Origin of the sequence: Stenotrophomonas sp. CFBP8994 (assembly GCF_034044835.1) — a bacterium.
GTDB lineage: Bacteria > Pseudomonadota > Gammaproteobacteria > Xanthomonadales > Xanthomonadaceae > Stenotrophomonas > Stenotrophomonas rhizophila_A.
Map to the genome: position 1 here is coordinate 693,653 of NZ_JAXCWT010000003.1, position 56,385 is coordinate 750,037.

Annotated in this window: 54 protein-coding genes and 1 tRNA gene (2 of these 55 only partly in view); 26 read left to right on the forward strand and 29 right to left on the reverse strand. The window is 66.7% G+C overall.

What is annotated here, in order from left to right:
• A protein-coding gene (locus SOM39_RS11560; protein WP_307107631.1) for a sensor histidine kinase crosses the window boundary here: on the forward strand, positions 1-173 show its final stretch. The gene continues 1,252 nt to the left of window position 1, outside the view; only the last 173 of its 1,425 coding nucleotides appear in the window; its start codon lies beyond the left edge, outside the window; its stop codon occupies positions 171-173.
• 64 nt (positions 174-237) lie between these two features.
• On the opposite strand, the gene SOM39_RS11565 is transcribed toward SOM39_RS11560, so the two are convergent.
• Positions 238-1,035 (reverse strand): M90 family metallopeptidase, encoded by a 798-nt coding sequence (locus SOM39_RS11565; protein ID WP_320458425.1) that lies wholly within the window; start codon positions 1,033-1,035, stop codon positions 238-240.
• On the reverse strand, positions 1,002-1,274 hold the full coding sequence (locus SOM39_RS11570; protein WP_210133056.1) for a hypothetical protein: 273 nt from the start codon (positions 1,272-1,274) through the stop codon (positions 1,002-1,004). Before SOM39_RS11570 ends, SOM39_RS11565 begins: the two co-directional genes overlap by 34 nt.
• Before the next feature lie 134 nt (positions 1,275-1,408).
• Between SOM39_RS11570 and birA the strand changes: the two genes are divergently transcribed.
• The 5 genes from birA to SOM39_RS11595 all read left to right on the forward strand — a co-directional run bounded on the left by birA (position 1,409) and on the right by SOM39_RS11595 (position 4,950).
• Positions 1,409-2,374 (forward strand): bifunctional biotin--[acetyl-CoA-carboxylase] ligase/biotin operon repressor BirA, encoded by a 966-nt coding sequence (gene birA / locus SOM39_RS11575; RefSeq protein WP_095362650.1) that lies wholly within the window; start codon positions 1,409-1,411, stop codon positions 2,372-2,374.
• Positions 2,371-3,108, forward strand: coding sequence for a type III pantothenate kinase (locus SOM39_RS11580; protein ID WP_093535042.1), 738 nt, complete (start codon positions 2,371-2,373; stop codon positions 3,106-3,108). The genes birA and SOM39_RS11580 overlap by 4 nt, the downstream gene beginning before the upstream one ends.
• A 9-nt stretch (positions 3,109-3,117) precedes the next feature.
• Complete coding sequence (locus SOM39_RS11585) at positions 3,118-3,939, forward strand: SPOR domain-containing protein (RefSeq protein ID WP_095362575.1); 822 nt, start codon at positions 3,118-3,120, stop codon at positions 3,937-3,939.
• A gap of 39 nt (positions 3,940-3,978) precedes the next feature.
• Positions 3,979-4,054 (forward strand) — tRNA-Thr (locus SOM39_RS11590).
• Positions 4,055-4,191: 137 nt separating this feature from the next.
• The gene (locus tag SOM39_RS11595) at positions 4,192-4,950 is read left to right on the forward strand and encodes a DUF3800 domain-containing protein (RefSeq protein ID WP_320458426.1); all 759 of its coding nucleotides are present in this window, start codon (positions 4,192-4,194) and stop codon (positions 4,948-4,950) included.
• Between the two features lie 150 nt (positions 4,951-5,100).
• Here the strand turns inward: SOM39_RS11595 and SOM39_RS11600 are convergent, their stop codons facing one another.
• The 4 genes from SOM39_RS11600 to SOM39_RS11615 form a co-directional block, all read right to left on the reverse strand.
• Positions 5,101-5,640, reverse strand: coding sequence for a GTP-binding protein (locus SOM39_RS11600; RefSeq protein WP_068848575.1), 540 nt, complete (start codon positions 5,638-5,640; stop codon positions 5,101-5,103).
• Positions 5,637-6,587 (reverse strand): hypothetical protein, encoded by a 951-nt coding sequence (locus tag SOM39_RS11605; RefSeq protein WP_093535038.1) that lies wholly within the window; start codon positions 6,585-6,587, stop codon positions 5,637-5,639. Before SOM39_RS11605 ends, SOM39_RS11600 begins: the two co-directional genes overlap by 4 nt.
• 76 nt (positions 6,588-6,663) lie before the next feature.
• Complete coding sequence (locus SOM39_RS11610; protein ID WP_068848577.1) at positions 6,664-7,023, reverse strand: hypothetical protein; 360 nt, start codon at positions 7,021-7,023, stop codon at positions 6,664-6,666.
• Between the two features lie 77 nt (positions 7,024-7,100).
• Positions 7,101-7,553, reverse strand: coding sequence for a roadblock/LC7 domain-containing protein (locus tag SOM39_RS11615; RefSeq protein ID WP_068848579.1), 453 nt, complete (start codon positions 7,551-7,553; stop codon positions 7,101-7,103).
• Between the two features lie 310 nt (positions 7,554-7,863).
• Between SOM39_RS11615 and rocF the strand changes: the two genes are divergently transcribed.
• The 3 genes from rocF to SOM39_RS11630 all read left to right on the forward strand — a co-directional run bounded on the left by rocF (position 7,864) and on the right by SOM39_RS11630 (position 9,556).
• Positions 7,864-8,787: an arginase gene (gene rocF / locus SOM39_RS11620; protein ID WP_095362577.1), complete on the forward strand. Its 924-nt coding sequence runs from the start codon at positions 7,864-7,866 to the stop codon at positions 8,785-8,787.
• 201 nt (positions 8,788-8,988) lie between these two features.
• Positions 8,989-9,126 (forward strand): entericidin A/B family lipoprotein, encoded by a 138-nt coding sequence (locus tag SOM39_RS11625; RefSeq protein WP_095362578.1) that lies wholly within the window; start codon positions 8,989-8,991, stop codon positions 9,124-9,126.
• 208 nt (positions 9,127-9,334) lie between these two features.
• Complete coding sequence (locus tag SOM39_RS11630; RefSeq protein ID WP_095362579.1) at positions 9,335-9,556, forward strand: CsbD family protein; 222 nt, start codon at positions 9,335-9,337, stop codon at positions 9,554-9,556.
• A gap of 80 nt (positions 9,557-9,636) precedes the next feature.
• On the opposite strand, the gene SOM39_RS11635 is transcribed toward SOM39_RS11630, so the two are convergent.
• A complete protein-coding gene (locus SOM39_RS11635; RefSeq protein WP_320458427.1) occupies positions 9,637-10,452 on the reverse strand; it encodes a hypothetical protein in 816 nt (271 codons plus the stop codon).
• A gap of 108 nt (positions 10,453-10,560) precedes the next feature.
• On the opposite strand from SOM39_RS11635, the gene SOM39_RS11640 reads away from it, so the two are divergent.
• The 4 genes from SOM39_RS11640 (at position 10,561) to SOM39_RS11655 (ending at position 14,941) form a co-directional block, all read left to right on the forward strand.
• Positions 10,561-11,850, forward strand: coding sequence for a tryptophan--tRNA ligase (locus tag SOM39_RS11640; RefSeq protein ID WP_068848589.1), 1,290 nt, complete (start codon positions 10,561-10,563; stop codon positions 11,848-11,850).
• 44 nt (positions 11,851-11,894) lie between these two features.
• The gene (locus tag SOM39_RS11645; RefSeq protein ID WP_320458428.1) at positions 11,895-12,233 is read left to right on the forward strand and encodes a hypothetical protein; all 339 of its coding nucleotides are present in this window, start codon (positions 11,895-11,897) and stop codon (positions 12,231-12,233) included.
• Between the two features lie 37 nt (positions 12,234-12,270).
• Positions 12,271-13,203 (forward strand): MBL fold metallo-hydrolase, encoded by a 933-nt coding sequence (locus tag SOM39_RS11650; protein ID WP_320458429.1) that lies wholly within the window; start codon positions 12,271-12,273, stop codon positions 13,201-13,203.
• A gap of 85 nt (positions 13,204-13,288) precedes the next feature.
• Positions 13,289-14,941, forward strand: a complete 1,653-nt coding sequence (locus SOM39_RS11655) for a M28 family metallopeptidase (RefSeq protein ID WP_320458481.1) — start codon at positions 13,289-13,291, stop codon at positions 14,939-14,941.
• A 159-nt stretch (positions 14,942-15,100) separates the two neighbouring features.
• Here SOM39_RS11655 and SOM39_RS11660 read toward each other — a convergent pair whose 3' ends face one another.
• Positions 15,101-16,435 (reverse strand): MFS transporter, encoded by a 1,335-nt coding sequence (locus tag SOM39_RS11660; protein WP_068848597.1) that lies wholly within the window; start codon positions 16,433-16,435, stop codon positions 15,101-15,103.
• A gap of 178 nt (positions 16,436-16,613) precedes the next feature.
• Here SOM39_RS11660 and yedA point away from each other — a divergent pair, with 178 nt between their 5' ends.
• The 3 genes from yedA (at position 16,614) to SOM39_RS11675 (ending at position 19,052) form a co-directional block, all read left to right on the forward strand.
• Positions 16,614-17,516, forward strand: a complete 903-nt coding sequence (gene yedA / locus SOM39_RS11665) for a drug/metabolite exporter YedA (protein ID WP_320458430.1) — start codon at positions 16,614-16,616, stop codon at positions 17,514-17,516.
• Positions 17,513-18,427 carry an EamA family transporter RarD gene (gene rarD / locus SOM39_RS11670; RefSeq protein WP_320458431.1) on the forward strand — a complete coding sequence of 305 codons (915 nt, stop codon included), beginning with the start codon at positions 17,513-17,515 and terminating at the stop codon, positions 18,425-18,427. Before yedA ends, rarD begins: the two co-directional genes overlap by 4 nt.
• 187 nt (positions 18,428-18,614) lie before the next feature.
• Complete coding sequence (locus tag SOM39_RS11675) at positions 18,615-19,052, forward strand: hypothetical protein (RefSeq protein WP_320458432.1); 438 nt, start codon at positions 18,615-18,617, stop codon at positions 19,050-19,052.
• Here SOM39_RS11675 and SOM39_RS11680 read toward each other — a convergent pair.
• Positions 19,049-20,581: an MASE1 domain-containing protein gene (locus SOM39_RS11680; protein WP_320458433.1), complete on the reverse strand. Its 1,533-nt coding sequence runs from the start codon at positions 20,579-20,581 to the stop codon at positions 19,049-19,051. The two genes, SOM39_RS11675 and SOM39_RS11680, sit on opposite strands and share 4 nt — an antisense overlap.
• 393 nt (positions 20,582-20,974) lie before the next feature.
• Between SOM39_RS11680 and SOM39_RS11685 the strand changes: the two genes are divergently transcribed.
• Positions 20,975-21,835: a hypothetical protein gene (locus SOM39_RS11685; RefSeq protein WP_320458434.1), complete on the forward strand. Its 861-nt coding sequence runs from the start codon at positions 20,975-20,977 to the stop codon at positions 21,833-21,835.
• Positions 21,836-21,877: 42 nt separating this feature from the next.
• Here SOM39_RS11685 and SOM39_RS11690 read toward each other — a convergent pair whose 3' ends face one another.
• The 4 genes from SOM39_RS11690 to SOM39_RS11705 all read right to left on the reverse strand — a co-directional run bounded on the left by SOM39_RS11690 (position 21,878) and on the right by SOM39_RS11705 (position 26,426).
• Positions 21,878-23,188 (reverse strand): ABC transporter permease, encoded by a 1,311-nt coding sequence (locus SOM39_RS11690; RefSeq protein ID WP_320458435.1) that lies wholly within the window; start codon positions 23,186-23,188, stop codon positions 21,878-21,880.
• Positions 23,189-23,199: 11 nt separating this feature from the next.
• A complete protein-coding gene (locus tag SOM39_RS11695) occupies positions 23,200-24,357 on the reverse strand; it encodes an ABC transporter permease (protein ID WP_068848609.1) in 1,158 nt (385 codons plus the stop codon).
• A gap of 14 nt (positions 24,358-24,371) precedes the next feature.
• Entirely contained in the window at positions 24,372-25,061 is a 690-nt protein-coding gene (locus SOM39_RS11700) for an ABC transporter ATP-binding protein (protein WP_068848611.1), read from the reverse strand.
• Between the two features lie 120 nt (positions 25,062-25,181).
• Positions 25,182-26,426 (reverse strand): efflux RND transporter periplasmic adaptor subunit, encoded by a 1,245-nt coding sequence (locus SOM39_RS11705; RefSeq protein WP_320458436.1) that lies wholly within the window; start codon positions 26,424-26,426, stop codon positions 25,182-25,184.
• 243 nt (positions 26,427-26,669) lie between these two features.
• On the opposite strand from SOM39_RS11705, the gene SOM39_RS11710 reads away from it, so the two are divergent.
• Together SOM39_RS11710 and SOM39_RS11715 are read left to right on the forward strand one after the other, a co-directional pair.
• A complete protein-coding gene (locus SOM39_RS11710) occupies positions 26,670-27,860 on the forward strand; it encodes a sensor histidine kinase (RefSeq protein ID WP_320458437.1) in 1,191 nt (396 codons plus the stop codon).
• Positions 27,857-28,459: a response regulator transcription factor gene (locus SOM39_RS11715; protein ID WP_068848617.1), complete on the forward strand. Its 603-nt coding sequence runs from the start codon at positions 27,857-27,859 to the stop codon at positions 28,457-28,459. Before SOM39_RS11710 ends, SOM39_RS11715 begins: the two co-directional genes overlap by 4 nt.
• Before the next feature lie 57 nt (positions 28,460-28,516).
• Here the strand turns inward: SOM39_RS11715 and SOM39_RS11720 are convergent, their stop codons facing one another.
• From SOM39_RS11720 to SOM39_RS11760, 9 genes are all read right to left on the reverse strand, one after another.
• Positions 28,517-29,059, reverse strand: a complete 543-nt coding sequence (locus tag SOM39_RS11720; protein WP_184126126.1) for a cytochrome b — start codon at positions 29,057-29,059, stop codon at positions 28,517-28,519.
• Positions 29,049-30,149, reverse strand: a complete 1,101-nt coding sequence (locus SOM39_RS11725) for a catalase family peroxidase (RefSeq protein ID WP_320458438.1) — start codon at positions 30,147-30,149, stop codon at positions 29,049-29,051. The genes SOM39_RS11720 and SOM39_RS11725 overlap by 11 nt, the downstream gene beginning before the upstream one ends.
• A gap of 137 nt (positions 30,150-30,286) precedes the next feature.
• Positions 30,287-31,654: a leucyl aminopeptidase family protein gene (locus SOM39_RS11730; protein ID WP_320458439.1), complete on the reverse strand. Its 1,368-nt coding sequence runs from the start codon at positions 31,652-31,654 to the stop codon at positions 30,287-30,289.
• A 23-nt stretch (positions 31,655-31,677) separates the two neighbouring features.
• On the reverse strand, positions 31,678-32,388 hold the full coding sequence (locus SOM39_RS11735; RefSeq protein ID WP_095362592.1) for an HAD family hydrolase: 711 nt from the start codon (positions 32,386-32,388) through the stop codon (positions 31,678-31,680).
• 9 nt (positions 32,389-32,397) lie between these two features.
• Positions 32,398-33,498: an AI-2E family transporter gene (locus SOM39_RS11740; protein ID WP_068848627.1), complete on the reverse strand. Its 1,101-nt coding sequence runs from the start codon at positions 33,496-33,498 to the stop codon at positions 32,398-32,400.
• A gap of 95 nt (positions 33,499-33,593) precedes the next feature.
• Entirely contained in the window at positions 33,594-34,064 is a 471-nt protein-coding gene (locus SOM39_RS11745; RefSeq protein WP_320458440.1) for a protein sip-5, read from the reverse strand.
• Positions 34,061-34,567 (reverse strand): phage holin family protein, encoded by a 507-nt coding sequence (locus SOM39_RS11750; RefSeq protein WP_320458441.1) that lies wholly within the window; start codon positions 34,565-34,567, stop codon positions 34,061-34,063. Before SOM39_RS11750 ends, SOM39_RS11745 begins: the two co-directional genes overlap by 4 nt.
• Positions 34,568-34,573: 6 nt before the next feature.
• Positions 34,574-34,936 carry a hypothetical protein gene (locus SOM39_RS11755; RefSeq protein ID WP_068848632.1) on the reverse strand — a complete coding sequence of 121 codons (363 nt, stop codon included), beginning with the start codon at positions 34,934-34,936 and terminating at the stop codon, positions 34,574-34,576.
• A gap of 135 nt (positions 34,937-35,071) precedes the next feature.
• The gene (locus SOM39_RS11760; RefSeq protein WP_306989995.1) at positions 35,072-36,499 is read right to left on the reverse strand and encodes a Do family serine endopeptidase; all 1,428 of its coding nucleotides are present in this window, start codon (positions 36,497-36,499) and stop codon (positions 35,072-35,074) included.
• Between the two features lie 256 nt (positions 36,500-36,755).
• Between SOM39_RS11760 and SOM39_RS11765 the strand changes: the two genes are divergently transcribed.
• From SOM39_RS11765 to SOM39_RS11780, 4 genes are all read left to right on the forward strand, one after another.
• A complete protein-coding gene (locus tag SOM39_RS11765) occupies positions 36,756-40,037 on the forward strand; it encodes an LAGLIDADG family homing endonuclease (protein WP_320458442.1) in 3,282 nt (1,093 codons plus the stop codon).
• Positions 40,038-40,218: 181 nt separating this feature from the next.
• Positions 40,219-41,151 (forward strand): histone, encoded by a 933-nt coding sequence (locus tag SOM39_RS11770; protein WP_320458443.1) that lies wholly within the window; start codon positions 40,219-40,221, stop codon positions 41,149-41,151.
• Positions 41,152-41,209: 58 nt separating this feature from the next.
• Complete coding sequence (locus tag SOM39_RS11775; RefSeq protein ID WP_093534994.1) at positions 41,210-41,917, forward strand: NrdJb; 708 nt, start codon at positions 41,210-41,212, stop codon at positions 41,915-41,917.
• Between the two features lie 10 nt (positions 41,918-41,927).
• A complete protein-coding gene (locus SOM39_RS11780; RefSeq protein WP_320458444.1) occupies positions 41,928-42,608 on the forward strand; it encodes a hypothetical protein in 681 nt (226 codons plus the stop codon).
• 45 nt (positions 42,609-42,653) lie between these two features.
• Here SOM39_RS11780 and SOM39_RS11785 read toward each other — a convergent pair whose 3' ends face one another.
• Positions 42,654-43,013, reverse strand: a complete 360-nt coding sequence (locus SOM39_RS11785) for a DUF1428 domain-containing protein (RefSeq protein ID WP_320458445.1) — start codon at positions 43,011-43,013, stop codon at positions 42,654-42,656.
• Positions 43,014-43,722: 709 nt separating this feature from the next.
• Between SOM39_RS11785 and SOM39_RS11790 the strand changes: the two genes are divergently transcribed.
• Positions 43,723-44,295, forward strand: a complete 573-nt coding sequence (locus tag SOM39_RS11790; protein ID WP_068848647.1) for an Ax21 family protein — start codon at positions 43,723-43,725, stop codon at positions 44,293-44,295.
• A gap of 275 nt (positions 44,296-44,570) precedes the next feature.
• Positions 44,571-44,996 carry an NUDIX domain-containing protein gene (locus tag SOM39_RS11795; protein ID WP_320458446.1) on the forward strand — a complete coding sequence of 142 codons (426 nt, stop codon included), beginning with the start codon at positions 44,571-44,573 and terminating at the stop codon, positions 44,994-44,996.
• Between the two features lie 10 nt (positions 44,997-45,006).
• Here SOM39_RS11795 and SOM39_RS11800 read toward each other — a convergent pair whose 3' ends face one another.
• From SOM39_RS11800 to SOM39_RS11825, 6 genes are read right to left on the reverse strand one after another with little or no spacing between them, the layout of a single operon-like run.
• Positions 45,007-46,110, reverse strand: coding sequence for a sugar kinase (locus SOM39_RS11800; RefSeq protein WP_320458447.1), 1,104 nt, complete (start codon positions 46,108-46,110; stop codon positions 45,007-45,009).
• The gene (locus SOM39_RS11805) at positions 46,107-47,288 is read right to left on the reverse strand and encodes a GDSL-type esterase/lipase family protein (protein WP_320458448.1); all 1,182 of its coding nucleotides are present in this window, start codon (positions 47,286-47,288) and stop codon (positions 46,107-46,109) included. The genes SOM39_RS11800 and SOM39_RS11805 overlap by 4 nt, the downstream gene beginning before the upstream one ends.
• Positions 47,289-47,317: 29 nt before the next feature.
• A complete protein-coding gene (locus SOM39_RS11810) occupies positions 47,318-48,073 on the reverse strand; it encodes a glucose 1-dehydrogenase (RefSeq protein WP_320458449.1) in 756 nt (251 codons plus the stop codon).
• A 37-nt stretch (positions 48,074-48,110) separates the two neighbouring features.
• The gene (locus SOM39_RS11815; RefSeq protein WP_306989988.1) at positions 48,111-49,400 is read right to left on the reverse strand and encodes an MFS transporter; all 1,290 of its coding nucleotides are present in this window, start codon (positions 49,398-49,400) and stop codon (positions 48,111-48,113) included.
• Positions 49,397-51,634 carry an oligoalginate lyase gene (locus SOM39_RS11820; protein ID WP_320458450.1) on the reverse strand — a complete coding sequence of 746 codons (2,238 nt, stop codon included), beginning with the start codon at positions 51,632-51,634 and terminating at the stop codon, positions 49,397-49,399. The genes SOM39_RS11815 and SOM39_RS11820 overlap by 4 nt, the downstream gene beginning before the upstream one ends.
• Positions 51,631-53,811, reverse strand: coding sequence for a polysaccharide lyase 6 family protein (locus SOM39_RS11825; protein ID WP_320458451.1), 2,181 nt, complete (start codon positions 53,809-53,811; stop codon positions 51,631-51,633). The genes SOM39_RS11820 and SOM39_RS11825 overlap by 4 nt, the downstream gene beginning before the upstream one ends.
• 379 nt (positions 53,812-54,190) lie before the next feature.
• Between SOM39_RS11825 and SOM39_RS11830 the strand changes: the two genes are divergently transcribed.
• Positions 54,191-56,385: the 5' portion of a TonB-dependent receptor gene (locus SOM39_RS11830; RefSeq protein WP_307107602.1), read on the forward strand. Its footprint extends 694 nt past the window's final position; only the first 2,195 of its 2,889 coding nucleotides appear in the window; it begins with the start codon at positions 54,191-54,193; the stop codon falls past the right edge of the window.

A 56,385-nucleotide genomic window follows, 5' to 3' on the forward strand; every position in this document is an offset into this window, starting at 1 on the left:
TCGCCAAGGTGCTGCAGCGTGGCGTGCGCGGCGACGAACGCGTGCAGGGCCACGGCATCGGCCTGTCGATCGTGCAGGACCTGATCAAGGATTATCGCGGCGAACTGCAGGTCAAGCGTTCGCCGGAACTGGGTGGCGCGCGGTTTGAAGTGAAGTTGCCGCCCGGGCCGTAAGTCCAGAGCGTACCGACCAACGGTCGGTACCTACCGCTGCGCTGTTTCCGGTAGGTACCGACTGTTAGTCGGTACGACACCCAACCGAAGGCGGCGCCCCATAAAACCGCCTCAGATGTCCCGCAACAACAGGCATTTCCGCTTCCAGCACATCCGGCGCCGAGAAGTGATACTCCGTCGCCACCGCAAAGAACTCATCCGGCGCTTCGGCCGCATACGGATCAATCACCGTCTCCACGCCGGCATCCACCTGCGCGCACAGCGCATCGAATGCCTGCTGGAAATCGGCGGCCCACTGCTGCTGCCACGCACGCGGCAGCGGCGGGGTGCCATCAAGCACGCCATCGAGCACATCGATGCGGTGTGCCATCTCGTGCACCACCACGCATGCCCCTGCATGCGGATGCTCCAGTTCGGCCTGCACGTCATGCCAGGACAGCAGCAGCGGCCCGTTGTGCGACACCTGGCCGATCGCTTCCTCTTCCCATTCGTGCAGCACCCCGTCTTCGTCCATCTCGCTCTGCGGCACGATGAACCCTTCGGGGTACACCAGCACCTGCGACCAGCCGCGCAATCCCACCTCGCCCAGTTCCAGCAGCGGCAGGCAGCACAGCGCGGCAATCAGCACCGCGTCATCGTCGCCCAGCTGCAGCCCGCCAATGGGGGTAATGGTCTTGTCGTGCAGGAATGCGGCGGACAGCACACGCAGGCGCTGCACACGTTCGGGCGGCAAGCCGCGCAGCCACGCAGTGCGCTGGCAGGTGCGTTGCCAGGCGGAATCAGGAATCGGGCGCGGAGACGAGCGCAGCCAGCGCAACAACGACTGGATCAGCGGAACATGCCCGGCAGGAAGCTGTGCCATTTCGGCGCACGCAGGCGCGGCAACACATCGTCGTCGCCGCCACCGCCGGTGCTGCCCGGCGCGGTTGCGCTCGGCTTGACCGTGGTCGGCGCGGTGCTGGTCGGCGTGGCGGCCGGTGCCGCGCGCTCTTCAGCTGCCGAATACACGCAGCCACCCCGGCCCGAACTGGTCAGCGCATCGGAAGCGTGCGCGGCCATCGGGGCCAACAGCAGGAGCAGGCAATGGGCGAACGGGCGCATCGTCAACATCCGGAAGGGCGAAGGGGGTCAATCTTCGATTCTAGCCCGATTCACTGTCTCAATTGGAAGCCCCCGGGCGGGCGCTGCCCGGCGCTTTCCCGCATACTTTTGCCGATCAACCGATGGAAGCTGCCGTGGACGACCGCCAACTGCTGGCCAAACTGGGCGCCGGGCGACTGTCCGGCGACGCGCTGGCCCGCGAGCTGGGCCAGACCCGTGCCGCAATTTGGAAGCGAATTCAAGGGCTTAGAGCGGCAGGCATCGAAATCGATGGCCGCGCCGGCGATGGTTACCAGCTGCAGCAGCACCTGGATCTGCTCGATGCCGAGGCCATTACGGCCCAGCTCCCTCCTGCGCTGAGGCCCCTGCTGGACACCCTTGAGGTGGCCTGGACCGTCGGTTCGACCAATACAGAATTGTTGCGGTGCAGCGCGCCGGAGCGCGGCGCGCGGGTGCTGCTGGCCGAACGCCAGACCGGCGGCCGTGGCCGTCGCGGCCGGGCCTGGGCCTCGCCGCTGGCCGCGCACGTGTACCTGTCGGTGCTGCGCGGCTTCGCGGGCGGGCTGTCGCGGCTGGGCGGGCTGAGCCTGGTCGCGGGCGTGGCCGTGGCCGAAGCGCTGCACGCGCATGGCGTTGCCAACGTAGGCCTGAAGTGGCCCAACGACATCGTGGTGGACGGGCAGAAGCTCGGCGGCCTGTTGGTCGAAGGCGGCGGCGAGTTCGCCGGCCCCGCGCGCGCGGTGATCGGGCTGGGCATCAACGTGCGCATGCCGGCCGCGTTCGCTGCCGGGATCACCCAGCCGTGGACCGACTTGGCCACGCTGCTGGGCAACGACATCGAACGCAACGCGGTGGTGGCCTGGCTGCTGGCGGCGCTGCTGCCGGCACTGGAAGCCTTCGAGCGCGACGGCCTGGCCCCGTTCCTGCCACGCTATGCCGCGCTGGACAGCCTGGCCGGACGCACGGTGCGGGTGGACGATGGTGGCGTGATGCATGAAGGGCAGGCGCTGGGGTTGGCCGACGATGGCGCGCTGCGGGTGCGTATCGACGGCAGCGAGCGGGTGTTCCATGCCGGGGAAGTCAGCGTGAGGGCGCAATGAGCGATTGGTTGTTCGACCTGGGGAATTCGCGGTTCAAGTTCGCACCGCTGCAGGGCATCCGCGCGGGCGATGTGCAGGCCTGGCCGCATGGCGCCGAAGCGATGCCGGCCGATGCGCTGGCGCAGCTGCCCAGCGGCGACACCGCCTACGTGGCCAGCGTGGCCGCCGCGGCTCTCACCACCAGCATGCTCGAGGTGCTGCGCGCTCGTTTTACCCACGTTCGCGTGGCAACCACCGAAGCCAGCTGCGCCGGCGTGCGCATCGCCTATGCCGATCCGTCGAAGTTCGGGGTGGACCGTTATCTGGCGCTGATCGCCGCCGCCGAACGGCACGAAGCCGTGGTCGTGGCCGGTGTCGGCACCGCGCTCACCATCGACCTGCTTGATGCCGATGGCCAGCATCACGGCGGCCGCATCGCTGCCTCGCCGACCACCATGCGCGAAGCCTTGCATGCACGCGCGGTGCAGCTGCCGGCGCAGGGTGGCGACTACAGCGAGTTCGCCAACGACACCGCCGACGCCCTCGCGTCGGGCTGCGACGGCGCAGCCGTCGCGCTGATCGAACGCAGCCGCGTGCAGGCCGCCGCTGTGTTGGGCAGGGTGCCGGCGTTGCTGGTGCACGGCGGTGGCGCACCGGCGCTGATGCCGTTGCTGGCCGATGCACAGTTCCAGCCGGCGCTGGTGCTCGATGGTCTCGCGCGCTGGGCGGTGCACCAGCCACCGGCGTCGCGGTAGGATCGCGGCATGCTTACCCGTGCCCTGATCGTCGTACTGGCCATCCTCAACGTAGGCGTTGCGCTGTGGTGGATGCTGCGCGGCGAACCCGCGGCGGCGCCGCCCGCCACGCCTACCGGCGTAGCCCAGCTGCAGCTGCTCGACAGCCCCAGTGCACCGGCAGCGGCCGCACCCGCACCGGGCGCCGCAAGCGCGCAGCCCGCTGCCACCACCACGGCACTGACAGACACTACCCCGGCACCGCCCAAGCCCACCGCGCCAGCCACTCCGGAACCGGCCGCACCCAACCCCGCGCCGACGACGGCTTCGGTAGCGCCGGCCGTTGGCCGGCCCACGGAAACGCCGCCGGCCCCCACACCCCCCGGCCCCCTCCAATGCATCAGCCTCGGCCCCTTCGCCGATCGCGACACCGCCATGGCCGCCCAGGGCAAGGCCGGCGAACTCGTTCAGCGTTCGCGCCTGCGTGAAGTCCCCAAACCCGGCGCCAGCAGCACCTACCGGGTGATGATGCCGGCGGCCGCCAGCCGCGAAGAGGCCCAGGCCACGGTCAAACGCATTGCCGCCGCGGGCATCAGCGATTACTACATCATGGCCCAGGGCGAAGACGCCAACGCCATCGCCCTGGGCCAGTACCGCAACCGCGAAGGCGCCGAGCGCCGCCTGGCCGCCCTGAGCGCGGCCGGCTTCAGCGCCCGCCTGGTCGGCGGCAGTGAAGGCAGCGCGCAGTGGTGGGTGGATGCGGCCCTGGCCGACAAGGCCAGCCCCGGCGCAGCCCGCCAGCGCAGTGGCGCGGCCCAGCAACGCTCGCTGGAATGCGCGGGCTTGCGCTAGAATCGCCCTCCGCGCCGGCAATGCCGTCGCCGTGCCTTTGCCGGCATAGCTCAGTTGGTAGAGCAACCGCCTTGTAAGCGGTAGGTCCCCAGTTCGAATCCGGGTGTCGGCACCATTTTCCTCCAGCGCCATAGATGCTCCCTGTGGAAACGGGTCATCTGTCCGCCAACGTTCAATTGGCGTGTTGCGGCGCCGTCACCGAGACTCTTCTGCTCATCTTTCAGTTCGCCAAGGGCGAGCCAAGGGAGCAGCATGTACTTCATGTATGTGGACGAGAGCGGTGATGCAGGCATGGTGAACTCACCCAGCCGATATTTCGTTCTTTCCGGGTTGGTGGTTCACGAGCGGGATTGGCGTCTGTCGCTGGACGCGCTGGTCGCTTTCCGGCTTCGTATCAGGGATCACTTCGAACTTAAGCTGAGGGAAGAAGTCCATGCCGCCCCGTTTGTGCGCGGATCAGAGGAGCTGTCTCGCATTGCCAAGCATGACCGCTTGGCCATACTCCGTCACTTTGCGGATGAGTTGGCGCGATTGCCGGATGCGAACCTGATCAACGTGGTTGTAGATAAGCAGGGAAAAAGCGCTGGTTACGACCCCTTCGAAAAGGCTTGGCAGGCCTTGATCCAGCGATTCGAAAACACAATCGCCTTCCGGAACTTTCGCGGGACCGCCGGCCAGGAAGAGCGCGGCATGATCTTTGCCGATGGCGAGCCACAGAAGAAGCTCACGCAGTTGCTCCGCAGGATGCGCCACCACAACCCAGTGCCAAGTCAGCTCGGGGGGTACCGGTCATTACAGCTGAGGCGCATCCTGGAAGATCCGGTCTATCGGGATTCCCGGCACTCGTTGCTGATCCAGTCTGCGGACCTCTGTGCATTTCTGCTTTACCAACGGCTCGTACCAAATGGGTACATGCGAAGAAAAGGTGGCAGCCACTACTTCGATCGCCTGTCGCCGATGCTATGTAGAGCGGCCAGTACACAGGACCCTGAAGGGATTGTCCGGCTGTAGAAAGAAAAAGGGCACCTTTCGGTGCCCGGGTAGATCCTACTGGGTGGACGAGCCACCGGTCAGATCTGATCCCAAAGTAACACAGTTCTCGCAAACTGGTGCTGCAAAGAAATCAATGGCTTAAGCGATTTCGATAGGAAGGAGCATTGGTCAGTTCGTCTCGGCGTACCGATACGACAGCAGCGATTTCACCAGGAACGTCACCTGCGTGGCCGAACGCGCGTCTACGCGCATCACCGGCAGACGGTGGCCTGCGTCGAACAGCGCATTGCGGAATTCCGGAATCAACAGCGCCGGGTACTCATCGGTACGCGTCACGCCCACCGCCAGGCTCGCTTCCGGTGCGATGCGCGAGAACTCCTGCAGCAGCTCCACCGTGGAAGCAACCGGCTCCGGATGCCCGGCGCTCACCAGCACGATCACGCCCAGTGCGCCTTCGCACACCATCGGCCACATGAAGTCCAGGTAGCGCTGGCCCGGTACGCCGTACACGTGCAGCAACTCGCCGTCGTCCAGTTCAATGGAGCTGTAATCGAGCGCGACGGTGGTTTCCACCTTGTCGCCCATCGCGTCTTCGCTCATCGGCATCTCGGTGCTCACCGGCTCCACGTCGGAGATCGCACGCACTGCGGTGGTCTTGCCGGCGCCCATGCTGCCCACGAACACCAGCTTGTTGGCGGGCAGGCTCATGACGTGCTCCCCTGGAACAGATTCAGGCCGAAGCGGCGCGCCACCCACGAGAAGAAGCGCGAATCACCGGGCTGACGGCGGCGGGAAGTTGGGGGCACGGCAGGCTCCTGGGTCAGGGCGAGGCCACTGGCTACAGCAGCACAGAAGAGGGATTGCACCGTGTTGCGCGGCATCTGGCAAGCCGCCGCCAATGCATTGGGCTGCCACGGGCGGGCATGCAGGCAGGCAATGGCCAGCAGCCACGTGCTGGGCACATCATCCGGGTTGAGGTCCGGCCAATGGCGCAGCTTCATCGGTGCATGCTCGGCAGGCGCTGGCAGCAGCAGGGGGCGATGGCGGGCGATGCAGAAATACAGCGCCTCGAACGAGTAGCGCTGCGGCAACCGGTATGCGTACTGGTGTTCGAACGTCGGCGCATCGATCACGCTGCCCGACCAGGCCACGTCATCCAGTTGTGCCACCAGCTCCGACAGCGTCGTGGTTGGCGGCAGCGCGATGCTGCGCGTGGCGGTGTCCACCAGTACGGTGATCGCGCCCCGCTGCAGCAGGTGCAGGTTCGAACCGGTGGACGAAGCCAACTGCAGCAGCAGCGGCACACCGTCGGCGGGCCGGTCCAAGCTCGGCGTGGCCTGCAGCAGGCTGGACAACTGTTCGTTGATGTCGCGTACGGTGGCGCCATGCGGCAGCCGGCCCGGGGCCGGATCGGCATAACGGCGCGCGATCGACAGCGTGGGTACGTTGGCCGCATGCGCCTCGCTGAGCGCGCGCGCGGCATCGGCGTGATCCAGGCCGATGACCAGCAGGTCGCAGGCATCACCGGACCACGGCTGCAGCACCACCTCCATGCGCTCGGCGAGCAGCATCGAACTGGCCAGTTTCAGGCGTGTGTGATGCAGCACGTCCAGCCCGATGGCGGCAATGCGGAAAGAACGGGTGGGGGTATTCATGGGGGTGTACCGCGCAACCGAAGCGACCACCGCGACGCGCCCGGTCAGGGGCACGGCGCGGCGGCAGTGCCTGCGATCAGCTGAAGTCCAGGGTCTTCTCGAAGGCCTTCAGCTCGTGGCGCGACATGGCGAGGTTGGCCTTGCTGCGGTCCATCACCACGTACAGGAACAGCAGCGGGTTGCTTTCCAGCGGGCGGATCAGGTGGTACTGCGTGGTCAGCGTGATCAGCAGGTCTTCCAGGGTGTCCGACAGGCCCAGCTGCTCGGCCACGCGGCGCTTGGCACGCACCACTTCGGTGTTGCCGGCCGCCGCCAGTTCCAGGTTGATGTTGCCGCCACCGACCATGGCAAGGGCCATGCCGCTGTCACCGTCGACCAGTGCGGCGCCGACGAAACCGGCGAGCGAATTGAGCTTTTCCAGATTGAGATTGGGCACGTAAATCCTTTTTACTTCAGGCAGTGGGAGAGGCAGGCGAATGCCTGCCGGAAGGGCACAACAAAACCGAAGGGTGCTCAGGCCGCGCGCGGGCGCAGCACGGAATCGAGGCGGGAGGCGCATTCGCGCGCGTGGAACAGCAGCACGGCCATGTTGACCTCGTGGCCGGCCACGGCGGTGAGGGTCAGCGGCTTGTCGGCCTGGATGCGGATCAGCACCACGTTGCCGAGCTTGGTGCAGATGGTGGCGTAATCCGCTTCGCTCAGCGCCAGCTCGCGCGAGACGGTCTCGCCAAGGGTCAGGAACGAATTGGCCATGGCGGCCAGGCGGCGGCCATCCACGCCCAGCGTGGAATCTTCGGCCACGGCGCGGCCGTCGGCGGTGGACAGCATCAGCAGGCTCAGCCCGCGCTCGCGTTCGCGCGCATGCTGGAAGGCCTGTTCAATGGCGGCGGTGTCATACAACTGCCGGGCCGGCTGGCTCTCGCCACTGGCATTGCGGACGATCTGGTGGATGCTGCTGCGCTGCACGTACTGCCCCCTGAAACACGACAAAACACAGACCAACCCTGCGCGGATTAGTCAATCAGTACTGCGAAGAAGTGTGAAATGTAGCACGTAATTTTTGCCTTCACGGCCAACGTAAGATGAACCGCAGTGTTCCTTTCGTGTGTGTCAAAGCATTGACACATAAGGCTTTCGCGCTGGGTCCGGATGCGACGTGGCGGGTCAGTCCGCGCCGCCAGCGGTCAGCGCTTTGGCGCCTGCTGCTGCGACGCCGCGAGTGGTTTGGCCACCGGATCACTAGACTGGTGGGATTTTCCGTGTGTGTGGAGTCAGCATGAGTAATCGTCAACCTGCGGTGTCCCTGATCGGCGTACCCACGGATATCGGAGCCGGTGCCCGGGGTGCCGGACTGGGGCCGGAGGCGCTGCGCATCGCCGGCCTGGGCGAGGCCCTGGCCGCACGTGGCGTGGACGTGCGCGACTGCGGCAACCTGGATGGCCCGCGCAACCCGTGGACGCCGCCGGAGCAGGGCTACCGCCACCTGGATGAAGTGGTGGAATGGAACCGCGTGCTGATGGACGCCACCTATGCCGAACTGCAGGACGGCCGCCTGCCGATCATGCTGGGTGGCGACCACTGCCTGGGCATCGGCTCGATCACCGCCGTGGCGCGCTGGTGCCGCGAACAGGGCCGTGACCTGCGCGTGCTGTGGCTGGATGCGCATTCGGACTTCAACACCAGCGAGGTCACCCCGTCGGGCAACGTGCACGGCATGCCGGTGGCCTGCCTGTGCGGGCTGGGTCCGGACGCGCTGACCAGGCTGGGCGGTGATTCCCCGGCGATCTGCCCGCAGCAGGTGCGCCAGATCGGCATCCGTTCGGTTGACCAGGAAGAGAAGCGCCTGATCAAGCAGCACAAGGTCGATGTGTACGACATGCGCTACATCGACGAGGCCGGCATGAAGCGCGCGGTGGAAGCGGCGCTGGAAGGCATCGACGGCAACACCCATCTGCACGTGAGCTTCGACGTGGACTTCCTCGACCCCAGCATTGCCCCGGGCGTGGGCACCACCGTGCCGGGCGGGGTGAACTACCGCGAAGCCCAGCTGGTGATGGAAATGATCGCCGACACCGGGCGCATGGGTTCGCTGGACATCGTCGAACTCAACCCGTTGCTGGACAACCGCAACGCCACCGCAGTGCTGGCCGTGGACCTGGTGGAGAGCCTGTTCGGCAAGTCCACGCTGATGCGCGACTGAGCGGTAGCGGGGTTTCCCGGCGCGTGGCTGAACGGCCACGCGCCGCGTTCACATCGATTGCACGCGCCAGACCCCAGATTGCATCTCACGCGGGGGCAGTGCCGGGAACGGCGCCGACACCTCCGCGATCTGCAAGAGGATCTGCAAGAGGCAGGTGGGGCCGTATTTCGGTAGTGACGTTGAATTAATCAGGAGAACCCTATGAAGCGTGTAATTGCACTGATGCTGTTGTCGATGGTCTCGCTGGCCATGCTCTCCGGCTGCAACACCGTTGCCGGTGCCGGCAAGGATGTGCAGAAGGCAGGCGAGTCGGTGGAAGACGCCGCCAAGGGCAACTGATCCAACGTTGCGGGCCGGCGACTTGCGGCCCGCATTGGACGAAGAAGCGCCGGGAGTTTCCCGGCGTTTTTTTATGTGCGCGATTGCTGCCTGCCCTCCATTCAATGACGTGAGCACGCACTTCATCCACGCTTGACCGTCGGCGAACAGATGGTATTGCAATCTGTTTCCACGGCGATGTTGCCGTTGAAGACGAGGACGCGAACCCATGAACAAAGACATCATTTCCGGCAAGTGGACGCAGCTCAAGGGCAAGGCGCAGGCAAAGTGGGGCGACCTGACCGATGACGACTTCAAGGTGGCCGAAGGCAACGCCGAATATCTGGCAGGCCGGCTGCAGGAACGCTATGGCTGGGCGCGCGACCGCGCTGAAACCGAGGTCAAGGACTTCGAAGCCGCCATGCGCAAGGATTATCCGGACTTTCACTGACACCCCAGCGGTGGCAGGGCGGCCATAGGGTCGCAACGAGGGTATGAAACCGGAACGGGCCGCACTGCGGCCCGTTTTTCTTACTTGGGTGGATCAGGCACGAAGCCCGCCGGAAACGCCTGCGGTGCACGCTCGCCGCGCGGGTAACGCGCCGGAATGATGCCGCGCGCCACCAGGTTGCGCTCGCTGTCGTAACGCAGGTCCAGGCGCTGGGCCGGCCACCGGCTGGCGCGTTCGAAGGTGGTGCTGCCCGAGTACGACGCTTCGCGCTCGCCATGGCCGGTGCCCAGCGCGGGTGCCGGGGAGGGCGCACGGATCCTCGAACCGGTGGTCTCCACCGACGACAGCGCGCGGTCGGCCGCTTCGGCTGCTGCCTTCGGCTGTGCTTTGTTCTGCGCGCGCGCCACCGGTGGTGCGCGCGGGGGCAGCGGCACGTAACGCGGCGCTTCGTTGAACACCGCAATGCCGATCACCCCGATGTTGTCCGGCCGGTCGGTGCGGTCGGCATAGCTGTTGCCCGGGTCGGTAAACACGAACTGCGCCACTTCCCGGCGCGATTTGCGCCAGCCGGTAATGTCCGCGCTCTGCCACGGGTCCAGCACGTAACCGGTCTGGTCCGGGGCAGCCACCTCGCCGGTTATCACGTTGAGGCCATCCACCGACAGCACCACCAGCACCCGCTCGGGGCTGTTGTTGCGCAGGCGCACCGCATAGGGCTGGCCTTGGCGGCCGGCCACCCAATACTGGCCCCGGTGCAGGTAGGCGGGCAGTTCCAGGCGCTGGTCGCGCTCGATCAGGCTCAGTGTGACCGGGCCGGTATCGGCACGGGGCGGGACCGCCGGCTTGAAGCCACACAGGGCCAGCACGGCAAGCAGGGGCAGGGTCAGGCGTTTCATGGCGGGGCCTTCGCGGTTGGGTAATCCGTTGAACGCGCCAGGCCGGGCAACGGGGTTGCGCGCGGGCAGGTAAACTGGGGGCGTTCAACTGTCCGTAATGATTCCCACATGACCACCCGCGTTCTTACCGGCATCACCCCCTCCGGCACGCCCCACCTGGGCAACTATGTCGGCGCCATCCGCCCAGCCATCACGGCCAGCGCAGCGCCCGGCATCGAGAGCTTCTTCTTCCTGGCCGACCTGCATAGCCTGATCAAGGCGCAGGAACCGGAGAGGACACAGCGCTCGACCCTGGAGATCGCCGCCAGCTGGCTGGCCTGTGGGCTGGACCCGGACAAGGTCTGGTTCTACCGGCAGAGCGACATTCCCGAAACCACCGAACTGATGTGGTTCCTGACCGTCATCGCCAGCAAGGGCATCCTCAACCGCGCCCATGCCTACAAGGCGGCGGTGGACAAGAACCGCGAAGAACAGCTGGATGAGGACGCCGGCATCAGCGCCGGGTTGTTCATGTACCCGGTGCTGATGGCCGCCGATATCCTGATCTTCAAGGCCAACCGCGTGCCGGTGGGCCGCGACCAGATCCAGCACATCGAAATGGCGCGCGATTTCGCCCAGCGCTTCAACCACGTGTACGGCAAGGAGTACTTCCCGTTGCCCGACGTGGTGATCGACGAGCAGGTGGCTACCCTGGCCGGCCTGGACGGCCGCAAGATGAGCAAGAGCTACCACAACACCATTCCGCTGTTTGCCCCGCGCGCGGAGCTGAAGAAGCTGGTGTTTTCCATCCTTACCGATTCGCGTGCGCCGGGCGAGCCCAAGAGCACCGAAGGTTCGGCGCTGTTCCAGATGTACCAGGCCTTCGCCAGCCCGGAACAGACCGCCGCGTTCGCGCAGGCATTTGCCGACGGCATCAGCTGGGGCGATGCCAAGCAGCAGCTGTTCGAGCGCATCGATGCCGAACTGACCCCGCTGCGCGAGCGCTATGACGCGCTGATGGCCGAGCCGGAGAAGATCGAAGCGCTGCTGCGCCGTCGCGGCCAGCAGCTGCGCGAGCAGTACGCCATTCCGCTGCTGAAGGAGCTGCGCCATGCAGTGGGCCTGCGCGACCTGTCCACGGCCGGAGACATCGCCGCCGAGGACGGTGGCGTGGCGCGCGCTGCGCCGCCGCTGTTCAAGCAGTACCGCGAAAAGGATGGCCGTTTCTACTTCAAGCTGCAGGCCGGCGACGGCACGCTGCTGATCCAGAGCGAAGGCTTCGATTCGCCGCGCGATGCCGGCCAGCTGATCGGCGTGCTCAAGCAGACCGAGCATGGCGATGGCCTGCAGAGCGAGCTGTTCAAGCTGGAAGCGGAAGTGGATGTGGTGCTGGCGGCATTGCAGGAACTGCGCGGGTAGCCACCGACCGTTGGTCGGTGGACACGTAGACAAAGGAAACCACGATGGCCTGGTTGTCGTTGTTGTTGTTCCTGCCCTGGTTCGTGTTGCTGGGGACCGTGTACTGGCTGTTCCCGCGCCAGCCGCGCGACACCGCGCGGCGCCTGTTCGACGGCGCCGCGCTGCTGCTCGCCTTCGTGCTGAGCATCCTGGCCATGTTGTGGGGCCACCACATCGGCGTAGTGCAGAGCGACGCCGGCCCGATCTGGCGACAGGTCCTGGCGGTGCTGTATGCCTACGGCGCGTTCCTGGCGGTGATGGTGGCCGCGGTACTTCTGCGCGGGGGCTGGCTGGCCGCGCGTGCGACCAAAGCCGCATCGAAGTCGGCCGGCGACACCACCTAGAATCAGGCGTACACCGCCTGTTGCCAGGGATGAGCAGATGTCCTCCGACCCCAGCATTTTCACCATCGATACCGCGTTCCAGCGCAGTGACTTCGACGCCGCCTACCTGATCGTCGAAAACGGCCGTGCCGCCTTCATCGACTGCGGCACCGGCCTGGCCGTGCCGGCGATGCTGGCCGCGCTCACGCGCGCCGGCTGCACGCCAGAGCAGGTGGACTGGCTGGTGCTCACCCACGTACACCTGGACCACGCCGGCGGGGCCGGCTTGCTGATGCAGCAGCTGCCCAACGCCACGCTGGTGGTGCACCCGCGCGGCGCGCCGCACATGATCGACCCCGCCCGGCTCATTGCCGGTGCGACCGAAGTCTATGGCGCGGCCGAAATCGCGCGCAGCTACGGCCCCGTCCTGCCGGTGCCGGCCGCGCGCGTAGTCATCGCCGAAGACGGCCACCGCGTGGACCTGGCCGGACGCAGCCTGCTGTGCCTGGACACGCCCGGGCACGCGCGCCACCACCTGTGCGTGTGGGACGAGCGCAGCCGCAGCGTGTTCACCGGCGATACCTTTGGCCTGTCCTACCGCGAGCTGGACAGTGCACGGGGCGCCTTCATCATTCCCACCTCCTCGCCGGTGCAGTTCGACCCGGAACCGCTCAAGCACTCCATCGCGCGGCTGGTCGCGCTGCAGCCGCAGGCGGTATACCTCACCCATTACGGGCGGGTGGAGAACATTCCCGCATTGGCCGCCGACCTGGTCGAGCAGGTCGATGCAATGGTGGACATCGGCCGCCAGTGCGACGGACGCCCCGACCGCCACCGATGCCTGGTGGCGGCACTGACGGTGCTGTACCAGGAACGCGCGCAGGCGCATGGCTGCCCGCTCGACGATGCGGCGGTGGCGCAGGTGCTGGCGATGGATATCGAGCTCAACGCGCAGGGACTGGCCTGCTGGCTGGACCGCGACCGCCGCTGAGCGCGCACGCGGGGCCTGCCCGGTAACCGGAGTGTCACGTTACACTCTGGCATTCCGTTTTTTTCTGGTACCTGCCGTGAATCCGATGCGCATGCTGCTGTTGTCGTCCTGTTTGTTCGTGGGCGGCCTGGCCCACGCGGCCAATGACCTGCCCGGCGGTGGCATCGACCCCGAAGCGCTGTCGCGGCATGTGCGCATCCTGGCCTCGGACGAGTTCGAAGGCCGCGCGCCGGCATCGCCCGGTGAAGAGCGCACCGTGCAGTACCTGATCGAAGAATTCCGCAGATCCGGCCTGCAGCCCGGTGGCGTGGATGGCAGCTGGGTGCAGCCGGTGCCGATGGTGCGTGCGCAGGTTGACGGCCGGGTAACCGCAAAGCTGCGCCAGAACGGCAAGGGCCGCACGCTGGTCAACGGCGAGGACGTGACCCTGCAGAGCCTGCGCCCGCAGGCCGCGGTGGACATCAAGGACGCGCCGCTGGTGTTCATCGGGTATGGCATCGATGCACCCGAACGCCAGTGGAACGACTACAAGGACGTGGACCTGCACGGCAAGATCGCCGTGGTGCTGATCAACGACGCCGATTTCGAAGCGGACCGTGCCGGGGCCTTCGACGGCAAGGCCGTTACCTATTACGGCCGCTGGACCTACAAGTTCGAGGAAGCCGCGCGGCGCGGCGCCCAGGGCGTGCTGATCGTGCATGAAACCGCGCCGGCCGCGTATGGCTGGGCCACGGTGAAGAGCTCGGGCACCTCGCCGCTGTTCGATATCGAGCGCCCGCAGGACCAGGCGCTGGCCCAGCACGTGCCGGTACGCGGCTGGATGCAGCGCGCGCTGGCCGAGCAGCTGTTCCGCGATGCCGGCCTGGATTTCGACGCCGAGAAGCGCAAGGCCATGACCCCGGGCTTCCAGCCGGTGGTGCTGGGCGATGCGACGCTGTCGGCCCAGTTCAAGCTCAAGCGCGAACAGGTGGTCACCCGTAACGTGGTGGCCAAGCTGCCCGGCGGCGCGCATGCCGATGAGGCGGTGATCTTCTCCGCGCACTGGGATGCCTTCGGCATCGGCCAACCGGACGCCAAGGGCGACCGCATCCGCCGTGGCGCGATCGACAACGCCACCGGCGTGGCCACCGTGCTGGAGCTGGGCCGCGTGTTCGCCGCCGGCCCGCAGCCGCAGCGCACCCTGTACTTCGTGGCGCTCACCGCCGAAGAGAAGGGCCTGCTGGGTGCCAGCTACTACGCCGCGCACCCGCTGGCGCCGCTGGACAAGACTGCCGCGGTGATCAACATCGAGATGTTCAGCCCGGATGGCGCCACCCGCGACATCGCCTCGTGGGGCAAGGGCCGGGTCTCGCTGGAAGGCGACCTGGAGCGCGTGGCCAAGGCGCGTGGGCGCAGCTACAGCCCGGACCCGAACCTGGAAGCGGGCTTCTTCTACCGCGCCGACCACTTCGCCTTCGCCCGCCTGGGCGTGCCGGCCATCACCATCGGCCCGGGGCTGGACAAGCTGGAAGGCGGCGTTGCCGCCGGCAAGGCGCTGCGCGAGAAGTACTTCGCCGACTGTTACCACCAGGCCTGCGATGCCTGGACACCCACCTGGGACCCTGCCGGCCACGCCGCCGACACCCTGCTGGTGTACGACCTGGGCGCCGAGCTGGCCAACAGCCGCCGCTGGCCGCACTGGGAAGAGGGTTCGGAATTCCGCAAGACCCGCGAACAAAGCGAAGCGGCCCGCCGCTGATTGCCGGGCGGGTCACGACCAACGGTCGTGACCTACCAGGGCGTCTGGCGGAGGGTAGATCACGACCGTTGGTCGTGATCCCCGCGATCCGAAACGAAAAACGCCGGGCAATGCCCGGCGTTTTCTTTTCCCGGTCCGCGGCCTGTTGGCCGCTGCCCGTTATTTCCGTGTGCCATCCAGGTAGTTCGGGCCGTGGTTCTTCAGGAAGAACATGTACACCACCAGCGACACCGCGATGATCGCCGTGACATAGATGGCGAAATCGCCCACCCGGTCGGTCTTCAGCGCGCCCTGGTACAGCAGCGGGGCGGTACCGCCGAACAGCGAGTTGGCCAGCGCGTAACCAAAGCCCACGCCCAGTGCACGCACGTGGGTGGGGAACAGCTCGGCCTTCACCACCGCGTTGATCGAGGTGTAACCGGTGAGGATCACAAAGCCCAGGGCCAGGGTCAGGAACGCGATCAGCGGGTCGTGCTGGTTCGGCAGCTCGGTGATCAGGTACCAGCTGTACAGCACGCCGCCCACGCCGAAGAACACCAGCAGGCTCTTGCGGCCCACGATGTCCGACAGCCAGCCGCCAATCGGCTGCAGCACCATCAGGAAGGTCAGCACGCCCAGGTTGATCAGCGTACCGGTCATCACGTCGGTGCCGGCGAACGCGCTCTGGATCATCTTCGGCCCGTTCACCGAGTAGGTGTAGAAGGCCACGGTGCCACCGGCGGTGATCAGGAAGCACAGCAGCAGCGGGCGCCACTGGTTCACGAACAGCTCGTACATCGAGCCGGACGCCTTGGCGCGACCTTCGCGCGCAGCTTCGATGGAGTCTTCGCCCAGCGATTCATCCATCGAGCGACGCAGCCAGAACACCACGATCGCGGCCAGGCCGCCGATGCCGAACGCGATGCGCCAGCCCCAGGCCGAAATTTCCGGCTTGTCCCAGAACAGCAGCATGGTGAACAGGGTCAGCTGCGCCAGCACGTGGCCACCCACCAGGGTGACGTAGTGGAACGAGGACAGGAAGCCACGGCGGCCCGGGATGGCCGCTTCGGACATGTACGTGGCACTGGTCCCGTACTCGCCACCGGTGGCGAAGCCCTGCAGCAGGCGTGCGAACAGCAGGATCAGCGCGGCCCAGCCACCGATGGTGTTGGCGGTGGGGGTCAGTGCGATCAGGAACGAACAGGCCGCCATCATCGACACCGATACGGTCAGCGCCAGGCGACGGCCGTAACGGTCGGCGAAGCGGCCGAAGTACCAGGCCCCGATCGGGCGCATCAGGAAGGTGGCGGCGAAGATCGCCCACACGTAGATGGTGGAATTCTTGTCGGCGGCCGAGAAAAACTGCGATTCAAAGTAGACCGCGAACACCGAGTAGACGTAGACGTCGTACCACTCGACAAGGTTGCCCGCCGAGCCCTTCAGGGTGTTGGAGATCGAGCGTTTCAGCGCGGCCTTGTCATTGGCGGGCGCGGCCAGGGTGGGGGAAGTGCTCATGTTGGAAAACGGTCCTCACGGTGGAGCAATGGCAATACTGGTTTTTACCTTACCCCACGTGATGATCGGTGGGCATTGCACCATGTAACTAGGTCCAGCACGACAGCGTGCCACCAGAGGGCATGCCGGGCCGCCGGCAAAGGCCTAGAATCGCCTCTCCCCCGACCGCTGGTCCCGTATGGCCGCCACCCCCGCAACTCCGCAGGTCGCTCCCCGCAGCGGCCTGGTCGTCCTGGCCCTGCTGCTGGTGTACGTGGTGTGGGGGTCTACCTACCTGGGCATCCGTTTTGCCCTGGAAGGCGGGGCGCTGCCGCTGACCACCGTCTCCGGGGCCCGGTTCATCGTCGCCGGCAGCCTGATGTACGCGGTGCTGCGTTGGCGCGGCATGCCCGCGCCCACCGGCCGGCAGTGGCGCAACCTGGTGATCATGGGCCTGACCATGCTGGTGCTGGGCAACGGCATGGTGGTGCTGGCCGAGCGCACGGTGTCCTCCGGGCTGGCCGCCACGGCGGTGGCATCGGTGCCGCTGTGGATGGTCCTGTTCGGCGCCATGCGCGGCCAGCACGCCACCCGCGGCGAATGGCTGGGCATCGCCATCGGCTTCCTCGGCGTGGTCTGGCTCAACGCCGGCAGCAGCCTCACCGCCTCGCCGCAGGGCCTGGTGCTGCTGCTGATCGCCCCGATCGGCTGGGCCTTCGGCTCGGTCTGGGCGCGCAGCCTGGATCTGCCCAGCCCGTTCATGACCGCCGCCGGGCAGATGCTGTGCGGCGGGGTGATGCTGGTCGTGCTGGGCCTGGCCATCGGCGAACGGCCGACCACCTGGCCGACCATGAATGGGCTGCTGGCCGTAGCCTACCTGTGCATGTTCGGCTCCATCGTCGCCTTCACCGCCTATGTGTGGCTGCTGCAGAACGTGCGCCCGGCGCTGGCCGCCAGCTACGCCTACGTGAACCCGGTGATCGCCGTGCTGCTGGGCGCGTGGATCGGCCACGAGCATTTCGGTCCGCATGACCTGCTGGCCATGGGCGTCATCCTGGCCGGCGTGCTGGTGCTGACCCTGGCACGGACCCGCCGCAAATGAGCGCGGTGGAACGGACGCCCCTGCAGGAACAGCGCCGTGGCCTGGCCATCACCGCCTTCACCTTCACTTTGTGGGGGCTGGTGCCGGTGTACTGGCACCTGCTCAAGGCGGTGCCCTCGCAGCAGATCATCGCCCACCGCATCATCTGGAGCACGGTGCTGGTGGTGGCCTGGCTGCTGCTGAGCAACGGCACCGGCTGGTGGAAGCAGATTGCCGCGCAACCGCGCGCGCTGCCGACCCTGGCCCTGAGCAGCATGGCCATCGCCTTCAACTGGGGGCTGTACATCTGGGCGATCAACGCCGGGCACGTGATCGAAACCAGCCTGGGCTACTTCATCAACCCGCTGGTGAGCGTGGTGCTGGGCGTGGCGGTGCTCAAGGAGCGCCTGCGTGGCCTGCAGTGGCTGGCGGTGGGGTGCGCCGCACTCGGCGTGGCGTGGCTGACCCTCGACGCCGGCACGCCGCCGTGGATCGCGCTGGGGCTGGCCTGTTCGTTCGGGCTGTACGGCCTGCTGCGCAAGATGATCTCGGTGGACCCGGTAGCCGGGCTGGGCATCGAAAGCCTGTACCTGTTCCTGCCGGCCATCGGCTTCGCGTTGTGGAGCGAAAACGGCCACGGCGGCGCGTTCTTCAGCGGCTGGGGCTGGCGCAACGACCTGCTGCTGATCCTGGGCGGCGCGGTGACGGCATTGCCGTTGATCGGTTTCGCCTATGGGGTGAAGCGCATTCCGCTCTCGCTGGTAGGCATCCTGCAGTACATCGCCCCGAGCCTGGGCCTGCTGCTGGGCGTATTCTTCTTCCGCGAACCGTTCGACACCGAAAAGGCGATCGGCTTTGCCGCGATCTGGACCGGGCTGCTGCTGTTCATAGGCGACAGCCTGTGGCGCTCGCGGGCACCTGCGCGGGCCTGACATCCGGCGGCCACGCAGGGCGTGGCTCTACGCAGCCTGTGAACGACCTGCATTGGCGCCGCGCTTCGAACGTGGAGCCATTTCCTACGTGTCTGCGCTACCACGTTTCCGACATTCTTCATGGTGTGGGCCTTTGGGCGCAAATAGCATCGCGCGCATCCACTGATGAAGCCTCTGGAGGTCCACTGTGTTGAAGTTGCCTACGCGTTACGTGTGCCCGCTCATCCTGATGATGGCTTCACCGCTCAACGCCTGGGCACTCTGCTGCCCAAGTGTTGGGCAGAAGCCAGCGCGTAGCGGAATGGGCGAGATCCAACCCTCATCAGCCAATCTGAGTCTGGATCGACGTTGGAGCGTACATGCCTTCGAGCGCGACGCCGTCAACTATTTCCAAGTCAGTGACAGTGCCGGATCCATCGAGTTCATCCTGGCAAAGTCAGGCGACACCTTCTGGGTGCTTCCATCTGGCCCAGTCGACACGCAGATATCGCTCCCTTCGGAGGATCGCTACCCACACGTGGCGGATGTTGTGGAGGCTTACCGTGACCATGAGTTTAAACTGCTCGTCAGCGGTCACGTGCCCTCAACCGTGTGGTCGGTTGAGCGTGTATCCGATATTCCCTAGCAGGTGGACGAGTCGGCGAGGAACATCCGGATCCGATCTCGGCGGCACTGAATGGTGCCGCCGTAGGCTTGGGCGCGACCGCTGAGTCGCCCGATCGCCATGGTCATAGTGCTTCGCGAAATGTGGTGTCGTGAATCCAGGACGCCGACAGTGATCACGATGCCCCTGGTAGCGCCGAACTGGCCACAGCGCGCCCGGATCCTCAGTGGGCCGCGCTCGTGCTCCAGAAAGAGGGACACGGCCTCCGTCAATGCACGGTAGGCAGTCAGTTGCAGATCAAGGCTGAGGCTGCATGGGTCGCCGGTGAGGCTTGATCTGGCAAGGCGACCTGTCTGGTCCCAAGCGTCGCCTATACCGCCTACCTGGATGGCGAGATACAACCCTACGTGTTCCATCGTGGTGGGGTAAACCATGCTGGTCTGTTCCCGGAACGTCCGCGAGTGGACAGTCGACACATGGAGCAGATTGGACGCGACATCGTGGTGGCCGTTGCTCCTGAGCCAATCGATGGTGTCGCTCAACGACGCATCCAGGCGCTCGCCGATGCGTCGGAGGCTGTCGACGCGATTGCGCAACTCCTGTTCACCGGCGATGTGGGAGGCGCGCGCGTTGGAGATTGCCTGACGACCCGCCTTCGCATGCAGCAGATACTGATGATAGTAGTCGGTGATCCTCGAGCCCAACGCGAGCAGCGCCGTCCCGGAGAGCGCGGTCACCAACTGCACCTTGAAGGAGTCAAGGTCGAACGATCCGGGAAGCCCGGTCACTGGCGTGCTGATGCGTACGAAGACGTACATCATCGGCATTCCGATGGCCGCCCCCCACCATCCCTGGATACAGGTAAGGGCGATGATGGGAGCAACCATGAGTAGCAATATCGCGGCCTTGTGGGCGTACGCATCCTCCGGGATGAGGATGGATGCCACGCCAAGTGCAAGCAGGGAGGCGGCCGCGCTTGTACTGGGGGGCTCTCGCCACGTTGGCCAATCGACCTCCTTGCGTCGACTCCACAGCACCGCCATGGGGGCAATGGTGAGAATGGCGACGTAGTGTCCAAGCATGAACCTGCTGGCAATGACAAAAACATCGCCCGCCGGTGGTGACTGCCAATATGCATGCATCAGCACGAGATTCCCAACGCCGACAGCGAGCGCCGCCGTGGCCGCGATGGTGAGCATCCAAGCTTGGCTCTTGCCCGAAACTGCACGCCGGTGCAGGTAGACGATCAGTGCGACGAGTGGAAACTGATAGGCCGAGGACACCAATACCCATTCAAGCCCGTACGTGCCTACCAGAGGAAGGCGCATTTCGGCGAAGTAGGCGTACTCCCCCAGCAGGAGGTAGGGCCACATGCGAACTGGCGTGATCAGTAATGCGGCCACGCGTATACCGGACGGCAGAAAGAACTGGTCCAGTGAGATCTGTCGCGTTGACCAGCAGGCGATGGCGTAGAGAGTGGCTGCAAGGAGTCCAGCGGGGAGGGTCAGAATCCCCGACTGAATCTTCGTGATCAGTCCGTCGCGCGACATCCATACCCTCCTGTGGTTTCCCGCTGTCGCATTCAGTCTGCGGCGCGTGTTTCTTTCGAGGGCGCGAAAATAGCGGCCGGAGATGGAGGGCGCAACGGGATTGCAGAATTTTCGGACAAGAACGAGGCCGCTTCACTGATTCCGTTGAGCCTCGTCACAGCGTTGGTTTGATCGGCGTCTCAGATGGGCATCGCCGGCGATACAGCTGGGCTGACGCAATGTGCCGTTTGAACGAGCATGAACGACACGCGGTCGTGGTCCAGGGCGCGCCGACCGCATCATTTCAGATGGCGCACACCTGGCGGCGCAATTCGATCCATTCCGATATCCCTGGACACTCCCACGATGCTGCACTCACACCACCCGCGTGTGCGGGCTATCAGGGAGTGGGTAATGAAGAATCTGGGGTGGTTGCTGTTGGCGGCATTGCCATTGCAGGGCATGGCGCAGGAAAAGATTGAAGATCCAGTCGCACAGCCGTGCTACATGTGTACCGATGCTGAGATGTACGCGAAGGCGCGCTCGCTGGGCGTCGGCTCGCACTACGTCTACCAGGCCGCAAGCCAGACCAACATTCAGGGGTTTCACGTCACCAACGAGAACGGGCAGCTGGTGGCCACGCATTTCGTGCCAGCACCGTGGATACGCACGCAGTACAACGCGTTGATGAAGCTCTACAATGAGGTCCGGGGCGCTTTCGTTGACCAGTGGGGAACGGTGTCGCTGCAGCCACCGGGGTCACCGCACGTGATGATGGAACAACCGCAGAGCGACACCCTGCTGTGGGGGCATCACGTCTCCGACCTCAATCCCAGGCGTGAGGAAGCGCGTGAAACGGTACGGCGCATGCTCACCCGCTCAAGCCGCTACGCCTTCTTGAACGCAGATGCCGAGCACGGCCGCATCCTGCGGTTCGAATCACAGTCCTATGGCGCGTCGCCGTTGATCGCGCAGCTGAAGATCCTGGCGTCCTCGCTCGGCTACGTCGAGTTCTACTTCGATTACGAGACACGCCAGTGGGAGTATCTGAACTCGCGGGACTGGAACTGGGTGATCCAGGAAAAAGCGGACGACTTCCTGTATCCGGACGGCACCGCGCGCAGGTTGCCTTACGAGCGAGCGCTCGCGCCGTACTTCGTGCAGCGGGCCGGCTGGGCGGGCGTAAAAGTCACGGGAACGCCTGCGTTCGGTACTCCCACCGTTGCGTACCTGTGTGCCCGCATCGCTGGAAAGATTGAGTGCCGCGCGGAATGATCCACCCACCGTGCCCCCTCGGGGGCACGGTCGTTTCAGGGATCAGGTTTCCCGCAGCGCCGTGGTGATCGGCAACCGCGCCGCACGCAGCGCGGGGAACAGCCCGCCCACCAGACCGATGCCCAGCGCCCACTTCAGCCCGCTCCACAACAGCTCGGGCGAGACCTTGAACTGGAACACCACCTGGCTGAAATTGCTGCCGATGGTGGAGACGCTGTAGCCGTTGAAGATGGCCCACGCCACCAGCCCGCCCAGCAAACCGCCGATCAGTGCCAGCAACATGGTTTCGAGCATGATCGCGGTGACCACCGGCAACCCACGGAAGCCAATCGCACGCATCGTGGCGATCTCACGTGCGCGGGTGGCCACCGCCGCATACATGGTGTTGAGCGCGCCAAACACCGCACCCACCGCCATGATCGCGCCGATCACCGTGCCCAGCACCTTGATCAGGGTGTTCAGGCCGCCGCCCTGCTTGGCGTAGTACGCCCGCGTGGTTTCCACATCCAACTTCAGACGCGGGTCGGCAGCGACGCCGGCCTTGAACTGATCGAACCCGGCCTTGCCAGCGGTGCGCACGCTGATCGACTGCCACGCGCTGCGCTGGTAGGTGTTGGCCAGCGTCTCAGCGTCGGTCCACAGTTCCGAATCATGGGCATCGCCGGAGTTGAACACACCCACCACGGTCCACTGCTGGTTGCCCAGCGTGAGCGACTTACCCACCTCAAGCCCACGGAACTGGCCCTGCGCGCCCTTGCCGACCACGATCTCGCGCAGGCCGGGTTTGAACTGGCGGCCCTCGGTGACCTTGACCTTGTCGTGCACCGCCCACGCCATTTCGCCCACGCCACGGAACTGCGCGTTGACGTCGGTGCCGTCGCCCTTGGAGACCAGGTTGACCACCTGCGACAGCTCCGGCGAAATCATCGGCCGGCCCTGCGCATCCTTTGCCACGCCGGGCAGGGTGGACAGCAGCGGTACCTGGTCGCGGGTGATCACCGAATTGGTTTCGGCCTGTGAACCGCCGCGCAGCACGATGGCCGTGGTGTCATCGCCGGTGCTGTTGAGCGTGGCCTGGAAGCCCTGGCCCATCGCCAGCATTGCCACCAGCACGCCGACCACGCCGGCAATGCCCACCACCACCACCGAGGACGCGCCCCAGCGCTGCGGCAGGCTGGCCACGCCAATGCGCGTGGCGGCCAGCGCCAGCCGCCCGCTGCGGGTGAACAGCAGCCACAACCCCACTGCTACGGCCACGGCCAGCACCCCCGGCCAGGGCAGCATGATCCACACCGCCAGCATCACCGCCAGCAGCAGCACCGACAACAGATTGCTCAACCATTGCTTGTTCATGTCGGTTCTCCTCAGCGGCCCGCCAGGGCATCGACGATCTTCAGCCGCTTGGCGCGCAGCGCCGGCAGCAGGCCCACTACCACCCCGATCAGCAGGATCAGGCCAATGCCCATCAACCAGGTCTGGGTGGGTACGTGCGGCGGCAACAGACCCTGTGTCTTCGGCGCCAGCAGCGGCAGGATGGTCGCAGCCAGGCCCATGCCGATGGCGCCGCCCAGCCCGATCAGCAGCACCGATTCGATCATCACCAGCGTCAGCACCGTGCTGTCCTTGAAGCCCAGCGTCTTCAGCGTGGCCAGTTCGGGCACGCGCTCGCGCACCGCCTGGGCCATGGTGTTGCCGGTGAGCAGCAGCAGGGTGAAGAACACCGCACCCATGATCGAGGTGACGATCAGCCCGATGTCGGCGAACTGCTTGACGAAGGCCTGCTGGAACGCCGATTCGGTCTGGGTCTTGGTTTCATGGTCCGAATTGGCCGAGATCGCATCGATGGCCTGGGCCACGCGCGAGGAGTGGTCCGGGTTGTCCAGGGTGACCGTGAACCAGCTGACCTGGTTCTTGATGTAGTCGTTGCTCTCGTCGAAGTACTTCCAGTTCATCATCAGCTGGCGCTCTTCATTCGCTGCCAGGGTGCGGTCCTTGGAGCGGAAGATGCCCACCAGCTGCAGCGGCCAGTCGTTGCTGCCGCCACGCGGGAAGATGGTGGCCTGCAGCGGAATGGTGTCGCCGATCTTCCAGCCGAACTCCTTGGCCAGCGTTTCGCCCACCACCGCACCGGTCTGGGTGTCCTGGAAGGCCTTGAGCTGTTCGGGTGGCAGCTGGAGTTCGCGGTACACGTCGAAGTAGTTGGGTGCCACCGAGAAGTTGGCGAAGAAGTTCTTCGGGTCCTGGTAGATGCCACCGAACCACATGCCGTAGGTGACGTCCTTCACCCCGGGTACCTGCCGTACCTGCGGCTCCAGCCGGGTCGGCAGCGATTGGGTGATGGACAGGCGCGAGGCCACGATCAGCCGGTTGGCCCCTTCCACGCTGCCGCCCGAACTGAAGGCCACGCGCACCGAATCGAGCATGCCAAACAGCAGGAACGCGGCCACCACCGAAAGCAGGGTCAGCAGGGTCCGCGTTTTGCTGCGGAACAGCTGTGCCCAGATGAGCGAGAAATATTTCATCGCAGTGACCTCCGTCAGTGGGCCGCAGGTGCCTGTGCAAGCTCACCCTTGTCCAGGTGCACCGTATGGGTGGCGTACTCGGCGGCCTTGGGGTCGTGGGTGACCATGATGATGGTCTTGCCGTGCTCGCGGTTGAGCTGTTGCAGCAGCAACAGGATCTCCTCGGCGGAGGCGCGGTCCAGGTCGCCGGTGGGCTCATCGCAGATCAGGAACGTGGGGTCGGACACGATCGCCCGGGCAATCGCCACGCGCTGCTGCTGGCCGCCGGACAGCTCATTGGGGCGGTGGCTGCGGCGGTCGGCCAGGCCGACCAGGGTGAGCGCGATTTCGGCATTGCGCTTGCGCTGCGCCGCACCCAGGTGGGTGAGCAGCAGTGGCAGTTCCACGTTCTTCTGCGCCGTGAGCATCGGCATCAGGTTGTAGAACTGGAACACGAAGCCGACATGGTGGCTGCGCCAGGTGGAGAGCTGGCCGCCGGACATGCGGTCGATGCGCTCGCCTTCGATCTCGATCTCGCCGCCGCTGGGCGTATCCAGCCCGCCGATGAGGTTGAGCAGGGTGGTCTTGCCCGAGCCGGACGGCCCCATCAGGGCGACGAAGTCGCCGCGCTGGATGTCCAGGTCGATACCGTGAAGCACCTGCACCTTTTCGGGGCCGCGCTGGTAGGTCTTGGTGATGTTGCGGAGCGAAACCAGGGTGGACATGGGTGGTTCTCCGTGATGCGGTGGAAGAAGAAGCCCTGCAGGCAGCCGCGCGCATGCGCGCCGGGCCGGCACGGGAATCGCACATCGTCGGCTCGCGACCCGGTCGCGGTGCCGCCTTGCTTACTGCGCCTGCTTTTCCACGACCGCGCTGCCATCGCGCAGTTCCGGCGGCGGGTTGCTGACCACCTGTTGGCCGGCGCTGAGGCCGGCCGTCACCTGGCGGTCGTTGTTGAGCGCCACGCCCACCGTCACCGGGACCTGCTGCACGCGCCGGTCATCGCCCACCACGAACGCCACCGTCTTCTGGTCGCGCTCGACCAGCGCCGCCGCCGGCACGCGCACGCCCTTGGGCGCTGCGGCCTGGGCCGGTGCGGCGGCTTCCAGGAAGCTCACCCGTACGCCCATCTCCGGCACGATGCGCGGATCTTTGCTCTTCAACGCCACGCGCACCTTGACCGTGGCCTTGCCGCGGTCGGCGGTGGGGATGATGGCGATGACTTCGGCCGGAATCTTCCATTCCGGGTAGGCGTTGAGCGTGGCTTCCACCGGCATCTTCGGCTGCACGCGGCCGATGAAGGCCTCGCCCACGTCCACTTCGATTTCCAGCGAATCCATGTCCACGATGGTGCCGATACCGGTGCGGGTGAAGCCGCCACCGGCCGACAGCGGCGACACGATCTCACCCGGCTGCGCCGCCTTGGCGGTGACCACGCCGGAGAACGGCGCGCGCACGATGTTGTTGTCCACGCCCAGGTCGGCAATGGCCAGCGCGTCACCGGCCACCTTGGTGTTGCGCTGCGCGGTGCGCAGCTGCGCGCGCAGGCTGTCGCGCTGGGCCATGGCCAGGTCGAACTGCGAGCGCGAAACCAGCTGCTGCCCCACCAGTTTCTGCAGGCGCCCGGCTTCGGCATCGGCCTGGGCCACCTGTGCCTGCAGGCCGGTCAGCTGGCTGCGGGCCGCTTCCAGCTGCGAGGACGACAGGCTGCGCTGGGCGTTGGCATCGATCGGGTCCAAGGTGGCCATGACCTGACCTTCTTCGACCCGCATGCCTTCCTCGATCATCACCTCGCGAACCTTGCCGGTGATCTTGGCCGACACCGTGGCCATGCGCCGGGCCACCACGTAGCCGCTGGCATCGAGCACCGAGCTGCTGGCGGTGCCCTGCTGGATGGCCACCACCGGGGCGGTGGTCACCTCGATCGGGCGTTCGCGGCCGAATACGACCCAGGCGATACCGCCCAGGACCAGCAGCGCGACAATGGCGAGCACGATCCACAGGCCACGGCGTGGCGACGAAGGCGGCGGGGCGGCGGCCTTCTTGCGGTCGATGCGGAGTTCCTTGAGCAGTTCAGCGGATGCGTTCATCGTGAGTCTGGACGTGGAATCGGGCCGAGTGTGACCGCAACGGGAGTCACGGGCAAACCGGAAGGGGCCGGCTGGGGCACAGGATGCCCGGCCGGCGCGGTTCCGTGCAGTGACAGCTGTCACCTGCCTGGGGTGATGGGGCGTACTGGAAATGCCATCGCCGACCCGGGATCGTATGGGTATGCCGCACCCCACCGGGAAACTGCCATGATCGCGCCTCGCCCCCACGACCGGGAATCCACCATGCCGCCCCGCTGGCTTTCCTCCCTTCTGCGACCCGCCCCGGATTCGGCCGTTGCCGACAACCTGCGCGCCGGCAAGCCGGCCTGGTCCGACGCGGTGCACCTGTTGTGGACCGGCTGGGTGTTCCTCACCCCGATGTTCGGCGGCGGCTATAGCCTGCTGTGGCTGTGGCTCACCCTGCTGACCTACCCCGTGTTCCTGGCGCTGTACGCCCGCCAGCTGCTGTCGCCGCGCCGGCACGCGCCGCGTTACGCGCTGGCCATGGTTGCCATGGGCTTGGCGCTGCTGCCGTGGTATCCCTCAGGCATCAGCTATTTCATCTTCGGCTGCGTCACCCTGCGGGTGTGCCGCACCGGCAGTGCGTGGCGCTATCTGGCGCAACTGGCGGCGCTGAACGCGGTGTTCGTGGCCATTGCGTTGTGGGTGGGTTACCACTGGCAGCTGGTGGTGTGGATTCCGTCGATGGCGTTCATCATCGGCGTCATCATCAACGTGGAAAGCACCAACAAGGATCGCGATGCGGCCCTGCAGCTGTCCCAGGACGAAGTGCGACGGCTGGCCGCCACCGCCGAGCGCGAGCGCATCGGCCGCGACCTGCACGACCTGCTCGGTCACACGTTGTCGCTGATCACCCTGAAGCTGGAGCTGTCGCGCAAGCTGTTCGACCGCGATCCCGAACGCGCGCGGCTGGAGGTGACCGAAGCCGAAGCCATCGCGCGGCAGGCATTGTCTGAAGTGCGCAGCGCCGTGACCGGCATCCGTGCCAGCGATCTTGCCGCGGAACTGGCGGCCGCACGGCTGCTGCTGGAATGCCAGCACGTGCACCTGCACTACAGCCCGCCGCCGCCGATGCCGGCGGAGATCGAACGCGGCCTGGCGCTGGTGCTGCGCGAAGCGGCCACCAACATCGTGCGACATGCCGACGCGCACCAGGCCTGGGTCGAGTTCAGCCAGGACGGGCGCACCCTGGGCCTGCAGATCCGCGATGACGGCCGAGGCGATGTGCAGGCCGATGGCAACGGGCTCACCGGCATGCGCGAACGCGTGGCTGCGTTGCGTGGCACGCTGCAGGTGCACTCCCCGCGCGGGCTGGGCACCACGGTGGTGGTGCGGGTGCCGCTACCGGCCAGGACCGCCGCGGTCGCCACGGCGCCAAGTGCGACCCCACTGACCAATGAGGCACTGCCATGATCCGCATCGTATTGGCCGAAGACCAGGCGATGGTGCGCGGCGCGCTGTCGGCGCTGCTCGGGCTGGAGCCGGATATCGACGTGCTGGGTGCCGCCGCTGACGGCGAGGCGGCCTGGCGGATGCTGCAGCAGCTGCAGCCGGACATCCTGGTCACCGATATCGAAATGCCGGGGCTGTCCGGGCTGGAGCTGGCGCAGCGCATCGCCCGACATGCGCTGCCGATCAAGGTGGTGATCGTGACCACCTTCGCGCGTTCCGGATTCCTGCGCCGCGCACTGGATGCCGGCGTGTGCGGTTATCTGCTCAAGGACGCACCGGCGGAGAAGCTGGCCGATGCATTGCGCCAGGTACAGCACGGCGGCCGTGCCATCGACCCGCAGCTCGCACTCGATGCGTGGTCGCAGGCCGACCCGCTCAACGACCGCGAACGCCAGGTGCTGCGCCTGTCCGGCGACGGCCGCTCGGCCAGCGAGATCGCCACCCAGCTGGGGCTGTCGCATGGCACGGTGCGCAACTACCTGTCCGAATGCATCGGAAAGCTGGGCGTGGCCAACCGTATCGAAGCCTACCGCCTGGCCCGGCAGAAAGGATGGTTGTAACCACCCACGGTGGCTACAACCAGCCGGTAGCACACGACCGTTGGTCGTGTGACCTTCTCAACGGTCTCCCGGGCCCTTCGCCATCGCCTGGAACACCCCGTCGCGCCGCACCCACAGGTGGAACAGCGCTGCACTCAGATGCAGCACCACCGTGGCGAACAACACATAGGCCAGCAGGCTGTGCGCGCTGCGCAGCGCGGCGTACAACGCCACGTCGTGCGGCAGGATCGGCGGCAGCAGCACGCCCTTCCACATCTGGATCGGGTAGCCACCGGCCGACAGCATCGCCCAGCCCACCAGCGGCATGGCCAGCATCAACCCGTACAGAACCCAATGCGAGGCATGCGCGGCGGCCGCCTGCCACGCCGGCAGATCCGCCGGCAGCGGCGGTGGCCGATGGCGCAACCGGTTGATCAGCCGCACCAGCGCCAGCAGCAGGATCGCGATGCCCAGCGGCCGGTGCAGGTCCACCAGCATCGGTCGCCAGTGCAGCGAGGCCACCATGGTCACGCCGACGAACAGCATGGTCAGGATCAGCACCGCCATCAGCCAGTGCAGCACGCGCGCGGTGAGGTTGAAATGCCCGGCATCACGGCTCATTGCGCTTCTCCTTGCCACTGGCCAGTTCGCGTTCGCGGCGATTGAACGATTCGGAATACACCGCCGAACGCGCAGCCAGGATCGGGTCATCGCTGCCGGCAATGCCGCTGGGCAGGATCAGGGGATCGAAGTTGAGGTTGTTGCAGGCGCCGCCGGCCTGCGGCTGCAGCGCGGTCAGGGTCAGCGTGCCCAGCTTCACCTGGCGGCGGTCTTCAGGCCACGGAATCGAGGGGTCGTTCACCGCATCGCCGGCTGCGGCAATGGTCGCCCACATCTCCCACTGCACCGGGCCATTGGCCAGGCGCTGCTGGAACTCATCGCTGAGGTAATCCAGGCTGGCCTGTTTGCGCTGCTCGGCATCCATGGCTTCGAACGGTGCCAGCGGGCGCATGCTCCAGCGCACCACTTCGGTGTGGCCGTCGGCGTTGGTGAAGCGGAAGCTGTTCACCCCGTTGTAGGTGGTGTTGGCCCAGCTGGTGGACCACGGCGCGGTCTTTGCCCATTCGCCGAAGGCCTTCGCCGATGGGTACTTGGCCGCGATGGCTGCCATCTTCGCCGGGTCCGGTTTGCCGGTGGCCGGGTCGGGAATGCCGGCGCGGGTCTGTTCCAGGAACGCCTCGGTGGTGGGAACGGCGAAGAACGGGAAGCTGTTCATTGCCGTGCGCCATTCCTGGCCGTCATCGCTGACCAGCTGCAGCGCCATGCTGCGCACGCGCGCATTGGCGTCTGCACCGTGCGGATCGCCGCCGCCGATCGACAGGCGGCCCAGCACCGGTACCTGCTGCTGGCGGAACACCCGCGCCGCGCTGAGTGCGGCCCCTTGCGGGGTGCCCTGGAAGCTGCCGCTTACGCACGCGCCCTTGCTGTGCGCGCGGCGGAAACCGGGGTGGTTGGCGCCGGTGGCTTCGATGGTGTCGGTGAAGGTCTGCACGGTGGCGCGGTCGCGGCCCAGCCAGCCGGCCAGCCAGGCGAAAGCCAGCACCAGCACGCCGGCGATCAACGCGATCAGCGCGATCCACAGCAGCGGGGAATGCGGGGGGCGCGGGGCATCCGGCTCACGGCCGGCGCGGGTATAGCGGAAGAGCGACATGGGCCGTTACCTGCCTTCTCGAACGTGAGGGGGTGGGTGCGGCCATGGTGTCAGAACCCCGGTCGCCCGGATATTCACATTTTCGACAAGATTCAACGAACGATCCCCGCCGGGGCGGGGATCGGTGCGGTTCTGCTTTACGCGTATCGCGTTTTCAACATCGACCACGCCGAGCGCAGCGCCAGGGCCTCGCCACCGGCCGGGCGGCCCGGGCGTTCGCCATCATTCCAGGCATACACATCCAGGTGCGCCCAGGCCTGGCCTTCGGCAATGAACCGCTCCAGGTACAGCGCCGCGGTCACCGAGCCGGCCATGCGCGAACCGGCGTTGGCCAGGTCGGCAATGCCGCTGTGCAGGTAGCGCAGGTACGGGCGCCACAGCGGCATGCGCCAGACTGGGTCGCGGGTGGTTTCGCCGGCCTGCAGCCACTGCTGGGCCAGGCTGTCGTTGTTGCTGAACAGCGCCGGCAGGTCCGGGCCGAGCGCGATGCGCGCCGCGCCGGTGAGCGTGGCGAAATCCAGCACGATCTCCGGCTGCTGTTCGCTGGCGTAGGTCAGCGCATCGCACAGCACCAGCCGGCCTTCGGCATCGGTGTTGTCGATTTCGATGCTCAGGCCCTTGCGGGTCGCGATCACTTCGCCCGGGCGGAACGCATCCGGGCCGATCGCGTTTTCCACCGCAGCGATCAGCAGGGTCAGCTGCACCGGCAGCTCCTGGGCCATGATCAGCCCGGCCAGCGCCAGCGCGTGCGCGGCGCCGCCCATGTCCTTCTTCATGTTGCGCATGCCGTCGGCCGGCTTGATGTCCAGCCCGCCGGTATCGAAGCACACGCCCTTGCCCACCAGCGCCACGTGCGGGCGGCCGGCCTGGCCCCAGCGCAGCGCGATCAGGCGCGGCGCGCGGTGCGAGGCGCGACCCACCGCGTGGATGGCCGGGAAATTCTGCTCCAGCAGCGCGTCACCGGTGATCACTTCGCACTGGCCACCATGGGCGGCGGCCAGTTCACGCGCGGCGTCTTCCAGCTGCTGCGGGCCCATGTCTTCGGTGGGGGTGTTCACCCAGTCGCGCACGCGCAGGCTGGCGGTGATCACATCGCGCACTTCGGCGGCCGGGCTGGCTACCAGCTGCGCCGGCGCGCGGTTGGGCTTGCGATAGCGCGCGAAGCGGTAGCTGCCCAGGCCCCAGCCCAGGTGCAGCAGGGTTTCGATGTTGGCCGGCAGTGCATTGGCCAGCTGCCAGACGGTGCCTTCGGGCAGGGCGAACGGGGCGTGCGCATAGGCATAGGCATCGCCCGGGTCGCCCACGCCGACGATGGCGCCGGCCAGGCCGTGTTCGCCCGGCAGCAGCACTACGCTGCCACCGCTGCCGTTGAAGTGCTGCGCATCCAGCCAGGCAACCAGGGCCGGGCTCTGCTGCGAGCGCCATGCCGCGAACTGTTCGCGCTCCATGACATGCAGCGGCAGGGCCTTGGCCGAATCGGTGGTGAAGCCGGTGATCTGGGTCATGCGGGGTCGTGCTCCGTTCGTGGTCAGGCGGTCTGTGCCGATGCGTTCGCATCGAGCCAGTCGGCCAGCCCGGTCAGGGTGTCGAACTGCAGGTCAGGCTGCAGCGAAGGATGGTGCCAGGTGTGTTCGACGCGGTTGATCCAGCAGCCGCGCAGGCCGGCCTGCATCGCGCCCACCACGTCCATTTCGATGTGGTCGCCCACGTGCAGCACCTGCGCCGGGGCCACGCCCAGGCGCTCGCAGGCAGCGTGGAAGATGCTGGCGGCCGGCTTGGCCGCGCCGTGTTCGCGCGAACCCAGCTGGAAGGCGAAGTGGTGGTCCAGCCCGATCCGGGCCAGGTCGGCGTTGCCATTGCTGAGCGCGGCCACCGGCACCCGGGCGGCGATGCGGGCCAGTGCGTCCACCGCATCGGGGTAGAACTCCACCTGGTTGCGCGCGGCGTAGAACGCTTCGTAGGCCGGTTCCAGCAGGGCCAGGTCCGCCCCGCTGTTTTCCAGCGCCTCGCGCAGGGTGAGCCGGCGCAGGGCGCTCAGGTCGTAGTGCAGGTGCGGGTTATCGCGGAAGGACCGCTCACGCAGTTCGCGCATCGCCGCCACCGGGTACATCGCGGCGGTGGCGGGGCTGTGCTGGAGCATCCACTCGTACAACACTTGGTCGATGCGGGCGCCGATGGGGGCGAACGGCCACAGGGTGTCGTCGAGGTCGAGAGTGATGGCTAGGACGGGAAAATTCACCCGCCCATTCTACTCCAACAGTTTCGCCCACCCCTGGGTGCCGTCCAGGCGCGCCAGCACCAGCTTGATGCAGACCAGCAGGGGAACCGACAGCAGCAGGCCCACCATGCCCCACAGCCAGCCGAACACCATCAGCGCCAGGATCAGGATCAGCGGCGAAATCGCCATCTGGCGGCCCAGCACGATCGGGGTCACCACCTGGCCTTCAATGGTGTGCAGGGCCAGGTAACACGCCGCCGGCAGCAGGGCATGGAAGGGGTCGCTGAACTCCACGAAGCCCATCAGCAGCATCAGCGTCACCCCGATCAGCGGGCCCACGTAGGGCGCGAAATTCAGCAGTGCCGCCACCGTGCCCCACAGCAGCGCTTCCTGCAGGCTGATGCCCAGCAGCAACAGCACCCCGGAGAAGATCAGCCCCACCAGTGTATTGATCACGGTGATGGTCAATACATAGCGCGAGACCTCACGTTCGATCGAACGCAGGATGTCGGTGGTGAACCGCTGCTGCTGCCGGCTGGGGAACAGCGCGATGGCATGCTTCTGCAGGTTCTGCCCGTAGATCATGAAGAACAGCGTCAGCAGTACCACCGCCAGCACGGACGCGGCCAGCCGCGGTGCCCGGGTCAGCACCTTGTACGGGTCATCCAGCTGGGTGCGCACCACCTGCACCCGGCGGCTGCCCTCGCCACCCGCCACGCGCGCGAAATTCTCCGCCGCCTGGTTGGCTTGCTGCACCGGCTTGGTCAGGTTCTGCACCTGCCGGGCCACCTTGCGCAGCTGCTGCGGCGCTTCCTGTGCCCATTCCATCGCCGGCCCCACCAGCTGCACGCCCAGCGCGGCCGTGCCGCTCAACCCCACCCCGATGACCAGCACCGCCGCCAGGAAGCGCGGAACCCACAGCCGGCCCAGCAGGCGCAGGATCGGGTTGCCGACCAGCGCGAAGAACATGGCCAGCAGGATCGGCAGGATGATTTCCTGCGCGGCCCACAGGGTAAACGCCACCGCCAGCATGGCCAGCACCACCAGCGACATCGGCGCGCGCGGGCGCGGCGGGGGCGGAACCGGTACCGGCAGGGGAGCGTCGGCAGGGGAGGGCGCAGGAACGCTCATGCAGGTCGCACGCTGGAGAGGAGACGCATTATTGGGCAACCCGGGTGCGTGCGGCGTGTGGAATGGGAGGGCCGGCCAACGGCCGGCGCTACCGGTTAACGTTCGGAAACGTCGGTGGCCGCTTCGGCTGGCAGTGGCTGCGGCTGCGCCGCCTCCTGCGTGGCGGTCACCCGTGCCCGCGGCGCAGCGGCAGGGGCGGCGGCCCGAGCCGGTGCTGCAGGTGGCGTCGGGTCGACCGCTTCATCCACCTTGTCCGCGGCCTGTTCGGCGGTTTCGGCCGCCTCATTGGCCTGCATCGAGGCGAACGCCGCCTGTGCGCTGGCCAGCAGGTTGGACACCGAGCCAATCATCTGCAGCCAGCGGGCGCCGTGGAAACGGGTGCTGCCGGGCTCCAGCTTGCCGGCCAGGAAACCACCGGCCAGGCCCACGCTGATGATGCGCAGCGGGGTCCAGCCTTCGCGCCAGGCCTGGCTCAGGGTGAACCAGCTGCACTGGGTCTGGTCGACCCGGATCGAGACCACCTGTTCAGCCCGCTTGACGCGGTGGCGAAGGGCTTCGAACTTCATGGCGTACGCTCCGGTGCCCGCACATCCGCATCGGGATCGTCTTCGGTGGGCTCATCGAACAGGCCCAGCCGCGACAACTGGCGGCGGGTGGCATGCATGCCGGTGTGGCGGAAGAAGAACGACACCCGCCAGATGGCATAGCCGGTCATCGCCAGGCTCACCAGCGAGGTGATCAACAGCGAATGGAACCAGGACAGGCCCCAGCGTTGCATCAGCGCAATCAGCGTGCCGGCCAGCAGCAGCCAGGCCGAGGCGCCGAACACGATCGCCACCCCGCTCCACGCCAATGCCCGACCGAACGCACTGCGTGCCAATGCAAATTCAAAGGAGGCCAGCCGACGCAGCGAACGCAGCGTGTGCTTGGCCGAATCCACGGTTGCGCGGCCGGCCTGGCCGACCTCGCGGATGCTTTCATCCAGGCGCGGCGCGCGCTGGCCGGCATCGCCCTCGGGTGGAGGCGTTGAAGCCCCACCGTCAGGCGTCGACTGTGCTTGATCGCTCACGCCGACTTACTTGTCGCCGCTGCGGGCAAGCTTGGCGATGATCCAGCCGGCGGCGAACGCCACGCCGAACGAGGCCAGCGGGCGCTCGCGGATCAGCTCGGCGGCGCTGTCGACCAGGTCCTTGCCCTTGTCCATCAGCGCATCGACCTGTTCCTTGGCAGCAGCACCGCCGAATTCAGCAGCAGCCAGCCCGGACAGTGCGGTGTCGGAGAGTTCAGCCTTGACGTTGGCCTTGCCGATACGCAGTTCGTCGGTCGCCGCGCCGGTGGCGCCCTTGATCGCGCCGCCGGCAGCGGTGGCAGCCGACTTCAGGTGCGAACCGGCTTCACCCAGGTGTTCCTTGAGGTTTTCGGTATTGGTGGGGCTCATCGTGTATCTCCGTAGTAAGCGATGGGGAAGGTGACCGCAGGCCATGCCGGTCGAAGCGAACTGAAGGTAATAGCACTGGCAGGGTGTAGAGGGCGTCAGCTGGTGTGATCCGCGCGCGAAGGTTGCCTGACCGGTTCAGCGCATCTCCAGTTCGCCGCGCGCATTGCCGCGCACCACGCGCAGCACCAGCTGCTGCGGGCGCTGTTGGAAATTGGCGCGCCAGCTGGCCAGGTCGGCGAATTCACCCACGCTGGCCTGGATGATCAGATCGCCGGCGACCAGGCCCGAATTCGCCGCGCGGCTGCCGCGCTTGACGTCGCTGACCATGACCCCGCTGCTGCCGGCCTGGCGCAATGTCTCGGGCAGGTCGACGAAGGTGGCGCCGCTCAACCGCGGGTCCAGCGATTCACCGGCTACCGCGCGCGGCTGTTCCTTCAGCGTGGCCTTGAACTGAAGCGGCTTGCCATCACGGCGCACCTCAAGTGTCAGCGCGCTGCCCACCGGCTGCAGGCCCTCCACGTTGTGCAGCGCCACCGCGCCATCCACCCGCTGGCCGTTGGCCGACACCACCACATCGCCCGGCTTCAGCCCGGCCGCAGCAGCGCCCGAACCGGCCAGCACGCGGGTGACAAGCGCGCCACGCGCTTCGCTCAGGCCCAGGTTCTGCGCCAGCGCCTGGGTGAGGTTCTGTGCTTCGATGCCCAGCGTGCCGCGCACCACCACGCCATGCTTGATCAGCTGGTCCACCACATCGCGCGCGAGGTTGGTCGGAATGGCCAGGCCCAGGCCGATGTTGCCGGCCATGCTGCCCTGCGGGTTGAAGCTGGCGGTATTGATGCCCACCAGCTGGCCCTGCAGGTTGACCAGCGCGCCGCCGGAGTTGCCCGGGTTGATCGAGGCATCGGTCTGGATGAAGTTCTGGTAGCCCAGCCCGCGGATGCCGGTGCGGCCCACCGCCGAGACGATGCCCGACGTGACCGTCTGGCTGAAGCCGAACGGGTTGCCGATGGCCACCACGAAATCGCCCACGCGCAGCTGCGTGCTGTCGCCCAGCGGCAGCGCGGTGAGCTTGTCGGCCGGAATGCGGATCAGCGCAATGTCGGTGTCGCGGTCCGAACCGAGGAACTCGGCCTTGACCGTGCGCCCGTCCGACAGCGTCACCTGCACATCGTCGGCGTTCTCGATCACGTGGTGGTTGGTCAGCACCAGGCCTTCGGCCGCATCGATGATGACGCCCGAACCGAGCGATTCGTTGATGCGCTCCTGCGGCACTTCCGGGAACAGGCGGCGGAAGAACGGGTCGTTGAAGTACGGGTTGCGTACCCGCACCACCTGCTTGGTATTGACGCTCACCACCGCCGGCATCACCCGCTCCAGCATCGGCGCCAGCGACGGCACCGGCTGCCCGGCCACCGATGCAGGCAGCGCAGCGGTCGCCGGAATGGCCAGCGTGGCCGGCGCCGCTTCAGCGCGGTTGTCCAGATGGGCGTTGATGGCGGAAGCGACAAAGCCTCCGAAGGCGGCGGCAAGCGCGAGCGTGAGCAGGGTCGGGAGCGGTCGCATGGGAGTCCGGTGGGCGGAAAACACGTATACGGTAAATCAAGCTGAATGAGTCTGTGCGCTGCCGGCTAAACCGGCGATGAAATCGACCCCGGCCACCGCCGCCCCTGCGACCTTCCGTGCCGTTGACACGCCCCCGTGCCGGCGTAAGCTGGATCCAGGTCGGCCACTAGATGTTGCGTTGCCGACCCAGAATGCCCCAAGGCGTTGGGTTCGCCAGCGGGTACACCCGGTGACCACGCGATGGAGCCTGCCTCGAATGCGTACGGTGCAAACGGACGTGATTCCCCCGGAGCTGGCCACGGGCGACGTGCCGCTGCAGCCGGCGTCGCTGGATATCTGGGACAAGAAGTACCGGCTCAAGACCAAGCAGGGCCAGGCGCTGGATGCGGACATCGACGCCACTTACCTGCGCGTGGCGCACGCCCTGGCCGACGCCGAACTCACCGAGGACAAGCGCCGGCACTGGCGCGAGCGCTTCACCTGGGCGCTGCGCCGTGGCGCCATTCCCGCCGGCCGCATCATTTCCAATGCCGGCGCGCAGGCGCACAAGCCGGCCACCAGCACCATCAACTGCACGGTCTCGGGCACGCTCGAAGATTCGATGGACGGCATCCTGCGCAAGGTCCACGAAGCCGGGCTTACCCTCAAGGCCGGCTGCGGCATCGGCTATGAGTTCAGCACGCTGCGCCCACGCGGCGCGTTCGTGGCAGGGGCTGGTGCACACACCTCCGGCCCGATGTCCTTCATGGATATCTTCGACAAGATGTGTTTCACCATCTCCTCGGCCGGCGGCCGCCGTGGTGCGCAGATGGGCACCTTCGACGTCTCGCACCCGGATGTGCGCGATTTCATCCGGGCCAAGCGCGAAGACGGCCGGCTGCGCCAGTTCAACCTGTCGCTGCTGATCACCGATGGCTTCATGCAGGCCGTGGACAACGACGCCGACTGGCCGCTGGTGTTCCCGCTGAGCCTGCACGAGGCGGGCGAGTTCGACCTGGCCGATCCGGCCGCCGTGCAGTGGCGCGAATGGCCCACCCACCGCGACTACGTGGTCCGCGAAGATGGCCTGGTGGCCTGCCGCGTCTACGGCCAGATCCGCGCCCGGCACCTGTGGGACATGATCATGGTGTCCACCTATGACTACGCCGAACCGGGTTTCATCCTGATCGACCGGGTCAATGAAATGAACAACAACTGGTGGTGCGAGGACATCCGCGCCACCAATCCCTGCGTCACCGCCGATACCTGGGTGCACACCGCCGCCGGGCCGCGCCAGGTGGCCGAGCTGATCGGGCAGGGGTTCCACGTGCGCGTGGAGGGGCAGGACCATGCCACCACCGATGCGGGGTTCTTCCGCACGGCGCGCAAGCCGGTGCTCGCCCTGCAGACCCGCGAAGGCCATCGGCTGCGGCTGACTGCCGACCATCGGGTTCGCCGGGTCACCCACCGCACCCGCTGGCAGGTGCAGAGCGAGTGGTGCGAGGCGGGCCAGTTGCAGGCGGGGGATGAGGTACTGCTGCAGGACCATCGCGCCGCGCCGCACTGGCCGGGTGCGCTGGCGCATGAGCAGGGTTACCTGCTGGGGCTTCTAGCGGGCGACGGGACTCTCAAACAGCATGGGGCTGTCCTTTCGGTGTGGAGTCAGGCGGCGGTCGCCAATGGCGACCCGGGAGTGCCTACCGCAGGGACCCGCGCGCTGATGGATGAAGTAATCCGCTGCACGCGAACCCTATCGCACCGCTCCGACTTTGCTGGCTGGTCGGAAGTGAAGGGGCGAAACGAGTGGCGCCTGACGTCAGCCGCGCTGCGCGATCTTGCCCAGAAGCTGGGCATGTCCCCGGGCCACAAACCGATCACCCCGGCGCTGGAAAAGCTCTCCAGCGATGCCTGCCGTGGCTTCCTGCGCGGCCTCTTCGACGCCGACGGCAGTGTGCAGGGCAACCAGGGCAAGGGCGTATCCGTGCGGTTGGCGCAGTCTGATCGTCCGCGCCTGGAGGCGGTGCAGCGCATGCTGCTGCGGCTCGGCATTCCCTCCACCCTCTACGCCCGCCGTGAGGCCGGACACGCTGTGCTGCCGGATGGCCGCGGTGGCCAGCGTGCTTACCCCACCCTGGCCCAGTTCGAACTCGTGGTCAGCGGCGAAGGCGTAGCCCGCTACGACGCGCTGATCGGGTTTGCCGACACCGACAAGGCCGCGCGCCTGACCCGGACGCTGGCCGCCTACCGCCGCATGCTCAACCGCAGCCGCTTCTTCGCCACCGTTGAAAGCGTGGACCCGGACGGGGTGGAAGACGTCTACGACGTCCAGGTACCTGGCATCCACTGCTTCGACGGCAACGGCCTGCATGCCCATAACTGCGGCGAACAGCCCTTGCCCCCGTATGGCGCGTGCCTGCTCGGCTCGGTCAACCTCACCCGCTTCGTGCGCGACCCATTCACTGCCCAGGCCCGGTTCGACTGGGACGAATACAAAGAAGTGGTGCGGGTGTTCACCCGCATGCTCGACAACGTGGTGGAGGTCAACGGCCTGCCGCTGGAACAGCAGCGCCAGGAGATCCTGCGCAAGCGCCGGCACGGCATGGGCTTCCTGGGCCTGGGCTCCACCCTGGCCATGCTGCGCATGACCTATGGCGCGCCCGACGCCTGCGACTTCACCGAGGCCATCGCCCGCGAGATGGCCGTGGCGGGGTGGGAAACCGGGCTCAGCCTGGCCCGCGAGAAAGGGCCGGCGCCGATCATGCAGGAGACCTTCGAGGTCACCGCCGCCATGCTGCGCCAGCGCCCGGAAATGGCCGCCGATGGCTGGCGCGCCGGCCAGAAGATCGAGGGCAAGGTGCTGCATGCCCGCTACAGCCGTTACATGCAGCGCATTGCCAGCGTGGCCCCGGAGCTGGTGGAGGAGCTGGCCGAGATCGGCGCCCGCTTCACCCACCACAGCTCCATCGCCCCCACCGGCACCATCAGCCTGTCGCTGGCCAACAACGCCTCCAACGGCATCGAGCCCTCGTTCGCCCACCACTACAGCCGCAACGTGATCCGCGAGGGGCGCAAGAGCAAGGAGAAGGTGGACGTGTTCTCCTACGAACTGCTGGCCTATCGGCACCTGGTCAACCCGCAGGCCATGCCGTTCGCCGACGAGGATGGTGCCCGCCTGCCGGACTACTTCATTGCCGCCGACGACATCTCGCCCAAGGCGCACGTGGATGTCCAGGCCGCCGCGCAGAAGTGGGTGGACAGCTCCATTTCCAAGACCGCCAACGTCCCCACCGACTACCCCTACGAGCAGTTCAAGGACATTTACCGCTATGCCCACGCGCAGGGATTGAAGGGCTGCACCACCTTCCGTTTCAACCCCGCCGCGTTCCAGGGCGTGCTGGTCAAGGAGGCCGATCTGGAGAACACCACCTACCGTTTCGAACTCCAGGACGGCGCAGTTGTGGAGGTAAAGGGCAACGAACAGATCGAGTATGACGGCGAATTGCACACCGCCGCGAACCTGTTCGACGCGCTCAAGGAGGGCTATTACGGCAAGTTCTGATTGTGCAGCCGAAGCTGTTTTCAAGTGGTTTCATGCGTGATTCCCGTCCGCGCCGGATTCATGGCGCCGGCCGGGCAAGCACAAAGGCGGCTCACGGGCTGCGACAAGACCGTTCCACGATCGTCCGCGCCGGTATAGCATCGCCAGCGAAATCACTGACTGGCCCCTCAGGAGGCAAAACATGAGCAACGGAAATGGCGTCACCGCGACCCTGTCGCAGGGTGTGGAAACTGTGAAAGAAACCGCCGGCAACGTTGGCGAGACCATCGCCCACACCGCTGAAGAAGTGGTCGCCTCGGTGAAGAAGACCGCCAAGCGCGCGCGCAAGGCTGCCACCACCCAGGTTGCCAAGGTCAAGAAGGCCGTCAAGAAGGCCGAGAAGACCGTCGCCAAGAAGGCTGACAAGGCCGCCAAGTCGGTCGGCAAGAGCCTGGCCACGGCCAAGAAGAAGCTGGAAACCGCCAAGAGCAACGCCAAGGCCGAGGCCGCCGCGCTGACCAAGAAGGTCGCCAAGAAGAAGGCCGCTGCTGAAAAGGCCGTGACCAAGACCACCAAGGCCGCCAAGAAGGTTGCCGGCAAGAAGGTCGCCACCGCCAAGAAGGCCGTGACCAAGAAGACCACCGCCGCCAAGAAGGTCGTGGGCAAGAAGGCTGCCACCACCAAGAAGGCTGTCGCCAGGAAGTCGGTTGCTGCCAAGAAGGCCGTGACCAAGAAGACCGCCACCGCCAAGAAGGTTGTCGGCAAGAAGGTCGCCACCGCCAAGAAGGCTGTCGCCAAGAAGTCGGCCACCGCCCGCAAGGTCGCTGGCAAGAAGACCGTGGCCGCCAAGAAGGTCGTAGGCAAGAAGGTTGCCACCGCCAAGAAGGCAGTCGCCCGCAAGTCGGCCGCCACCAAGAAGGCCGTGACCAAGAAGACCGCCACCGCCCGCAAGACGGTCGGCAAGAAGGTCGCTGTCGCCAAGAAGACCGTGGCCCGCAAGTCGGCCGCCACCAAGAAGGCTGTCGCCAAGAAGACCGCCGTTGCCCGCAAGTCGGTTGCCCGCAAGGCTGCACCGGCCAAGCGCGCCGCCAAGACCGTGGCCCGCAAGGCCCCGGCCAAGCGCGCCCGCAAGTAAGCAGGTAATGCACGGCGCCTGCCCCGCGCGGGCGCCGTGAACACCGAGGAAACGCACCATGGCTGTCAGGATCGATCAGAAGATCACCGGGTATGCCGTCGTCACCCCCGAGGAGACGCGCCAGGCAGCGCCCACCGCCGCCCCGCTCCCGGACGCCGCCAACGACATCGTGCAGATGCACGAGCGCATCGAGCGCCCCGACGTCCTGGTCGGCAACACCTACAAGATCAAATCGCCGATGGTGGAGCACGCCTTCTACGTGACCATCAACGACATCGTGCTCAATCCGGGCACCGAACACGAGCTGCGCCGGCCCTTCGAGGTGTTCATCAACTCCAAGTCGATGGAGCACTTCCAGTGGATCGTGGCGCTCACCCGGATCATGTCCGCCGTGTTCCGCAAGGGCGGGGACGTGACCTTCCTGGTCGAGGAGATGAAAGCCGTGTTCGACCCGCGCGGCGGCTACTACAAGATCGGCGGCGCCTATATGCCCTCGCTGGTGGCCGAACTGGGCAGCATCGTCGAACACCACCTCAAGTCGATCGGCCTGCTGCACGACCCGGAGATGAGCGCCGCGCAACGCGCGCTGATCGCCGAAAAGCGCCGCGAGTACGAAGCGCGGGAGAGCGAAGAGCTGGCCATCACCGGCGATGGCGCCAGCTTTCCGCCCAGCGCCAGCATGTGCGAGAAGTGCTTCACCAAGGCACTGGTGTTCCTGGACGGCTGCGCCACCTGCCTGAATTGTGGGTATTCCAAGTGCGGGTGAGCTGACGCCGATGCGCAACCTGGACTTCAGCTCCTGGCAGGCCATGCTCTCCACCTTGGTCGGGCTGGCGGTCATCACCCTGATCGGCGTGGGCATCCGCCTGGTGTTCATGCAGACCCTGCAGCAGCGCCGCGAGCGCGAGAACCGCCAGATCAACGAGCGGCTGCGCACCCTGATAGCCGCCTACAAGACGCTCGGCGGGTCGTTCACCGGCGCGCTGCATGTCGATCCGCGCCACCTGCGTGACCTGCGCCAGGCACCCGGCGAGGGCGACGAAACGTTGAACCTGCCACTGAGCACCGGTAGCGACCGTGCACGCCGGATCCGCGATGCGGTGGAAGCGGCGCTCTCGGACATCGTGCTGCTGGGCACCGACGACCAGGTGCGGCTGGCCGCTCATGCGGCCAACGAACTGGCCGCAGGCCGCGCGGTGCCTACCGCCGAGCTGGTGGTATCGCTGCGCGATTTCATCCGCGAGGCGCTGGACCTGGCGCCCATTCCCGCCAGCGTGGCGATTCCGCGCCAAGGCCCGGCGCGGCCTGCGGCCGGTGGTGCGCGGGGCAAGGCCGAGGCCGGCGACCGCGCCGGGGGCAAGGGCGGCGGCGGTGGTGGCATGGGCGGCATGGGCGGTGGCGGCGCCGGGATGGGCATGGGCCACGGCCAGGACGACGACAGCAGCCACGCGCGCTGAGCGGGGCGGTGGCTGCCTGGGCCGTCGATTCGCCCGCTACAGCGCCTACTTCTTGAGTTCCACGATCGGTACGAAGCCGCCGTAGATCATGCGCTTGCCGTCGAACGGCATGGGATTGTTGGCCGGATCCATGCGCGGGTCCTTCATCATTTTCTCCATCCCCGCATCGCGGGTGGCCTTGTCCGGCCATTCGATCCAGGAAAACACCACGGTCTCATCCTGCTCCGCTTTTACGGAGCGGAAGAAGTCGGTCTGCTCGCCTTTGGGCACATCATCACCCCAGCACTCCACCACGCGCAGCGCGCCGAATTCCATGAACACCGAATCGCCTTCGTTGGCGTGTTTGATGAATTTGTCTTTGTTGGCGGTGGGTACGGCCAATACGAAACCGTCGATATAGGACATCTGCAGCCTCCGGTAACCGGTGCACCACGGCGGGCACCTTCAAGGAATACGACGCGTGGGGGCGCGGGAAATCGACAGTGCCTCCAGGGCAGGCTGGAGGCGGTGATGATTTCGTTAATCCGGCATATGTGGCCGGAAAATCAACGGGTTAAGTCACTGGCGCGCTGCATTGCAGCGAAGCAAGGGTAAGAAAACCCTTAACGACGGTGAGGAACATCCTGATATTCGCGCGCCGCTATCGGCCTCACTATGCAAGCGCCGGGCAGGCCACCCCAAGGGCCCTGCGGTTTGATGCCAGAGCTGCGTCAGCCGGTGCAACACGGAAGATGGACGCGTTAGCCGACTACTCCCCAAGAGCGGCTTCCCCAGCGCGTGACGCCCTGCAAGGGTATCGTCGTGACCGGATTCCCTTCGCCCTGCCGAATCATTTCGGCATGAGTCCAGCGGCGACCTCTAGATCACTCCCATTCCCTTGATCCACGCGTTGTAAACGCGAGGTTCATTGTGCGCGGCGAACACACACAGCACACCTGAAAAATGCAGCGCGCGCGTATATGACACGACGCGTCTGAATGGATGCCAAAAATTCGCGTAGCCGAAACCGGCTTACTTCAGGGCGCGTTGTGTCGAATAACGGAGAATTTACATTCCCGATGCAGAAGCCGCTTGTGCCACTGCACGAACGAAACAACAGAAAAGGTGTACCCCCATGAAGACCTCCTTGATTGCCCTGGCGCTCGCCGCCGCTCTGCCGTTCGGCGCTTCGGCCGCTGAAGGCCTGTCCTACAATTACGCCGAAGGCGATTACGTCAAGACCGATGCCGATGGTGGCAAGGCCGACGGTTGGGGTGTGAAGGGTTCGTACGGTTTCCTGCCGAACTTCCATGCGTTTGGTGAATACAACCAGCAGAAGACCGACATCGGCAACTTCAAGGTTGACCAGTGGCGCGTCGGCGTGGGCTACAACCACGAAATCGCCACCAGCACCGACTTCGTGGGCCGCGTTGCCTACAACAAGTTCGACCCGAAGGAAGGCCTGGACTTCAACGGCTACAGCGCTGAAGCCGGTATCCGCACCGCGTTCGGCCAGCACGCCGAAGTCTACGCAATGGCCGGCTACGAGGATTACAGCAAGAAGCACGGCATCAATCCGGATGGCCAGTTCTACGGCCGCCTGGGTGGCCAGGTGAAGTTGAACCAGAACTGGGGCATCAATGGCGATATCAAGATGGATCGCCACGGTGACAAGGAATGGTCGGTCGGCCCGCGCTTCAGCTGGTAAGCGGCGCTTGATCGTTCTGCTGCGTGCCTGACTGGCGCAGCGACAAGGGCCCGGCACATTGCCGGGCCTTTTTTGTGGGCGCGAAAGGCGTACCGACCAACGGTCGGTACCTACCGCCGCATATACCGGTCGGCGGCCACCACGGATGGTCGTGGGTCCGAAGCAACGGTTGGCGGCCACCACGCATGGTCGCGGGTCCGCAGCAGACGGTAGGCGGCCACCGTTGGTGGTCGCGGGCCCGCAGGCGATAATGGCTCGGCCTCCCGGAGAACCCCATGTCCCAGCCGACCCCACTGCAACAACCCCGTGTCGGCTGTGGTGCCGTCATCCAGCGTGCCGATGGTGCCGTCCTGCTGGTCAAGCGCGGGCGTCCGCCCGAGCAGGGCCACTGGGGCCTGCCCGGCGGCAAGGTCGATTGGATGGAGAAGGTGGAAGACACGGTGGTGCGCGAAGTGCTGGAAGAGACCGGCCTGCGCATCGCGTTGGAGCGGCTGCTCTGCGTGGTGGACCACTTCGAGCCGACGCTGGGCCAGCACTGGGTGGCACCGGTCTACCTGGCGCGCACGCTGGACGACACGCCGGCCGCATCGCTCGAACCCGAAGCAATCCTTGCCGTGGACTGGTTTGCGGCCGACGCATTGCCCGCCCCCCTGACCCGCTCGGCCACCGAAGGGCTGGCGCGGCTCGCCGAGCCGCGCTGAACCGCGCGCGCTATCGCCGCGCGGCGGCGCCGTCACCGCGCGCCACCGCTTCCACTTCCTCGCGGCTGGTACACGCGGCATCACCCGGCGTGGTCATCGCCAGTGCGCCGTGTGCCGCGCCGAGCTCCACCGCCGCCTGTTCGCCCAGGCCTTCCAGCAGGGCATGCACCACGCCGGCCACGAAGGCATCGCCGCCACCCACGCGGTCCAGCAGGTCGACTTCGCGCGCGGCGGAGACGAACAGCGCCTCGCGGTTGCGCAGCGCGCCGGCCCAACCGTTGCGGGCCGCGTTGCTGGCATCGCGCAGGGTGAACGCCACCGCCTGCAGGTTGGGGAACCGTTCCATTGCGCGGAGCGCGGCTGCATCGGCCGGTCCCACGTCCATCGGTGTCTCGCGCCGGCCCAGGTCGGCCAGGTCCATGCCCAGGCAGGCCGCGAACGAGTACTCATCGCCAATGAGCAGGTCGCACTCGGCGGCGATGGCGCAGTTGGCGTGCCGTGCCGCGTCCGGATCCGGGTGGCTGTTCCACAGGCTGGCGCGGTAGTTGAGGTCGTAGGACACCGCCACGCCATGCCGGCGCGCGGCGCGCACGGCAGCGATGGCCGTCTGCGCGCTGCGCTCGGACAATGCGGCGAAGATGCCACCGGTGTGCAGCCAGCGCACCCCGTGCACGCCGAACAGCGTGTCCCAGTCGTATTCGTCGGCTTGCAGCTGTGAGGCGGCCGAGTACGCCCGGTCGGACACCCCCAGCGGCGCGCGCACGCCGAAGCCGCGCTCGGTGAAGTTCAGCCCCATCCGCGTGTTGCGGCCGATGCCGTCGTACTCGCGCCAGAGGATCTGGCTGCTGTCCACGCCGCCGGCCTGGATCAGCTGCTGGGCCAGCAGGCCCAGCTCGTTGCGCGGCAGTGCGGTCAGCACCGCCGTGGCATGGCCGAAGGTACTGCTCAACCCGCGTGCCACGTTGTACTCGCCGCCGCCTTCCCATACCTGGAACTGGCGGGCGTTGCGCACGCGGCCTTCGCCCGGGTCGAACCGCAACATCACTTCACCCAGCGCCATCGCGGCCCAGCGTGGGCTGGCGTGCCGGGCCAGCTGGAACTGCTGCGTGCTCATCGTGCCTTGCACCCGAGCACGGCCAGGTCCACGCCATCGGCCATGCGCCGGTAGCCTTCATCGTTGGGGTGCAGGAAATCGCGGGTGATGGCTTCCGGCAGGAACTCCGGCTTGGCCGGATCGCGCAGGATCTGGTCGAAGTCGATCAGCGCATCGAAGCCACTGCGGCCACCGCGCATCCAGGTGTTGAGCGTGGTGCGGGTGCCGGCCGATACGGGTTCGTAGCGGTCCGATCCGCCGAACGGCGTCATCGTTGCGGCAATGGCGCGGATGCCGTTGCTGTGCAGGCGCTCGGCCACCTGCCGGTAGCCCAGCACCATGTCATCGGCATTGCGGCCGGCCACCGGCGGGGTGCCGCCGTCATGGCGGATATCGTTGATGCCTTCGAACAGGATCACCCGATCCACGTGCGGCAGCGCGATCACATCGCGGTCCAGCCGGGCCAGCGCGCTGTGGCTGCGGCCATGGTCCATCACCTTGTTGCCGCTGATGCCGGCGTTGACCAGCACCACCTGGTCCGGGCAGGCCTGCTGCAGGCGCGTGGCCAGCAGCGAAGGCCAATCACCATTGCTGCCGCGCGTGGCAGTGGCACCTTCGGTGATCGAATCGCCCAGTGCAACCACCACGATCGGCGTGGTGCTGCGCTCGGCCAGCACTGCCGATACCACGTTCTGCCGGTAGGCCAGCTTCACGTTGTCGGCAACCTCGGCCTGGCGGCCGTCGGCAATGCGCAGCGCGGTGCGCCGCACCGCTGGCTGGGTGGGTTCGGGAAAATACACGGTGAGTGAGACATCTGCCAGCGCCGGCACCGCCATCGGCACCGGGTCGCTGAGCAGCACCGCGCCCACCGGCACGGTGACCTCGCTGCGCCCGTTGAAGGTCACCAGCCTGGCCGGCGTGGCCATGCCGGTGCGCTGTGCGGTGGCGCCGCCGATATGCAGCGGCGCCACGCCCAGCTCGTTGGTAATGCGGAAGCGCAGCGCGGTGGCCGAGCTGGCCAGGCGCATGTCCTGGCGCACGGTCTGGTTGGCGAACTGCACCGGTGCTTCCGGCGTGCCGTCCTGGCGGTCGGGCGCCGGCGAGGCGGTCCAGGCCGGTACCCAGACCTGGGCCTGGGTGGGCAGCGCCGCGGCGCAGGTGGCAAGTGCAAATGAAAGTGCAGTGATCCAGCGCAGCATGGCGGCCCTCCCAGGCGGTCAGCGGTCTATCAGGAGAAGTAGGTGCCGCCGTTGACGTCGACGTTGGCACCGGTGATGAAGCCGGCCGCATCCGAGGCCAGGTACACGGCGGTGTCGGCCGCTTCCTGCGGGCGGCCCTGGCGGCGCAGCGGGGTGTTGCCGGCCACGGCGCTACGCACTTCCGGCTTGGTGAACTCATCGTGGAAGCGGGTGGCAATCATGCCGCAGCACAGCGCGTTGACGCGGATACCGCGCGGGCCCAGTTCCTTGGCCATGGCGCGGGTGAAGGTCATCACGGCCGCCTTGGCGGTGGCGTAGATCGACGCGCCCGGTCCACCGCCATCGCGGCCGGCCTGCGAGGCGAAGTTCACGATCGCGCCGCCTTCGGGCATGTGCGGCACCACCGCATGGGTGGTCAGGTAGACCGAGCTCATGTTGAGGTCCATCACCTTGTGGAAGAACGCCGGGTCGATCTCGGCCAGCGGGCGGCGCTGCACCATGCCACCGGCCACGTTCACCAGCACGTCGATCCGTGGCCCGAACGCGGCCTGGGTGGCGGCAACCATGCCGGCCACGGCCTGCGCGTCGGTCACGTCGGCGCGGTGCACGATGGCGGTGCCGCCGGCGGCCTGCACCTGCTGCAGGGTGTCCTGCGCGCTGGCTTCGTCGTTGGCGTAGTTGATGCACACCTTGGCGCCGGCCGCGGCCAGCTTCAGCGAGATCTCACGGCCGATATCGCGGCCGCCACCGGTGACGATCGCCACCTTGTCCTTGAACTGATTCATTTGGTACTCCAGTGATGCGAGGGGGAAAAGGAAAACCTCAGCGGGAAGGCGGCGCGTCGAGCTTCTCGACGCGTCCGGTCACCAGCCACAGGGCAAGCAGGGAAGCGGGCACCAGCGCCGCCACCAGGATGAAAATGGGTGCATAGGAGTCGCGGGTCATCACCGGCACGAGCCAGGTGGTGATCAGCGTGCCGGCCACGGCGGCCATGCCGCCCAGCCCGGCCAGCGAGCCGACCGATTTGCCGTTGAAGATGTCGCCGGGCAGGGTCTGGATGTTGCCGATGGCGATCTGGAAGCCGAACAGCACGAAGGCAATGGTCACCACCGCCCACACCGGGTCGGTGGCCAGCACCGCGCCCAGCAGCGCCGGGGCCATGATCGCCCCGCCCAGGGTGATGACCCATTTGCGTGCGCGGTCGACGCTCCAGCCGGCCCCGATCAGCCGCCCGGACAGCCAGCCGCCGCCGAGGCTGCCGATCATCGCGCCCACGTAGGGCACCCAGGCAAAGATGCCGATCTGCTTGATGTCGAAACCGAAGGTATCGGCCAGGTAGATCGGCAGCCAGGACACGAACAGCCACCAGATCGGGTCGATGAAGAAGCGCGTGGTGAGGATGCCCCAGGTCTGCCGGTGGCCCAGCAGCTGGCGCACGTTCGGCACGTATTCGACCTTGGGCATGGCCGGCTGTTCGGCCGGCGCATCCAGGATCAACGCGCGTTCGGCCGCGCTCACCCACGGGTGCTTGTCCGGGCCGGCGCGGTAGATGATCAGCCACGGCAGCAGCCAGACGAACCCGATGGCGCCGATGAGGATGAAGGTGCCGCGCCAGCCCAGCCACAGGAACAGCACTGCGATGAGGGGGGCGGAAATGATGGCGCCGATCGACGCGCCGGCGTTGAACACGCCTTGCGCCAGGGCCCGCTCGCGTGCCGGGAACCATTCGGCGTTGGCCTTGACCGCGCCGGGCCACGCGCCTGCTTCGCTGATGCCGAGCATGGCGCGCACGATGCTGAAGGACAGGATCGAGTGGGTTACCGAATGCAGCGCGATCGAGATCGACCACACCGCAATCGACAGCGCAAAGCCCATGCGGGTGCCGATGATGTCGAACAGGCGGCCGAACACGAACTGGCCGGCGGCGTAGAACAGCATGAACACCGTGACCAGCAGCGCGTAGTCTTCCTTGGTGGCGCCTACGTCCTTGGAAATCTGTGGCCACATCACCGCCAGGGCGTTGCGGTCGATGTAGTTGATCACCGTGGCCACCGCGATCAGCGCCACGATCAGCCAGCGCACGTAGGAACGGGTTCGGGTGCTCACGTTCATTTGCCGCCCTTGCCGGTGGCCGTATCGAAGCGCTTCCAGCCACCGCTCCAGTTCCAGCGTTGGCCGTCGGCGCTCACCTCATGGCTGCCGCCCCTGGACGGGTCATCGGCAATGCCCAGCGCCACGCGCTGGCCACCGGCCAGGTCCAGCACCAGCACGCTGGCGTCCTTGCCACGGTAGTGAGCCAGGCGGTCGATGCGGCTGTTGGCGCCGCGCACGGTTTCGGCGGTGCCGTCGTACTGGCCATGCGGTTCCAGCACGCCGTAGAAGGTAGTGGACGCCTGGCCATCCACGCGCTGCAGCAGCAGCGGTTCGCGGCGCAGGTTGAACGAAGGATCGTTCGCACCGCTCTCGCCGATCAACGCCCGCGCCGGCGCGGTGCTGGCGAAGCGGTAGGTGTAGAAGCGCCCGTCCAGCAGCCAGGTCAGGCTCCGCGCCTCAGTGCCCGGTTCGCTGGAGGCATCCACCCACACGTGCTGGTAGCCGTTGGCCTTGCCCAGCACCGGGCGCGTGGTCACCGCCGACTGCGCCTTGAAGCCCACGTCCATGATGTGGCCGTTGAGGTGCAGCGGCAGGTCGTAGCGGGCCGGCGTGCTGCCGTCCACGCGCAGCAGGTCCAGCACCACCGGCTGGCCCAGCGATGGGTGCGCGAGCAGCGCCTGGGTGCGGGTGAAGCTCACCCCGTCATACGCACCGTCCATGCGTGCCGACACGATCTGGGTGTCGTCGGTCACCGCGAACAGCAGCGGGGCGGGGGCCAGCGGCTGGCCCTTCTTCCAGTCGCCGCCGAAGTGGCTCTGCTCGTTCACCACCAGCGTGTTGTGCGCCAGCGTCTGCCGCGCCCAGCTGGTGTTCTCGGGCAGGTAGATGCCGCCGGACTTGGCTTCGATGTTGAGGAAGCGGGCGGCGCCGTAGTCGGTGACCACGCGCTGGCCGTTGTCGTAGAACAGCCAGTTGAGCTTGTCGAAGTGGCCGTGCCCCATGCCCTGCTTGGTGTTCTTCATCACCAGTGCCTGGCCGTCTTCGCCACCCATGCGCAGGATCGCCAGCGCGCCTTCGGTGCCGTCCGGGCCATCGCGCAGCAGGGTGGGCACGAAGGCATAGGGCTTGGCCTTGTCTTCAGCCAGCGCCCTGGCCACCTGCAGCCCTTCGGGCGAGAGCAGCACGCGCTTCTGGCCCTTGGCGACCGACAGCAAGCGGGCATCGCCGGTGTTGGCGTAGGCGATGTCGATGCCGGCCACCAGTTCCTCGGTGTCCAGACCCTTGTCCAGGATCGCATCGTTGATCGGGATGAAGTAGCCGCCGTAGCTGCTCTGTACCAGCGCATCCACCGCCTTGAGCAGCACCCCGTCGCGGCGCTTGAAGATGCCGCGCTCGGGTTCGTTGCGCTGTACCGCGTTGGCGAACAGGATGAAGGGCGCCAGCGCGTAGCGCTGGTAGTAAGGGCCCTCTTCGTAATAGCCATCCGGCGAGAACAGCTGGTCCACCTGCTTGAGGAAGCCGGCGTTGCCATCGCGCTTGCTGCCCTTCAGCGCCTGGTCCACCAGCACCGGGTCGCGCAGCACGTACCCGGTCATGCCGGTGGCGGCCACCGCCCAGGTCGCGTGGTTGTGGATCTTGTCGAAGTTCTCCGGGTTGCCGCTCAGGAACTGCGCCATCGGCCGGAACACGTTGTCGTCGATGGTGCGGCGCTCATCGGCGCTGAGGCTGTCGCGGATCGCGTCGTAACCCTGCACCGCGTTGACCAGCCACACCGAATCATTGAGCGTCTGCCAGAACAGACGCCCGGGAATCTGCCCGCGTCCTTCCGGATGCGCGCCCAGGCCGGGGTACAGCTTGGCGTAGCCGAGGAGTACATCGCGCGCGAAGTTCGCATACGCTTTGTCGCCGGTGAGCCGGTACAGCGCGCCTGCGGCCTGGATGGCCTGGTAATTGCGCTTGTGCTGTTCGTGGGTGTAGCCGCCGCCCTTGTCCTTGGGCACCGGCACATCGATGCCGGCCTTCATCATCGCGCGCACCAGCTTCTCGGCACGCGCCTGTTCCCTGGCGAACATCGGGTAGCCGGCGCCATCGCGGCGCATCTGCTCCCACTGGGCGTCGGTGACCAGCACCGGTGCGCTGCTGGCTTCGGCACCGCGCGTGGCGACGTTGGGCGCCTGGGCGTGCGCGGCGGGCAGCGCGGCGGCGCTGAAGGTGGCCGCCAGCAGCAGCATCAGGGACGTGGAACGCGTCATGGCAAAGTCTCGGCTGGGGTATCGGACTGCAGCGCCGCCGTAGCGGTGAACGTGGTGTTGCGCAGGCGCAGGTGTGGCTCGCCTGTCTGATGGGTGAAACGCACCCGGCCGCTGCGCAGCCAGGTGGTGTCGCTCAGGTGGGCCTGCTGCACGCCGTGCAGGCGCAGGCTGGTGTCGCCCACGTTGCCCACCTGTTCCAGGCGGCTGCCGCGCAGCTCGAAGGCCGGCCCGAAGGTGCTTTCATCGGTGCCGCCGCGGTACAGGTTCACCAGCGGGCCACCGATGCGCTGGAAGATCGAATCGACAATCTCCACCGTTTCGGCGTTGTAGGTGCCCAGGTCGTCGGTCTCGGCGGCGGCGGCGATCACGCTGCCGCTGATGTCGTTTACCGTCACGCCGTGCAGCCGGATCAACGCGGCGAACGTGCCCTTGCCGGTGTTGATCACATCAAAGGCCTTGTTGCTGCTCAGGTCGTGGATGCGGCTGTTGGCGATCTCCAGCGTGTAGTCGAAGGCCTGGCTGCCCGGCGGTACGCGGATCACCGCGTTGCCGGCCGCATCCGGCGCCAGGCTGCCGTCGATCTCCAGCCCGGCCAGGCGCAGCGAGCCGCCGGGGCGGATCTCGAACAGCGAGGGCCGTGAGAAACGCAGCGTGGCCTTGCCCTTGGCCGGGCCGATCACGCTCAGCGGATGGTTTACCGCCAGCACCTGGCTGATGCGGTAGTCACCGGGTTGCAGCTGCAGGCGGTCGCCTGCGGCGCTGGCCGCCACGGCGGTCACCAGGGTGTCTTCGCCCGGCGCGACGCGATGCGCGCGGCCGCTGTCCAACGCGGTCTGGGTGATTTGTTTGGGATACCACGCCACGCCGACCTGTTCGCGCGGCACCGGCTCCAGGTCGCGCGGTGCGCCCACCTCAATACCGGCCGGCGGATACAGCAGGCCGTTGGCCGCGCGCTGCAGGGTGAGGCTGCGGCCCTGCACGCCGTTGGGGAAACCGGGCGACGCCGCCGGGCTCTGCACGTTGCCACTGAAGGCAATGCCGGCAAGGTCGCCCTGCGTGCGCAGCAGCTCGCCGCTGCCATCGCCGACGAACAGGTTGTCGGCGATCTTGCTGCGCACCGGCATCGCGTTGCGCTCCTCGTCCAGCCCGGCGCCGAGGAACAGGTAGCGCGCCTGCACGAAGCTGTTGTGGCTGATCAGCGCGTTGTCCACCTGCTCATAGCGGTTGAGTGGCGCATCGCGGGTGCCGGCCATCACCGCCAGCGCCGAGGCAAAGCCATCGCCGGCCACGCCTTCGAAATAGTTGTCGCGCACGATCTGGTCGCGGTTGATCACCCGCACCCCACCGGTATGGGGCTTGCCGTTGCCCAGGAAGATGTTGCGCTCCACCACGTTGCCGTGGCCGTGGCGCAGCACCATCGACCCGCGCGATTCCTTGAACACGTTGCCGCGGTACAGGTTGCCGCCGGACTTGTTGGAGACGATCTCCACCTCGCCGTCGGTGTGCTCGAACCAGTTGTTCTCCACCACCGTGTTGGAGGCCGACTGCGAATCGTGGCTGGTGCCCACCCGGATGGTTTCGCCGCCGTTGCTGCCCAGGTTGGGGCGCGGCCCGAACCAGTTGTGGTCGATGCGGTGGCGGTTATCCAACCCGCTGGTGGCATTGCGCACCACCACCAGGGTGGTGCCGGCGTTGGTCTTGCCCACCAGCTGGTTGTGGTCGAAGCGATTGAAGCGGCCGTACATCGCCACCCAGTTGTCGGACTGGGCGCGGTCGGGCTTGTTGTAGCCATCAATCACGATGCCGGTGACCCGGCTGTGCTCGGCCCAGGCCTTGGAGGAGCTGCGGAAGCTCACCACCTCACCACCCGGCGCCCAGCCATCGCGGAACACCAGGTTGGAGACTTCCAGGTAGGCCCCGGCCAGCCGCAGCTGCGATTGCCCGCTCAGGATCACCTTCCCGGGCGTCTGCGCGGTCAGACGAATTGGTTGACCAATTGTGCCGGTACCCGTCAGCAGAAGATCCACATCCCGCCACGTTCCATCGGCCAGAACGACAGTATCGCCGGGCTTCAGGCCCTTCGCAGCGGAAACGTACCCAGCCGCGTCGTGCACAAGGTACTCGGCCGACCAGGCAACGCCAGGCAGCAGCGCCAGCACGGTAGCGGCGGTTCCCAAACGCCGGCCAGTCCGGCTGATCGGCCCCATAACGCATGGACCCCACCGAAACCAACGCTGTACCGCCCTACTCACAACCTCAGCTTGTTGCTGTGCCACAGGCTAACCCTCCCAGATCACCATGGACGCCAACACGAGTCCGGATGGTAACAGCCTCGACCGCAACAACGTCAACCACAATCGCATACCACTTTAGGCATATGTGGTTGGCCATTTGCGCAAATATCTGCTGCATCCGCACATAAAATTGGTTGTAACTGGCCTAGGTGCATCACCGGGGTAGACTTTAGTACCAATTCATTGACATTGGTCCTCCAACCGTGAATCTTCCGGATCGAATCCGTGTAGTCGGACGATCCATCCTGGGAGGGAGATCACGATGTTGCATGACCGCCGTACGGCCTCGCCACGAGGCTTCCGCCACACCGCGCTGCACAGCGCGCTGTTCTATGCCCTGTGCGCCACCGCGGCCCTGCCGCTGGCGCACGCACAGGACGCCGCCCCGGCCGCCGCGCCGGCGCAGGCCACCACACTGGACCAGGTCCAGGTGACCGGGACCCGCGGCACCATCCAGACCTCGATCGACAAGAAGCGCGACGAGACCGTGGTGTCCGACGTGCTCTCGGCCGAAGACATCGGTGACCTGCCGGCACTGTCCATCGGCGAAGCCATCGAAACCATCACCGGCGCCTCCACCCACCGCGAGAAGGGCGGCGCCTCGGAAATCTCGATCCGTGGCCTGGGCCCGTTCCTGGGCTCGTCCACCTTCAACGGCCGCGAGGCCACCAACGGCAGCGGCGACCGCTCGGTGAACTTCAACCAGTTCCCCTCGGAGCTGATCAACACCGTGGCCATCTACAAGACCCAGCGCGCCGACTTCGTCGAAGGCGGCACCGCCGGCACCGTCAACATGGAAACCGTCAAGCCGCTCGAGTACGGCAAGCGCACCTTCCAGCTGGACGGGCGCGGCACCTGGCAGGAATACGACGACCGTCTCAAGGACGGCGACGGCGTGGGCTGGCGCGGTACCGCCAGCTACATCGACCAGTTCGATTTCAGTGGCGGCGGCAAGCTCGGCGTTTCGCTCGGCCTGCAGGCGCTGGAAGGCAGCAACCCCGAAGAAATGTTCTCCAGCAGCACCACTTGGGCCGCCTGCGATGGCCGCGAAGTGGTAGGCGCCACCCGCAACTGCACCCAGGTCAACGGCAACGACGTGGCCAACGGCGTGCCGTATTACCTGGTGCCCGGCAGCCGCCTGTATCGCCAGTTCATCGAACACGACAAGCGCGATTCGCAGTTCGGCGCGCTGCAGTGGCGGCCCAACGACGCGGTGGAAGTGAACCTGGATTACCAGCACTCCAAGCGCGACTACACCGAAGACCGTTCGGACCTCACGCTGTCGTCGATGATGCGCAACATCAACAACCGCGTGGTCACCGATGACGGCGCGCTGCTCAGCCACACCGGCAGCACCACCATCGATTCCACCGGCAATTTCCTTGAACGCAACGAGGAATACACCGGCGGCGGGTTCAACGTGATCGTGCGGCCCAGCGCGGCGTGGATGTTCTCCACGGATCTGTCCTACTCCAACACCCAGCGTTCGCAGATCGAGCGCTCCACCCGCCTGCGCGCCGGACGTACCGACGTCAACGGCAGGCCGGTGGCCGGCATCAAGAACACCCGCTATGTCGACTACACCTACGACTACAGCGGCGATGTGCCCAGCATCTACCTGGACCCGGCGTTCGACGTGAACAACCCGGACAACTTCACCGATTCAGCCCTGATCCGCCGCCGCCAGCAGGATCGCGAACACACCATCCGCGCCGGCCGCTTCGATGCGGCATTCACCCCGGAAAGCGGCTTCTTCACCGCGCTCAAGGGAGGCCTGCGCCGTTCCGAAGCGACCTACACCGACTTCACCGACACCGTGGATGTCACCACCACCAATGTCGCCGCGATCCGCGCCGCCAACCAGGCCTGCCGCCAAGCCTTCCCGCAGGATGATTTCCTGGCCAACGCCAGCGGCAACACCATCGACCAGTGGGCCACCTTCGACAGCCGCTGCCTGTTCAAGGCCTTCACCGGCGTGGACGACACCGGTCTCAGCGCGGACCTGCGCGACCCGGCCAACAACGATGTGACCGAGAAAACCAGCGCCATCTACCTGATGGGCGACTACAGCAGCGAGTGGTTCGGCGTGCCGGTCACCGGCAACATCGGCGTGCGCTGGGTGCACACCGACGTGCGTTCGATGGGCCTGCGCAGCGGGCTGGACGTGGTCAACAACCCCGACGGCACCGTGACCCTGCGGCCCACCGGCGATTTCACCCGGCAGGTGCTCAAGGCCAGCAACAACGAATGGCTGCCCAGCTTCAATGCCGCCTTCGAACTGCGCCCGGACCTGCTGCTGCGCGTGGGTGCCTACCGTGCGATGTCGCGCCCGGACCTCGCCGCGCTCGGCTACGGCCGCAGCTTCAACCTGGACGAGGTGGATACCGAGTTCGGCAGCGTGGCCGATGCACTGGGCAACATCACCGCCACCGGCAACCCGCGCGCCACCCCGCTGAT

Bases quoted from the DNA above. Each gene is read 5' to 3' on its own strand.
- SOM39_RS11795 (WP_320458446.1), top strand. From the start codon at position 44,571: ATGTCCCAGCCGACCCCACTGCAACAACCCCGTGTCGGCTGTGGTGCC.
- SOM39_RS11645 (WP_320458428.1), top strand. From the start codon at position 11,895: ATGGCCTGGTTGTCGTTGTTGTTGTTCCTGCCCTGGTTCGTGTTGCTG.
- SOM39_RS11765 (WP_320458442.1), top strand. From the start codon at position 36,756: ATGCGTACGGTGCAAACGGACGTGATTCCCCCGGAGCTGGCCACGGGC.
- SOM39_RS11650 (WP_320458429.1), top strand. From the start codon at position 12,271: ATGTCCTCCGACCCCAGCATTTTCACCATCGATACCGCGTTCCAGCGC.
- SOM39_RS11755 (WP_068848632.1), bottom strand. From the start codon at position 34,936: ATGAGCCCCACCAATACCGAAAACCTCAAGGAACACCTGGGTGAAGCC.
- SOM39_RS11600 (WP_068848575.1), bottom strand. From the start codon at position 5,640: ATGAGCCTGCCCGCCAACAAGCTGGTGTTCGTGGGCAGCATGGGCGCC.
- SOM39_RS11580 (WP_093535042.1), top strand. From the start codon at position 2,371: ATGAGCGATTGGTTGTTCGACCTGGGGAATTCGCGGTTCAAGTTCGCA.
- rocF (WP_095362577.1), top strand. From the start codon at position 7,864: ATGAGTAATCGTCAACCTGCGGTGTCCCTGATCGGCGTACCCACGGAT.
- SOM39_RS11705 (WP_320458436.1), bottom strand. From the start codon at position 26,426: ATGAACGCATCCGCTGAACTGCTCAAGGAACTCCGCATCGACCGCAAG.
- SOM39_RS11625 (WP_095362578.1), top strand. From the start codon at position 8,989: ATGAAGCGTGTAATTGCACTGATGCTGTTGTCGATGGTCTCGCTGGCC.
- SOM39_RS11770 (WP_320458443.1), top strand. From the start codon at position 40,219: ATGAGCAACGGAAATGGCGTCACCGCGACCCTGTCGCAGGGTGTGGAA.
- rarD (WP_320458431.1), top strand. From the start codon at position 17,513: ATGAGCGCGGTGGAACGGACGCCCCTGCAGGAACAGCGCCGTGGCCTG.
- SOM39_RS11745 (WP_320458440.1), bottom strand. From the start codon at position 34,064: ATGAAGTTCGAAGCCCTTCGCCACCGCGTCAAGCGGGCTGAACAGGTG.
- SOM39_RS11695 (WP_068848609.1), bottom strand. From the start codon at position 24,357: ATGAAATATTTCTCGCTCATCTGGGCACAGCTGTTCCGCAGCAAAACG.
- SOM39_RS11760 (WP_306989995.1), bottom strand. From the start codon at position 36,499: ATGCGACCGCTCCCGACCCTGCTCACGCTCGCGCTTGCCGCCGCCTTC.
- SOM39_RS11800 (WP_320458447.1), bottom strand. From the start codon at position 46,110: ATGAGCACGCAGCAGTTCCAGCTGGCCCGGCACGCCAGCCCACGCTGG.
- SOM39_RS11740 (WP_068848627.1), bottom strand. From the start codon at position 33,498: ATGAGCGTTCCTGCGCCCTCCCCTGCCGACGCTCCCCTGCCGGTACCG.
- SOM39_RS11775 (WP_093534994.1), top strand. From the start codon at position 41,210: ATGGCTGTCAGGATCGATCAGAAGATCACCGGGTATGCCGTCGTCACC.
- SOM39_RS11720 (WP_184126126.1), bottom strand. From the start codon at position 29,059: ATGAGCCGTGATGCCGGGCATTTCAACCTCACCGCGCGCGTGCTGCAC.
- SOM39_RS11585 (WP_095362575.1), top strand. From the start codon at position 3,118: ATGCTTACCCGTGCCCTGATCGTCGTACTGGCCATCCTCAACGTAGGC.
- SOM39_RS11725 (WP_320458438.1), bottom strand. From the start codon at position 30,149: ATGTCGCTCTTCCGCTATACCCGCGCCGGCCGTGAGCCGGATGCCCCG.
- SOM39_RS11685 (WP_320458434.1), top strand. From the start codon at position 20,975: ATGAAGAATCTGGGGTGGTTGCTGTTGGCGGCATTGCCATTGCAGGGC.
- SOM39_RS11680 (WP_320458433.1), bottom strand. From the start codon at position 20,581: ATGTCGCGCGACGGACTGATCACGAAGATTCAGTCGGGGATTCTGACC.
- SOM39_RS11790 (WP_068848647.1), top strand. From the start codon at position 43,723: ATGAAGACCTCCTTGATTGCCCTGGCGCTCGCCGCCGCTCTGCCGTTC.
- SOM39_RS11690 (WP_320458435.1), bottom strand. From the start codon at position 23,188: ATGAACAAGCAATGGTTGAGCAATCTGTTGTCGGTGCTGCTGCTGGCG.
- SOM39_RS11570 (WP_210133056.1), bottom strand. From the start codon at position 1,274: ATGCGCCCGTTCGCCCATTGCCTGCTCCTGCTGTTGGCCCCGATGGCC.
- SOM39_RS11710 (WP_320458437.1), top strand. From the start codon at position 26,670: ATGCCGCCCCGCTGGCTTTCCTCCCTTCTGCGACCCGCCCCGGATTCG.
- SOM39_RS11805 (WP_320458448.1), bottom strand. From the start codon at position 47,288: ATGCTGCGCTGGATCACTGCACTTTCATTTGCACTTGCCACCTGCGCC.
- SOM39_RS11660 (WP_068848597.1), bottom strand. From the start codon at position 16,435: ATGAGCACTTCCCCCACCCTGGCCGCGCCCGCCAATGACAAGGCCGCG.
- SOM39_RS11820 (WP_320458450.1), bottom strand. From the start codon at position 51,634: ATGACGCGTTCCACGTCCCTGATGCTGCTGCTGGCGGCCACCTTCAGC.
- SOM39_RS11565 (WP_320458425.1), bottom strand. From the start codon at position 1,035: ATGGCACAGCTTCCTGCCGGGCATGTTCCGCTGATCCAGTCGTTGTTG.
- SOM39_RS11635 (WP_320458427.1), bottom strand. From the start codon at position 10,452: ATGAAACGCCTGACCCTGCCCCTGCTTGCCGTGCTGGCCCTGTGTGGC.
- SOM39_RS11700 (WP_068848611.1), bottom strand. From the start codon at position 25,061: ATGTCCACCCTGGTTTCGCTCCGCAACATCACCAAGACCTACCAGCGC.
- SOM39_RS11815 (WP_306989988.1), bottom strand. From the start codon at position 49,400: ATGAACGTGAGCACCCGAACCCGTTCCTACGTGCGCTGGCTGATCGTG.
- SOM39_RS11605 (WP_093535038.1), bottom strand. From the start codon at position 6,587: ATGAATACCCCCACCCGTTCTTTCCGCATTGCCGCCATCGGGCTGGAC.
- yedA (WP_320458430.1), top strand. From the start codon at position 16,614: ATGGCCGCCACCCCCGCAACTCCGCAGGTCGCTCCCCGCAGCGGCCTG.
- SOM39_RS11780 (WP_320458444.1), top strand. From the start codon at position 41,928: ATGCGCAACCTGGACTTCAGCTCCTGGCAGGCCATGCTCTCCACCTTG.
- SOM39_RS11630 (WP_095362579.1), top strand. From the start codon at position 9,335: ATGAACAAAGACATCATTTCCGGCAAGTGGACGCAGCTCAAGGGCAAG.
- SOM39_RS11810 (WP_320458449.1), bottom strand. From the start codon at position 48,073: ATGAATCAGTTCAAGGACAAGGTGGCGATCGTCACCGGTGGCGGCCGC.
- SOM39_RS11595 (WP_320458426.1), top strand. From the start codon at position 4,192: ATGTACTTCATGTATGTGGACGAGAGCGGTGATGCAGGCATGGTGAAC.
- SOM39_RS11715 (WP_068848617.1), top strand. From the start codon at position 27,857: ATGATCCGCATCGTATTGGCCGAAGACCAGGCGATGGTGCGCGGCGCG.
- SOM39_RS11655 (WP_320458481.1), top strand. From the start codon at position 13,289: ATGCGCATGCTGCTGTTGTCGTCCTGTTTGTTCGTGGGCGGCCTGGCC.
- SOM39_RS11785 (WP_320458445.1), bottom strand. From the start codon at position 43,013: ATGTCCTATATCGACGGTTTCGTATTGGCCGTACCCACCGCCAACAAA.
- SOM39_RS11730 (WP_320458439.1), bottom strand. From the start codon at position 31,654: ATGACCCAGATCACCGGCTTCACCACCGATTCGGCCAAGGCCCTGCCG.
- SOM39_RS11640 (WP_068848589.1), top strand. From the start codon at position 10,561: ATGACCACCCGCGTTCTTACCGGCATCACCCCCTCCGGCACGCCCCAC.